The organism is Fibrobacter sp. UWEL (assembly GCF_900142535.1).
Lineage (GTDB): Bacteria > Fibrobacterota > Fibrobacteria > Fibrobacterales > Fibrobacteraceae > Fibrobacter.
On record NZ_FRBE01000018.1, the window covers coordinates 1 to 57,671 of the forward strand.

Annotated in this window: 51 protein-coding genes and 1 tRNA gene (1 of these 52 running past the window's edge); 40 read left to right on the forward strand and 12 right to left on the reverse strand. The window is 49.6% G+C overall.

The features are described 5' to 3' along the window. On the reverse strand, positions 1-738 hold a 738-nt coding region (locus tag BUB59_RS11170), incomplete at its 3' end, for a hypothetical protein (RefSeq protein WP_143160359.1). 156 nt (positions 739-894) lie between these two features. On the opposite strand from BUB59_RS11170, the gene BUB59_RS11175 reads away from it, so the two are divergent. Further along, entirely contained in the window at positions 895-1,323 is a 429-nt protein-coding gene (locus BUB59_RS11175; protein ID WP_143160360.1) for a hypothetical protein, read from the forward strand. A 14-nt stretch (positions 1,324-1,337) separates the two neighbouring features. Here the strand turns inward: BUB59_RS11175 and BUB59_RS11180 are convergent, their stop codons facing one another. After that, a complete protein-coding gene (locus tag BUB59_RS11180; protein WP_143160361.1) occupies positions 1,338-1,667 on the reverse strand; it encodes a hypothetical protein in 330 nt (109 codons plus the stop codon). Positions 1,668-1,941: 274 nt separating this feature from the next. Here BUB59_RS11180 and BUB59_RS11185 point away from each other — a divergent pair, with 274 nt between their 5' ends. The 10 genes from BUB59_RS11185 to BUB59_RS11235 all read left to right on the forward strand — a co-directional run bounded on the left by BUB59_RS11185 (position 1,942) and on the right by BUB59_RS11235 (position 9,425). After that, positions 1,942-2,289: a hypothetical protein gene (locus BUB59_RS11185; protein ID WP_073229982.1), complete on the forward strand. Its 348-nt coding sequence runs from the start codon at positions 1,942-1,944 to the stop codon at positions 2,287-2,289. Continuing rightward, entirely contained in the window at positions 2,286-2,519 is a 234-nt protein-coding gene (locus BUB59_RS11190) for a DUF1016 N-terminal domain-containing protein (RefSeq protein ID WP_073229984.1), read from the forward strand. Before BUB59_RS11185 ends, BUB59_RS11190 begins: the two co-directional genes overlap by 4 nt. A gap of 259 nt (positions 2,520-2,778) precedes the next feature. Next, positions 2,779-3,084, forward strand: coding sequence for a type II toxin-antitoxin system RelE/ParE family toxin (locus tag BUB59_RS11195; protein WP_073229986.1), 306 nt, complete (start codon positions 2,779-2,781; stop codon positions 3,082-3,084). Next, complete coding sequence (locus BUB59_RS11200) at positions 3,071-3,424, forward strand: addiction module antidote protein (RefSeq protein WP_073229988.1); 354 nt, start codon at positions 3,071-3,073, stop codon at positions 3,422-3,424. The genes BUB59_RS11195 and BUB59_RS11200 overlap by 14 nt, the downstream gene beginning before the upstream one ends. 237 nt (positions 3,425-3,661) lie before the next feature. Continuing rightward, positions 3,662-4,222 (forward strand): DUF1016 N-terminal domain-containing protein, encoded by a 561-nt coding sequence (locus tag BUB59_RS11205; protein ID WP_073229991.1) that lies wholly within the window; start codon positions 3,662-3,664, stop codon positions 4,220-4,222. Positions 4,223-4,335: 113 nt separating this feature from the next. Then, a complete protein-coding gene (locus tag BUB59_RS11210) occupies positions 4,336-4,857 on the forward strand; it encodes a hypothetical protein (RefSeq protein WP_143160362.1) in 522 nt (173 codons plus the stop codon). Between the two features lie 60 nt (positions 4,858-4,917). Continuing rightward, positions 4,918-5,886: a Fic family protein gene (locus BUB59_RS11215; protein ID WP_073229995.1), complete on the forward strand. Its 969-nt coding sequence runs from the start codon at positions 4,918-4,920 to the stop codon at positions 5,884-5,886. Continuing rightward, entirely contained in the window at positions 5,883-7,010 is a 1,128-nt protein-coding gene (locus BUB59_RS11220; RefSeq protein WP_073229997.1) for a PDDEXK-like family protein, read from the forward strand. Before BUB59_RS11215 ends, BUB59_RS11220 begins: the two co-directional genes overlap by 4 nt. Before the next feature lie 381 nt (positions 7,011-7,391). Next, the gene (locus BUB59_RS11230; RefSeq protein ID WP_234980032.1) at positions 7,392-7,994 is read left to right on the forward strand and encodes a hypothetical protein; all 603 of its coding nucleotides are present in this window, start codon (positions 7,392-7,394) and stop codon (positions 7,992-7,994) included. 375 nt (positions 7,995-8,369) lie between these two features. After that, positions 8,370-9,425 carry a hypothetical protein gene (locus BUB59_RS11235; RefSeq protein ID WP_073230001.1) on the forward strand — a complete coding sequence of 352 codons (1,056 nt, stop codon included), beginning with the start codon at positions 8,370-8,372 and terminating at the stop codon, positions 9,423-9,425. Positions 9,426-9,487: 62 nt separating this feature from the next. Here the strand turns inward: BUB59_RS11235 and BUB59_RS11240 are convergent, their stop codons facing one another. Continuing rightward, positions 9,488-10,633 carry a polysaccharide deacetylase family protein gene (locus BUB59_RS11240; RefSeq protein ID WP_159433365.1) on the reverse strand — a complete coding sequence of 382 codons (1,146 nt, stop codon included), beginning with the start codon at positions 10,631-10,633 and terminating at the stop codon, positions 9,488-9,490. A gap of 118 nt (positions 10,634-10,751) precedes the next feature. On the opposite strand from BUB59_RS11240, the gene BUB59_RS11245 reads away from it, so the two are divergent. Continuing rightward, a complete protein-coding gene (locus BUB59_RS11245) occupies positions 10,752-10,934 on the forward strand; it encodes a hypothetical protein (protein WP_073230005.1) in 183 nt (60 codons plus the stop codon). A 24-nt stretch (positions 10,935-10,958) separates the two neighbouring features. Here the strand turns inward: BUB59_RS11245 and BUB59_RS11250 are convergent, their stop codons facing one another. After that, positions 10,959-11,966, reverse strand: a complete 1,008-nt coding sequence (locus BUB59_RS11250; RefSeq protein ID WP_073230007.1) for a helix-turn-helix transcriptional regulator — start codon at positions 11,964-11,966, stop codon at positions 10,959-10,961. A 107-nt stretch (positions 11,967-12,073) separates the two neighbouring features. Between BUB59_RS11250 and BUB59_RS11255 the strand changes: the two genes are divergently transcribed. The 6 genes from BUB59_RS11255 (at position 12,074) to BUB59_RS11285 (ending at position 26,776) form a co-directional block, all read left to right on the forward strand. After that, the gene (locus BUB59_RS11255; protein WP_073230009.1) at positions 12,074-12,439 is read left to right on the forward strand and encodes a hypothetical protein; all 366 of its coding nucleotides are present in this window, start codon (positions 12,074-12,076) and stop codon (positions 12,437-12,439) included. 2 nt (positions 12,440-12,441) lie between these two features. Further along, complete coding sequence (locus BUB59_RS11260) at positions 12,442-13,179, forward strand: hypothetical protein (protein ID WP_073230011.1); 738 nt, start codon at positions 12,442-12,444, stop codon at positions 13,177-13,179. 1,232 nt (positions 13,180-14,411) lie between these two features. Then, the gene (locus BUB59_RS11270; RefSeq protein WP_073230015.1) at positions 14,412-17,036 is read left to right on the forward strand and encodes a carbohydrate-binding protein; all 2,625 of its coding nucleotides are present in this window, start codon (positions 14,412-14,414) and stop codon (positions 17,034-17,036) included. A gap of 233 nt (positions 17,037-17,269) precedes the next feature. Further along, a complete protein-coding gene (locus BUB59_RS11275) occupies positions 17,270-19,438 on the forward strand; it encodes a family 43 glycosylhydrolase (RefSeq protein ID WP_234980033.1) in 2,169 nt (722 codons plus the stop codon). A 206-nt stretch (positions 19,439-19,644) separates the two neighbouring features. Next, positions 19,645-23,544 (forward strand): beta-galactosidase, LacZ type, encoded by a 3,900-nt coding sequence (locus tag BUB59_RS11280; RefSeq protein WP_159433366.1) that lies wholly within the window; start codon positions 19,645-19,647, stop codon positions 23,542-23,544. 229 nt (positions 23,545-23,773) lie between these two features. After that, entirely contained in the window at positions 23,774-26,776 is a 3,003-nt protein-coding gene (locus BUB59_RS11285; protein WP_073230019.1) for a glycosyl hydrolase family 95 catalytic domain-containing protein, read from the forward strand. Positions 26,777-26,928: 152 nt separating this feature from the next. Here the strand turns inward: BUB59_RS11285 and BUB59_RS11290 are convergent, their stop codons facing one another. Then, complete coding sequence (locus BUB59_RS11290; protein ID WP_073230021.1) at positions 26,929-28,431, reverse strand: CE1 family esterase; 1,503 nt, start codon at positions 28,429-28,431, stop codon at positions 26,929-26,931. 349 nt (positions 28,432-28,780) lie between these two features. Between BUB59_RS11290 and BUB59_RS11295 the strand changes: the two genes are divergently transcribed. The 10 genes from BUB59_RS11295 to BUB59_RS11340 all read left to right on the forward strand — a co-directional run bounded on the left by BUB59_RS11295 (position 28,781) and on the right by BUB59_RS11340 (position 38,727). After that, complete coding sequence (locus BUB59_RS11295; protein WP_073230102.1) at positions 28,781-30,700, forward strand: endo-1,4-beta-xylanase; 1,920 nt, start codon at positions 28,781-28,783, stop codon at positions 30,698-30,700. Positions 30,701-30,868: 168 nt separating this feature from the next. Next, a complete protein-coding gene (locus BUB59_RS11300; RefSeq protein ID WP_073230023.1) occupies positions 30,869-32,659 on the forward strand; it encodes an endo-1,4-beta-xylanase in 1,791 nt (596 codons plus the stop codon). 277 nt (positions 32,660-32,936) lie between these two features. Beyond that, positions 32,937-33,365, forward strand: a complete 429-nt coding sequence (gene rplM / locus BUB59_RS11305; protein WP_073230024.1) for a 50S ribosomal protein L13 — start codon at positions 32,937-32,939, stop codon at positions 33,363-33,365. A 45-nt stretch (positions 33,366-33,410) separates the two neighbouring features. Then, complete coding sequence (rpsI, locus tag BUB59_RS11310) at positions 33,411-33,791, forward strand: 30S ribosomal protein S9 (RefSeq protein WP_199220764.1); 381 nt, start codon at positions 33,411-33,413, stop codon at positions 33,789-33,791. Between the two features lie 252 nt (positions 33,792-34,043). Next, positions 34,044-34,778: a 30S ribosomal protein S2 gene (gene rpsB, locus BUB59_RS11315; RefSeq protein ID WP_073230026.1), complete on the forward strand. Its 735-nt coding sequence runs from the start codon at positions 34,044-34,046 to the stop codon at positions 34,776-34,778. A gap of 2 nt (positions 34,779-34,780) precedes the next feature. Beyond that, the gene (tsf, locus tag BUB59_RS11320) at positions 34,781-35,677 is read left to right on the forward strand and encodes a translation elongation factor Ts (protein WP_073230027.1); all 897 of its coding nucleotides are present in this window, start codon (positions 34,781-34,783) and stop codon (positions 35,675-35,677) included. A 147-nt stretch (positions 35,678-35,824) separates the two neighbouring features. Next, positions 35,825-36,532 (forward strand): UMP kinase, encoded by a 708-nt coding sequence (gene pyrH, locus BUB59_RS11325; RefSeq protein WP_073230028.1) that lies wholly within the window; start codon positions 35,825-35,827, stop codon positions 36,530-36,532. A gap of 33 nt (positions 36,533-36,565) precedes the next feature. Further along, the gene (frr, locus tag BUB59_RS11330; protein WP_073230031.1) at positions 36,566-37,099 is read left to right on the forward strand and encodes a ribosome recycling factor; all 534 of its coding nucleotides are present in this window, start codon (positions 36,566-36,568) and stop codon (positions 37,097-37,099) included. 40 nt (positions 37,100-37,139) lie between these two features. After that, the gene (locus BUB59_RS11335; protein WP_073230033.1) at positions 37,140-37,850 is read left to right on the forward strand and encodes an isoprenyl transferase; all 711 of its coding nucleotides are present in this window, start codon (positions 37,140-37,142) and stop codon (positions 37,848-37,850) included. Next, on the forward strand, positions 37,843-38,727 hold the full coding sequence (locus BUB59_RS11340; RefSeq protein ID WP_073230036.1) for a phosphatidate cytidylyltransferase: 885 nt from the start codon (positions 37,843-37,845) through the stop codon (positions 38,725-38,727). The genes BUB59_RS11335 and BUB59_RS11340 overlap by 8 nt, the downstream gene beginning before the upstream one ends. A gap of 39 nt (positions 38,728-38,766) precedes the next feature. On the opposite strand, the gene tatC is transcribed toward BUB59_RS11340, so the two are convergent. Both tatC and tatA read right to left on the reverse strand, forming a co-directional pair. Then, positions 38,767-39,555, reverse strand: a complete 789-nt coding sequence (gene tatC / locus BUB59_RS11345; protein ID WP_234980034.1) for a twin-arginine translocase subunit TatC — start codon at positions 39,553-39,555, stop codon at positions 38,767-38,769. Next, entirely contained in the window at positions 39,509-39,730 is a 222-nt protein-coding gene (gene tatA / locus BUB59_RS11350) for a twin-arginine translocase TatA/TatE family subunit (protein WP_073230040.1), read from the reverse strand. The genes tatC and tatA overlap by 47 nt, the downstream gene beginning before the upstream one ends. Positions 39,731-39,812: 82 nt before the next feature. On the opposite strand from tatA, the gene galE reads away from it, so the two are divergent. The 9 genes from galE (at position 39,813) to BUB59_RS11395 (ending at position 50,499) form a co-directional block, all read left to right on the forward strand. Next, complete coding sequence (gene galE, locus BUB59_RS11355; protein WP_073230042.1) at positions 39,813-40,823, forward strand: UDP-glucose 4-epimerase GalE; 1,011 nt, start codon at positions 39,813-39,815, stop codon at positions 40,821-40,823. Between the two features lie 142 nt (positions 40,824-40,965). Beyond that, positions 40,966-42,111 (forward strand): 1-deoxy-D-xylulose-5-phosphate reductoisomerase, encoded by a 1,146-nt coding sequence (locus tag BUB59_RS11360; RefSeq protein WP_073230044.1) that lies wholly within the window; start codon positions 40,966-40,968, stop codon positions 42,109-42,111. Between the two features lie 237 nt (positions 42,112-42,348). Further along, positions 42,349-44,175, forward strand: coding sequence for a glycoside hydrolase family 9 protein (locus tag BUB59_RS11365; protein ID WP_073230046.1), 1,827 nt, complete (start codon positions 42,349-42,351; stop codon positions 44,173-44,175). A 146-nt stretch (positions 44,176-44,321) separates the two neighbouring features. Next, entirely contained in the window at positions 44,322-45,701 is a 1,380-nt protein-coding gene (gene rseP / locus BUB59_RS11370; RefSeq protein WP_073230048.1) for an RIP metalloprotease RseP, read from the forward strand. A gap of 53 nt (positions 45,702-45,754) precedes the next feature. Beyond that, entirely contained in the window at positions 45,755-46,678 is a 924-nt protein-coding gene (locus tag BUB59_RS11375; RefSeq protein ID WP_073230050.1) for a bile acid:sodium symporter family protein, read from the forward strand. A gap of 140 nt (positions 46,679-46,818) precedes the next feature. Then, positions 46,819-48,102 carry a phosphoribosylamine--glycine ligase gene (gene purD / locus BUB59_RS11380; RefSeq protein ID WP_073230052.1) on the forward strand — a complete coding sequence of 428 codons (1,284 nt, stop codon included), beginning with the start codon at positions 46,819-46,821 and terminating at the stop codon, positions 48,100-48,102. A 10-nt stretch (positions 48,103-48,112) separates the two neighbouring features. Further along, complete coding sequence (gene purE / locus BUB59_RS11385; RefSeq protein ID WP_073230054.1) at positions 48,113-48,589, forward strand: 5-(carboxyamino)imidazole ribonucleotide mutase; 477 nt, start codon at positions 48,113-48,115, stop codon at positions 48,587-48,589. Between the two features lie 24 nt (positions 48,590-48,613). Next, positions 48,614-49,429 carry a DUF3108 domain-containing protein gene (locus BUB59_RS11390; RefSeq protein ID WP_073230056.1) on the forward strand — a complete coding sequence of 272 codons (816 nt, stop codon included), beginning with the start codon at positions 48,614-48,616 and terminating at the stop codon, positions 49,427-49,429. A 104-nt stretch (positions 49,430-49,533) separates the two neighbouring features. Beyond that, positions 49,534-50,499 carry a hypothetical protein gene (locus BUB59_RS11395; protein ID WP_073230058.1) on the forward strand — a complete coding sequence of 322 codons (966 nt, stop codon included), beginning with the start codon at positions 49,534-49,536 and terminating at the stop codon, positions 50,497-50,499. A 76-nt stretch (positions 50,500-50,575) separates the two neighbouring features. Here the strand turns inward: BUB59_RS11395 and BUB59_RS11400 are convergent. The 3 genes from BUB59_RS11400 to BUB59_RS15035 all read right to left on the reverse strand — a co-directional run bounded on the left by BUB59_RS11400 (position 50,576) and on the right by BUB59_RS15035 (position 53,048). After that, positions 50,576-50,647, reverse strand: a tRNA-Arg gene (locus tag BUB59_RS11400). 99 nt (positions 50,648-50,746) lie between these two features. Continuing rightward, positions 50,747-52,060 (reverse strand): 30S ribosomal protein S12 methylthiotransferase RimO, encoded by a 1,314-nt coding sequence (gene rimO, locus BUB59_RS11405; protein ID WP_073230061.1) that lies wholly within the window; start codon positions 52,058-52,060, stop codon positions 50,747-50,749. 142 nt (positions 52,061-52,202) lie between these two features. After that, positions 52,203-53,048: an SPOR domain-containing protein gene (locus tag BUB59_RS15035; protein ID WP_143160364.1), complete on the reverse strand. Its 846-nt coding sequence runs from the start codon at positions 53,046-53,048 to the stop codon at positions 52,203-52,205. Between the two features lie 189 nt (positions 53,049-53,237). Between BUB59_RS15035 and rpsU the strand changes: the two genes are divergently transcribed. From rpsU to BUB59_RS11430, 3 genes are all read left to right on the forward strand, one after another. Continuing rightward, the gene (gene rpsU / locus BUB59_RS11420; protein ID WP_014546541.1) at positions 53,238-53,447 is read left to right on the forward strand and encodes a 30S ribosomal protein S21; all 210 of its coding nucleotides are present in this window, start codon (positions 53,238-53,240) and stop codon (positions 53,445-53,447) included. A gap of 200 nt (positions 53,448-53,647) precedes the next feature. After that, positions 53,648-54,118, forward strand: a complete 471-nt coding sequence (locus tag BUB59_RS11425; protein WP_073230063.1) for a GatB/YqeY domain-containing protein — start codon at positions 53,648-53,650, stop codon at positions 54,116-54,118. Between the two features lie 65 nt (positions 54,119-54,183). Beyond that, entirely contained in the window at positions 54,184-55,716 is a 1,533-nt protein-coding gene (locus BUB59_RS11430; RefSeq protein ID WP_073230066.1) for a sigma-54 interaction domain-containing protein, read from the forward strand. A gap of 29 nt (positions 55,717-55,745) precedes the next feature. Here the strand turns inward: BUB59_RS11430 and BUB59_RS11435 are convergent, their stop codons facing one another. Both BUB59_RS11435 and BUB59_RS11440 read right to left on the reverse strand, forming a co-directional pair. Next, positions 55,746-57,035, reverse strand: coding sequence for an ATP-binding protein (locus BUB59_RS11435; RefSeq protein WP_073230068.1), 1,290 nt, complete (start codon positions 57,033-57,035; stop codon positions 55,746-55,748). A gap of 214 nt (positions 57,036-57,249) precedes the next feature. Further along, positions 57,250-57,671: the 3' portion of an autotransporter domain-containing protein gene (locus BUB59_RS11440; RefSeq protein ID WP_073230070.1), read on the reverse strand. The gene runs 208 nt beyond the window's last position; 422 of the gene's 630 nt are visible here — the last part of the coding sequence; its start codon lies off the right edge, out of view — the gene reads right to left on this strand; the stop codon is at positions 57,250-57,252.

Here is a 57,671-nt window from a genome sequence, read left to right on the forward strand (position 1 = left end):
TGAGGGTTGTATCGGTAGTTTTTCTGGACATGAAAGTCCCCTTTCCGCCCCGTTTTTAGAAATTGAAAGCGGACATTTTGACCTGAGGAAGGGGGGAATATCAAGCGCATTTGGGTCACCTAACGCATAATCTTTCAGAAACATATCATTTTTGTGGTGTGTTTCTGCTAATATTATTTTTGGCCTGATTAATTTAAGTATTTCGTACAATAGGTTTTCCTGCATGGATACAACAGTATTTGCTAGATTTTTATCTTGGGAGGGCTTCTTGCCATCGTATTCTACGGTTTCAACGCAAAATAAATCTAGCCAGCAAAAAGGAAGAGGCTTATTAGCCTCTATGGGGTCTTCTAAAACCTCTCTACATATTTTTCTGTTGAATTCCCAAAAGCCTTTTCTATTTTGAGCTCCACCATAAAGTGTGAAGTCGTCATAGCGGCATATCTGACAAATATTCCTGACTTCGTCCTCTTGGGCATTGATAAATTCGTATAGATTGAAGTGTTTGTATAATGGGTTGTTGTTTCCGCAACTATCATACCAAGCTCTTCCATACCATGTAGATGTTTCTTGGCCAAGAATCACTAGCCTGTGGTTGAAATATTCCTGTGTAATTCTTGGAATCAGTGGAATTGAAAATTTTTCCAATAAATCTTTACCAAGAAGACTACACGTCCTTGTAAAGGTTGAATATGCAAGGTGATTTATTTCTTGTTGAAGTTCATCAAGTTCATTCATAATCTGAATATAATATTAAATGAACTGCGAAGTACTTACTTGTGTCATAAAACCCTAGACCCTGGCCTCGTGCGGGGTCTTGTTTTTGACACTAAAGTGTCAAAAATAAAGAGTATTTTTCCTGGATGGATTAAAAAAGTTCTAAGGAGAAGTATTATGAAGAAGATTGCCCTTTTAATCGCAATGGCCGCAATATGCGCCTTCGCTGGCTGCAAGAAGGAGATAATTCACAAGCCAGAAGTCCCTCCTAAGCCAAGTTCTGATGGGCTGGCGAGTCTTTGGGGCGGTGGTGGCGAAGAAGCCCAGGATTCTATCTATTTTCGAAGGGGGAACGATTATCAATTATTCGTTGTCAATAAATACGGATCGATTCATCATTACAAGAGAGTCCGCAAAGGGTATGATACTTATGAATGCGGAATTCCCAATTATGGAAGAAATCCTGGTTCCTGCAAGGTCATTGATGAGGATGGTGTGATTGTTGATCGGGAATCGTATGAATATGATCGCCGTTCGAATTCAAATCCGTTGGATGTGAAACTCCGTGAGCTATATAAAAAGGCTAAAGCCGAGTGTCGAGAGTAATCATTTTGTTGACGTCAACAAAATGATATGCTTGTCGCGTCTTTTTTATTTCGAACAATAAGACTCTCAACACTGGTGAGAGTTTCTAACGATCCTTGGTGTATTTCCTGGCGAGTCTGACGCCTCGCCAGTGGACGAACTTGTCGTGGGCTATCCATATGGGCGCAATGATTGCGTTCGCCAAAAGTTCCAAAATAAATAATGGAACCAGAAGAATGTAACGCAATATGTCCTTGAGGATGTTCATGCCTTGAATGTAAAAAAATAGAAGATTGTTGTGTTGGTGTCTGGTTTTTTGACAGTAAAGTGTCAAAATCTTTAGTTATATTTACTCCGTAGTTCATTAATCCCTGCGACAGTCGACATAGGCTTGCGTAAGTCCGTACATGCATTCGCGGCAGGGTACATTAACCATCTAGTTGATGTTGTTGGATAGCTGGCAGGAACATGACCTGCTCGAGAATGCGGCCTGGCCGCATCAAGTAACGCCGAGGAAGGCCCTCGCCAACAATAAAAGCTGGAACATCTCCAAAACAAAATAAATAGACATAGCCAGAATTGGTTATGGTTAATTCATAATTCCGTTGAGAAGGTATTGAACCCTTTTAAGGAGAAAAAATGAAATTCGCTCCAGCTACAGACCAGTATGACTTGCAGGAATATCTTGCGCTGCCGTTTGTGTATTTTCACGGAACGTTGCAGAAAAAATTTGAAACAGACTTGTGTCTTGTTCAGGCGGGGATTGTTCCGCCTATGGGAATTAGCGTTGTTGAGGTTGAAGGTGTTGACGAACCGTGTGTCGCATTTCTTTGGCACTATGAAACGATTAAAGTTGAATGCATTAAAGACGAACGAGGCCGTTATGCATTGTGGAATGGTTATCGTGGATTGATAGTTGCACAAAGCGACCGAAAGTACATGCATGATGCATTAGACAAGTTCATTGACAAGGTGCTTATTCTATGACGAAAGTGGTTTCTTTTGCTGATGTCATAACAAAAAAAGGTTACAAGGACCTTCCAAAATGTGAGACGCTGTCTCACAAATTGACTTGGAGTCATTATTTTGAAATTTTAAAGTCTGATTCTGAACCAGAAGATATCGTAAGCCGTTATCAACTCTACTTGCCAAATAGGGATGAACTGCAACGAGAACTAGAGAAACTCTTGGGGGCGGAAATGGATACTGAATCCTAAAACCCAAGACCCTGGCCTTGTGCGTGGTCTTGTTTGACAGTAAAGTGTCAAAATTATTGATTATATTTTGATCATGACAAAATGTTTTCGCGACTGCGGTATGGCGTAATTGCCTAAAGAGTTCCGCGACGAGGACGCCTTCCCTTATAAAAATGCTAGGGGCGATTGACCCTAGAATAGATTGGTCATTTTACATGTATGTGTAAAGTGATGTTCTCTTGACAATTTGTATCCTAATAGATACATTTAGGAGGTCGCGGTGTACACGGTTGAAAAGACAGAGAAGTTCCTTATGTGGTATCAGTCATTAAAAGACGTTCAAGCGAAGCAAAGAATTTTCTCTCGTCTAGTAAGAATTGAACTTGGAAATTTAGGTGATGTAAAATCTGTTGGAGAGGGTGTTTTTGAAATTCGAATAGATTGTGGGCCAGGGTATAGAATATACTATGCCATGCGGGGACAAACGGTTATTCTTCTTTTGTGTGGTGGAGATAAGTCTTCGCAGCAAAGAGATGTTGAAAGTGCTAAACTGATGTGGAAAGGACTTGAAAATGAAAGTAAGTAAGCTTGATCTGTCTGAACTGTTGGATAGTGAAGAGGTGATTGCTGGTGTTTTAAATGATGCCTTGCAGTCGAACGATTCCGCTGTCCTCATGAGAACAATCGGGTATGTTGCGAAGGCTCGGGGTGTCGCGCAAATTTCTGAAGCGACAGGATTGGGCCGAGAAAGCCTCTACAAGACCCTTAGCGAGAATTCCCATCCTCGTTTTGAGACGATTCTAAAAATATTGAATGCTCTGAATGTTCAGATGACGATTGTTCCTAAGAAGATTGCTCATAAAAAGCCCCTGGTTGTCGCTGAAACTAAGGCCGCTTATGTTGCACATCGGCGCTTAAAACCCTAGACCCTGGCTTCGTGCGGGGTCTTGTTTGACAGTAAAGTGTCAAAATCTTTAGTTATATTTATTGTATCAAGATAATCCTTCCGGCGGCGTTGCAGGCCTTGGTGCGGGAACCATCGGCTAGCCAGGTGACGAATCTGGTGTCGCAGAACGGGGAGGCGATTAATTCTTGCAGAGGGCGAAAGACCGAGGGGATACAACCACCTAGTAGCGCTGCGAGACGATTCCCAAGTCATAGAAATGAAAAAGCAATCAAAGGAGATTGTCTCTTTTGCCAAAGTAGTTGCTAATAAGAACTATAAGGATCTTGTATCTAGCATTGGCGAGCTGCTTGCAGAAAATCGTAGAAGGGCCTTGCAGACTGTAAACGAAGCCCTGGTACGAACGTATTGGAATATTGGCCGGCATATTGTAGAGTTCGAACAGAAAGGAAATGTCCGGGCTTCTTACGGCGACCAGCTTCTTGTTCGATTGTCCAAGGATTTGACGGTGGCCTATGGCAAGGGGTTTAGCAGAAGCAACCTATTTATGATAAGGCAATTTTATGTACGTTTCCCAAAATTCCAGACAGTGTCTGGAAAATTGAGCTGGAGCCACTACGCCGAGATTTTAAAGTCTGATTCTGAACTTGAAATCGGCTTTTATGCCAAGCAATGTGAACTGGAAAAGAGCAAGAATGGAATCCAACTTCAAAAGCCTGAAGATATTGTAAGCCGTTACCAACTCTACTTGCCAAATAGGGATGAACTGCAACGAGAGCTAGAGAAACTCTTGGGGGCGGAAATGGATACTGAATCCTAAAACCTTGATTAAATTTCCTACAATATATGACGCAAAAAGACCTCGCTTCTTTAATAACAGAATTTCAAGGCTGCGACCTCTGCAAATCCTTTGGTCCGTCTATTCTTGAGAATATGTCGTCAAAGAAAGACAATGGTGCAGTCTTTCCGCCTTATGTCCCTTTTCTTGGGGATAGGTTTAGGGAATGCGGGATTCATTCAACTGATTTCGAGACGCACTATCCGCTGAATTCAGGAAAGAAGGATGTGAATCCTGACTACGGAATGGGTAAGTTTCCAAAAGAGGAACGGGAGGCTTATTGGGCATTGAACGACGCCCTGGTGGAGCAGGAGCTGATGGTTGTACAGCCTAGAGTTGTATTGAGCTTCCGTGGCCGTAAGCTGAAAAAGTTGAATGAACTCTCAAAGACGCTAGGCTACAAGCTTTTTGCCATTAACGATCCTGCATGGATTCTTCGTGGCGGCTCGGGAAAACTGAAACCCGGCGCCTCATGGCATAACGAATACGATCGCCTGGACGATTCAGTACGAAACCTAATCGATAGCTATATCGGTTATCTGCAAGACCAGTATGTGTGCAAGGCCGAAGGCGTCAAGGCTTATCTGGCGCATTACTATAATGTGTTTGAAAATTGAAGTTTTTTGCCGTTTGGCGGTGTAAATGTGTATATTTATAACGAAAAAATGGCGGTGTAAATGCTTTCCGAAAATTTGAAAAAGGCTGCGGCGAATAATCAAGAACTTTTGGCGATGCGTCCTCTTCCAAAGGAGACTCTCAAGTCTTTGCGAGAGTTTTATCGTGTTGGATTAACGTACTCAAGTAATGCTCTCGAGGGCAATAGCCTTACGGAAACGGAAACGAAGGTCGTGATTGAGGATGGTCTGACTGTCAATGGCAAGCCCTTGCGCGATGTTTACGAAGCTGTTGGGCATGCCAAGGCTTATGACCATATTCATGAACTGGCGAAACGCAAGACTCTTGAAGAATCTGATATTTTGAAGCTTCATCAGCTTTTTTACCAGCAGATTGATCCTGAAAATGCGGGAAAATATCGTTCTGTCCCAGTTTTTATAAGTGGTAGCCACTATACGGTAACGCAGCATCAAAAGATTGCTGCCGAAATGAAGAAGTTCGTCTCTTGGTTCAATAAAAACGAACAGAAACTTCATCCCGTTGAATTCGCAGCCGAGGTCCATAAAAGATTTGTCTTTATTCATCCGTTTGTTGATGGCAATGGCCGCATGGCCCGCTTGTTAATGAATTTGGCCTTGCTTCGCGGTGAATACACCATTGCGCTGATTCCTGCGATTCGTCGTATAGAATATGTGGGCGCTCTTGAGGCTGCCCATGCTAATGAGAATGTCTTTGTTGATTTTGTTGCCGATTGTGTTGTTGCGACTCAGATGGACTTGTTGCGACTGCTGAAAAATAGTGGCGGTGTAAATGCTACTGGCGGTAAAAAGCAAAAGAAAAATGGCGGTGTAAATTTACACGAGAAGATTCTTGCAGAAATTCAAAAGAATCCGGGTGTTAACGCTCCTGCTTTGTCGTCAAAACTTGAATTGGCCCTGCGTACTACACAGCGTTATTTGAAGTCTTTGATTGATGATGAAAAAATAGAGTTTAGAGGCGCTCCGAAGAACGGTGGCTATTTCGCAAAATGAATAAATCCGTAGTAGATAGTTTCTTTGCCCGGTTGCGGGCAATCAGGGAAAAGTACCGACCCCTGGAGGAAAATGTTGAAAACACTTTCAACATCTTCAATGTTCTTGGATTGTACAATCGCGAGCTGAAACATTCTGCGTTCATTGCGGAATTGCTCAATCCCTGCGGAACCCACAAGATGGGTAATAGGTTCTTGCGCCTGTTCTATAAGCGGATTGGGGTTGAGTACGATGGGCTGGTTTCCGTGTTGACGGAATTCCCTTTTCAGGATGGCCGAATCGATATCTATGTCAAGGCGATTGATGATCCGAGTAAGTCGCTGATTATTGAAAACAAGATTGAGGCCGAAGATCAGGATAGGCAGCTTTGGCGTTACCATCAGTTTGATCCCGAGGCTAAATTGCTTTACCTGACTTTGAATGGCAAGTGCGCGTCTGCGGCAAGTTTGTTCGAGTTGACGCCCGCGGATTATCTGCCCGTGGGCTATGATTCTCTGATTGTGTCATGGCTTGAGGATTGCCTGGAAATTGTCGGGGACATTCCGGTGCTCCGGGAAATTATCAAACAGTATTTGAATTTGGTGAAACAGCTGACGGGGAAAACCTTGATGCAGGAAGAAAAGATGGATATTGCGAAGCTTGTTTGTGAAAATGATGAATACCTTGGGCTGTTCTTTCACCTGATGAACAATCAGAATACTATTTATCAGAAGCTTATGGATCGCCTGTGGGATGAAATCCTTGCCGCTGCAGAGGCTGTGGGCTTTAAGGCCTCCAAAGATCGGCCCTTGCAACAGATTTATGCCCTGATTACTTTGGAGATGGATTCTGAATACACGGTAGTTTTGGCCCCGCAGAAGGAAAACTTCCAGGATTTGATTTTCGGCATTCATTGTAAGGGGAAGAAGGATGACATTCCCGTGGAAAAGCGGAATGAAATTCGTGAGAAGTTCGCGAAGTCCATTATGGTCCCCATGCAGGAAGCGACTCCAATCGTGCATAACTATTGGACTCCTTACAAGCATTGGTCTACGGCCCAATACGAAAAAGTCCTGAATGGAACCTTCAGGAATGATCTGGTGGAATTGCTGAAAAAGCTCAAGGCTTTGATTGAATCGGTTTGATTTGACATCTCTCCCGGAATTGCGTATATTTATTCTGTAATTCATTAATCCCTGTGACCGTCGACATAGACTTGTAAAAGTCCGTACGTGCATTCGCGACAGGTTCCCACCAGCAACAACAGCTGGAACATTCCAAATAGAACAAAATGGATGTAGTCGAGAAATTGGCTACGTGTTTAACGTTAATGACTGAAAGGGGACAAAAATGCGAATCCTAGACAAAGACTATTACAAAAGACTCTATGCAGAGCCCGTCCTTGGAACAATTCTTCGTACTCCGCCACCGGATTTTACTGAACTAGACAAAATCTGCGAGGAGTTTGAGAAAAGTGTAGAAGAAATGCATGTTAGAGAAGGTTTCCTTCCTAAAAAGGAGAGGAAATGATTGCATCTATCGAAGTTTTCGATACCCTGAAATACTCTGTAGAGCACCTCTTTGACAACGAAATAAATAGTTTGCTTGTTGAAAAATTTGAAACATCTCCGAATGCTAGGGGGCTGGAAATTTATCTAAGGCATTGCGCAGTTTCTGATGAAGTAGAACATCTCAGCAGAACGTACTTGATAAAGGATCGTGTAACAGAAGAACTCGCTGGTTATTTTTCCTTGAGGACTGGTTTAATCACGAGACCTGTTTCTGGATCTTCTTTTGATTCTGTTCCTGCAATTGAACTCTCAAATTTTGCTATGGATTGTAACTACAAAGCTCGGCATACGGGAGAAATGCAACATCTTGGCGCTTATGTATTCAAATATTTTGTTGTTCCAACGGTTAAAGCCGTTGCTGAATTGATAGGTGTTAATTCATTATACATATATGCATTGCCTAGTGGGCGATTGATGGAACATTATGAAAAGATGGGCTTCCTGCGTCTGCCTCCTGACGAGGAAATGTTTGTTCACAATCATGTAAAGCCTAAATATGACAATGGTTGCGTTTTTATGTATCAAGTTTTATCTCTTAAGAACCGTTGCTATTCGTAATAGCCTTAATAGAAGACTGCGAAGCTTAAACAGCTTTGTTATAATTTTTTTTACGATGCTATTGTATAACATCTGTATGATGGATGTTGTATTTCTTTTTGACGCCGTCTTTTGTACGAAAAAAATGTCATTGACATTTGTCTGAAATATTATTCTTTTTGGCCCGACTTTGTACAACGTAGTACGAGTTGACCACATACTTTACGATCCGTTAGGAGGATCCCGTGAAAAATTTTACTGCCATGGCGCAGAGCGTAGCTGCTCTGCGTAATGTCTCGACTTATGCCAAAAGGCGTTGAAAAAAGAATTGGTTGTTTTGCTCGATTAGTTTATACACAAACTCACTTAAGGATTCATCAATTAAAAAAGGAGATTATGATGAAAAAATCCTTTATGTTCATTCTCGGCGCTGCAGCACTCTTTACTGCATGTAGCGAAAGTTCCACTGCAGAATCCATTGCTAACGCATCCAACGATGCTGCTGACAAGGCTTCTCATGAAGTTGCTCAGGTTGAAGAACTGAAACTCCCGATTTTCTTCTTCGGCGAAAATGGTGAACGTCTCACCATTGATGCTGCAAGTGGTAAAAAGGTTGCCAAGGTTATGAACCGCGAAAAGCTGGTTGTTGCTGATGCGGAAGCTTTTGATGATCTTTTGGATTCTTATGCTCAGCGACTGAAGAGCGACAAGGCTTACTATGAATCCATTGAAAAGCCCGGTGACTATGCTTGTACTGCAGAATACTTGGCTGCGACTGCTGATTACGAATCCGTAAGCACTGAAGCTGGCGAAGTTCTCCTGGATGACAAGGTCTTGTTTAACGACTGCGTCTATGCCGGTGATTCCAAGGCTCTCAAGAAAACCTATACTGATGCATCCGAAATTGATTCCGTTTCCTACTATACCATGGGAAAATACCGTGTAGTTGGCCGTTCTCGTATTATGGATTTGACCAACCCGGGTTATTCAAGGTGGCGTAATGGCTTCTTTCAAACTTGGGCATTGAGTTATGTGAGCTACATGGGCCACATGATTTATTACCCTGTGCCTGCAACGTCTGTTAAGACCGTGGGTCGTCTTGTAAGGAGGTGTGGATATAACACCTTTAACTACAATACTCGAAAGTATGATATTGTAAGCTGCGATGCTGGCTTTAATAGCTCCTGGATCGGTTACGGTGTAGACCATGTAGATAATCGTGTTGATGGTGAAGAAGGTACTGAAGATGTTGGAATGAAATATAAGTTGAATGGCTCTTCTAACAATACCGGTATGGCAGCCGCTGCCAAGCATGTCGTGACTTATGGATCTAATGTCCTTGTTACGTTCTCTGCATTTAATATTCCTACCCAGACCATGGCAAAGGATGTGATTAAGAAGTATGTTGAACCTGTAGAGAACGAACCGTATCTTGAAGAAATCGAATACTAGTTTTCCTCCAACTCGATAACAAAAGAGTCTCCTTCGAAAGAAGGAGACTTTTTGTTTTGAAATTACTTCCCGAAAACTTTAATAACGTGAACGTCTCTGTTTTGCTTTAGATGCTTTCCGTTCAGGTCGTATATTTTATTACTGGCTTGTGTATTCTCGCGGGGTTGTTTATTTTGCCTCGGGGTGCCAAGGCCTAGAGTGGATGCCTTGCGGATGGTGGCGCTGAGGGCGGTGAATTCAAGGGTGTAATTGCCTTGGGCGTCGGGGGCGATTTCCTTGCCGCCTTGCACCAGGACGATGTTGTCGTTTGTGGTGAAGCCTGCTTCTTTCAGGAAGTCGTCGGTGAGCTTGACTTTCAGGGGGATGCTTTTGGGCATGTGCTGGTGGGGGAGTTCCCAGCTGACTTTGTAGCCTTCGCCGTCCTTGATTGCTTCGGCTTTGTCCAGGGTGAAGTGGGCTCTGTGATAGGCGCCTACGGTGCTGAAGGGGGCGGTCCACAGGTTGTTTTCGAGGGCGCGCTTGAAGGCGCTCTTGATGTCCGCGGGGGTGATGCTCATGCCGCCTTCGTCGGAGACACCGTGATTCAGGAGGACTAGCCAGGAGCCGCCTTTGACTTGCACTTCCCAGGGGTTGGCTGCGCCGAAGTCGCCGATGTATGCGGCGGTGTCCAGGGCGCTCAAAAGTTCTGCGGTGGCGGTTTCGGAGGAGTTCCAAACGCGGGAGGCCATGCCCAGCCACTTGGGTTCCGTATCCCAGTCGTTACGGCCATGCCAGCCACAGTCGCGGTTGATGAATTGACGCTTGTCGATTTCGGCGGAGACTTTTTCGTTGTTGTTGCAGTAGGGGGTGGCTACTGCGGTGACGTTTACTTCGGCGCCATTGTCTGCCATGACTTTTTCAATCTGGTCGGCAAAGTCAGTGATTTCTGTTTTCAGCTTGTCGTCGCTCTGGTCGGGGAGCTGCAAGTGTCCATCGGTGTGGTTGCCGATTTCGTTACCCATCTTGGCGAGTTTTGCAAAGCCTGCGCCTGTTGCCGTGAGGCGGTTGCCGCCCATGTTGGAAAGGAAGAAGGTGACCCTGACGTCGGTCAGTTCTTCCAGAATGGGGGTGAGGTTCTTGATCTGGTCGTCCATGGCGTCGTCGAAGGTAAAGCTTGCGGCGCCTACGTGACCGTTCCAGGGAACGGTGGTGAAAGGAGTTGTTGCCATAGCGTTCCCCGCCAAACCAAAGGTGAATGCGCAAATAGTTGCACCAAACAATGTTTTTGAAATATTCCTAAAATCCATATGTGAATAATAGCATTTGATTTTATCTATCTTTACGCACATGAATAACTCTGTTGATAATAAGTCTGAATTAGAAGCAGAGAAGGCTAAGAATACCTCCTCTGATCGTGTTAAGAGAATGCGTGGCTGGCTGGGTATTAAGAGCGCCGTGGAAACCCATAACCTTGGTGGCGGCGGGGAGCCCCTTATCGAAGTGGATGCCCCCAACGGCTGGAACCGCTAAGACTTAATCGGCTTTGTTTCTCGTTTAATTTTTGGTGCGGTGCCTGTTGGCCAGGTCCAGGGCCTGGTCACGAATTTCGTCTCGCAGCCAGTCGGGTTCCAGAATTTCGATGTCGTTGACGCTGTGGCGCATGATCCACATGAGTAACTGGGTGCCGTTGCACACTCGCATGGACATGTAGAGTTTGCCCTTCTTCACCTCGAAGGATGAGGAATGGTGGAAATCGTCATCCTCCACGAATTTTCGTTTGCTCAGGGGGAAGGAGACTCGGATGTCGATGGGCTCGTCGTCATCGTCGAACAAGTCCAGGTCGGATACTTTCTTCTGAAGCTTGTCCCAGGTTTCCTGGGAAATGGTAAAAGTTTTCCTGCTCTTTGCTACGTCCAGGATGCGGTTCAGCTTGATGGCGTATATGGCCAGGGGATCGCCGTGTCTGCGGCATGCCACGTAAACGGAGCTCTGGTATACCACAATGGCCAGGGGGAGCCTTTCGGATTCTTTGCCCTTCTGGTCGTAGGTGGTGGTGATCATGTGGCCTGTGCGGATGGCGTCCAGGATAACCTTCAGCTTTTCGCTGGCGGTGTCGTCCATTTCCACAGTCTTGCCCATATACAGGACCTTGGAGCTGATGTCCTTGAAAATGGACTTTTCTTTTTCCTGCTGGGCAACGGGCAAGTTGTCGAAGGTGCGCTGGGTCAGTTCCTCGATCAGGTCGCCGGTACCGGGATAAATGTGGGAGACGCATCGCAGGAATACGAACTTCAGGATTAGCTCGTTAAAGTCGGGAATGTCGAACTTGTTGAATACCACAAGCCCCAGGCGGTAAGTTTTTCGGGGCGCCTTTCCCTCGCAAATGACCACGGACCCGGGCATGTCCGTAAGGGCCTTCAGGTCTCTTTCCACATTGCGCCGCTGGTCCTTTGGCAAGTTTAGGGCGGCCATGAGCTGGCTCACGGAATAGCTGGTTTTAGGGTGCTGCACCATCTGGATCAGCAGGCTGATAATGCGGTCGCTTTTGCTTAAGTCTTCCATTTTAGCCCCTTTTTCGCCTGAAAAACAACGCGACAAACTGTGTCGCATAGCTAATCTACATTATGCTCCGCAAAAGGGAAATCCCCCTTGGCAAAAAAGGAGTAGTCATGAAGCTAAAAGCCGTGGTAAATATGATGCCCATCGAGTTCATGCGTCTTCAGGACGAAAACCCTCGAGAGAAGTACCTGTATAACGAAGATGGGGATTGCCGCACCTACGTGAAGATTGGCGGAATCAGCACCGACCGTGTTGCGCCCCAACTTTTGACGAGCCCCCGCCCGGCCACCTACGTGATCGAGCTGAAGGAAGGCCTGGGTTTCGTGCGATATCGAATGGATTTGGACGTGCGCTTCGGATGGAGCTTCTTCCATATCCTGGCCATCTCCGAAGACCCCTGCGACTACGACAAAGCCTTCGGCAAGCTACACAATATTATGCTCCGCTACATGTATCAACAAGGATTCATATCATGAGAATGTTTCAGCTTTTGAAGGATAGTGATCCCTCCCGCAGCAACGGGACGGAGATCGTTGTGTCTATGAATAAGCCCGAAGGTGATTCGCCCTTCCGCGGGATTGAAACGTTGGGCTGCCGCGGGGAAGGTACGTCGGGGAACCGCGGGATTGAAACGTCGGGCCGATTTCAGGTGACTGTCTTTAGCAGGTTGTTTAAGACGGAGTCCGCTGAAAAATGCCTGGAAGTTCTGGAGCGTGCGTGCTCTGACGGGAATACAGTATCCCTGGATTATAATGATGTTGCGTCCCTGGCAGGAATGTACGGCCATATGGTCTATGAACGCCTGGTGTTCCGCGACACGTCCAGTGGCCCTCAAGTTGATTGCTCCGATGCTCAGGTTTGCCGCGGGTCGTCCAGTCACCTTTCGGGGAGTTACGCTCCGGCGGGCCGCGCCGCGGGTGATGAACATCGGGTTAGCCGCACCTCGGGTGATGGCGCTCTGGTTAGCCGCGCCCGTCAGGATGTGGATGGCTGGTTGCAGCAGTTGCCTCGGGTGGAGTCCTGCATTATCGTGGTGGAACACGGTGGGGATTTACTGCTCCGCCAGTTCAGTGAAATCATGGACCGCATCAATGAGGTCATCTGTCCAGATGACTTTGACACCGCGGAAAATATCATCTGTATGGACTTGAAGGGAGATGTCCCTCCGGGCACCCAGCAAGTCCACCTCTGGTATGTAGAGAAGGAGGATGTCTAGCGGGTCGTTGAACGTCGGGCAGGCTGGGCAATGTCGGGTCGGCGGAATTAGGTCGTTGTAAAATGTCCGTTTTCGCAAAATGCTAGTGCAAATCGGGATTAATCCTCGGATCTGCACTAGCATTTTTAGTTTGTCTGAGGTGTTTTGGCGGGTGGTGCGCCTGAACGCTAGTACGAAAAAGCTGAAAATGCCAGATTCGCACTAGCGTGCGCTGCTGTGAGGTGGCCGCTGGGCGAAAATACTAGTGCAAAAATACGGGAATGTCGATTTTCGTACTAGTCCGTAAAGCCTCGCTCATGATGCACTAGTGCAAAAATGCGGAAAATGTCGGATTCGTACTAGTATTTGCCACCACAGGGCTTCCGTCAGACGAAAATACTAGTACGAATTCCTGAAAAACGCCGGATTTGCACTAGCTTTCCGCCGATTTACGCTTTTTTACCCGCGATTGCGCTGCCCGCTGCACCCCACTTGCGATCCGCCCGCTTCACCCCGCTTGCGATCCGCCCGCTGCACCTTCTCAAAAACAAGGCGCTGCCCGCGCCCGCGTAAAGCAATAGCCTGCGAGAATAATCCCGCAGGCTGTTGTTTTAAGGAGATGATGTTATATAGAGAGAGGCTATCGCACCGCTTTCGCGATACGCAAGGTAATGTCGTCGAGCTGTTAGTGGAATCCTCCTACAGACCCCGTGTATTAGCCAGGTAATAACCTCGACAAAGAATATAGCCATTTTGAAATTGCCAAAGTAGTGTTTCCCCGAAAAAACTTTGTTTTTCAAAAATTCGTTGATTATTGTCACGGTTTTTCCTCTCTTCCATTTTAGAATAGGCTCCTGAGGGAGCCTTTGTGCTATCTGCAACTTCCTGGTGTATATTCTTGATAAGACTTTTTTGGTAACGCCAAGAAGGATGCCGCCCACGAGTCGATGGGGCTGTGGGGCATAAAGGCTGAAGCAGGCGATGCTAGAGTTGACCATGTTTTTTTGGTGTCATGGTCAACCGCAGTTAGGTTTGGACTGTGTTTGGGCTAGCGTCAGCGGGTACTTCTGTTGAGCCGGGCATCCTTCTTGGTGTTTCTTTTTCCCGCGAATTCTCGCCAGATTTGGAGGCGTCCCGTTGACAAGTTGTCCACGGGATGTTTTTTTGCGCTATTTCATTTGCTCCTGCCGAAACATATCTTTACTCATGTTGGTTTGTTCGGCCAGTGGTGTGGCCGGAAATTGTGAGGAAATATGGTTTTTAAGAGTATGGTCAATAAGGCTGCATTGTGCGCTGCCTTTGGCTTGGCAAGCCTCTCTCAGGCTGCTGTTCAGGCAACCTTCTATGTAGCTCCCGATGGTAGCGATGCTGCCAAGGGAACCAAGGACGCTCCCTTCAAGACAATTACAGCAGCCCAGAAGGCTGTTCGTGCCATTAACGGCACCATGACCGGCGACATCGAGGTGATCCTTCGCGAAGGTACCTACCAGCTGGCAAATACCATCAATTTTGACGAAAAGGACGGCGGTCAGAACGGCCATTACGTGCGCTATAAGGCTGCCGATGGCGAAAAGCCCCTGATTACTGGCGGTATGCCCATTACGGGCTGGACCATTCACGACGAAGCTAATAACATCTGGAAGGCAGAAGGCGTAGAAGGCCGTTTCCGCCAGCTGTATGTGAACAACAAGAAGGCCGTTCGCGCTTGCTACCCCAATATGGCAAGTGAAATTGACCATGATTTCAAGCGCCTCACTAAGGTGGACTCCGCGGGCCGTGCCTTTGATGTTTCTACCGACGATGTGAAGATGATTAAGGATGCGGACAATGTGGAAATCCACTTGATGATCGCCTGGTCCGAAAACATCCTCCGTCTGGAAAAGATCCAGAATAATGGCGGCACTTCCAAGCTGATCCCCAAGGATCCTGAACGTACCAAGCTGTTCCATCGTGCTTATCCCATGCTGGGTACCGCTTTCATGAGTAACCCGCCCAAGCAGCAGGCTTACTATCTGGAAAACTCCTACGACTTTATTGACGCTCCGGGTGAATGGTTCCTGGACGAAAAGGAACATGTCCTTTATTATAAGGCCCGCGAAGGCGAAAACATGGGAACCGCCAACGTCGTGGCACCCCGTATCAACACTCTGTTCAACGTTCTGGGCAAGGACACCAAGAATAAGGTGGGCTACATGGCTTTCGAAGGCTTGTACTTCGGCCACACCAACTACCTGCGCCCCAGCGACGAAGGCTTCCTGGATTTGCAGGCCGCCAACTTCAACGTGGATGTGCTTTCTGACCCCGAACGTGGTGGCCTTGGCACCTTGAACAGTAACAAGTATTTGCTGTGGCGTCCGGATGCTGCGTTCCGTGTTGAAAATGCCCATCACTTCAAGGTGCAGGGGAACGTTTTCTCCCAGCTGGCTGCAACTGGTCTTGACTTTGTCTCCGGTACTAACGACGATATGATTCAGGGCAATGCCTTCTTTAATATCGGTGCTGCCGGTATCATGATCGGTAAGTTCGCTCAGGACTCCACTACCGAAATTCACGAAGCTTACAACCCCAGCGACAAGGAAGAAATCAGCACTCGCGATACCATCAAGAATAACCTGGTCAACAACGTGACTACAGAACACCAGGGCGCTGTAGGTATTGGTGCCGGTCTTCCGCGCTATATCGAGATTGTCCATAACGAAGTTTCCTATACCAACTATTCTGGTATTTCCATTGGTTTTGGCTGGACAAAGAAGGAGACGGCCATGACCAATAACCATGTGAACTGGAATGAAATCCACCATATCGCCCGCTTGCTCTGCGATGCAGGCCCGATTTACACCCTGTCCAACCAGGGTACCGGTAGTGAAATCCAGTATAACTACATCCACGATAACACCACCTCCAAGTGGGCTGACTACTGGAATGTGCCTATTTATCTGGATGAAGGTTCCAGCGGCTTTACCGTCAAGGAAAACGTGTTCAAGAATGCCGCAGGTGGCGTAGGCCAGAACCAGGCTGGTACCAACACGATTAACCAGTCCAGCGATTACTGGAATCAGAATACTGCAGACAATGCAGGTATCGAAAAGGACTTCAAGAAAATCAAGGAAATTACCGAAATCCCGCTGCCGGACTTCTCCAACACGGTTCCTCAGGCTCCCTTTAACGGCGTGGTACACTCCATTCCGGGTACCCTCCAGCTGGAAGACTACGATGAAGGTGGCCAGAGCGTTTCCTTTAGCGATAAGGACTTCGTCAACGAAGGCAACGTCTATCGTGAAGATGGCGTGGATGTGGTTGGCCTGGGCTGCGCCGATACCTTGAATACCGTAGATTGCCAGGGTTATGCAATTGGCTATACCAATCCGGGCGAATGGCTGGAATACACCGTAAACGTCATTCTGGAAAGTGAATATGTGTTCCGCGCCAATGTGGCCAGCGGTCTTGATGTGGCAAGCTTCCGCCTCTATATGGATGGTGAAGCCATTACCGACACCATCGCTATCCCTCAGGGCGAAGACTGGGTGACCTACGGCTATGTGGAAGGCAAGACTGCCAAGCTGCCTAAGGGCGAACACGTTCTCCGTGTGGCAATCACCGGTACTTACGGCAATCTGGACTGGATTCAGTTCGCCCTTACCGAAGACGAACTGAATACCGATGGAATCGTCCCGGGTGCTACCCGCTTCCAGCTGGATATGGATGTAGCTAACGTCGGTGCCTACAAGATCTATAACTCTCAGGGCCGCCTCATGGGTTATGTCAACGCAACATCTTCCCGCGAAGCCCGCGATCTTCTCCGCACGAAGGTCTTGGATTCCGGAATCTACATGGTGAAAACACCCTCCGGTTCCTCCTTCCGCGTGAACGTGAAGTAAGATCCCTGCGATTCTGCTTTAGTGTTATCCCGAGGTTCTCCCTCGGGATTTTTTAATCACTAGACCTTGGTTACGTGATGATTATCACGAAGACGCTTTTTTCGGCGTTTTTGGCGCTTTTTAGCGCATATGCCCTTTGACAAATTGTCCAGAGCAATTCTTTTACGGCTATTCACATGGGCGGAAATTGGAGATATTTTTAGAGAGAACTTTTAAAAGGGTTTGGTTTTGTTATGATGAAGAGTTATAAAAAGTGGATTGCACCCACTATTTTTGGTGCATTCGGTTTGGGAATTGTCCCTTCCGTTATGGCGGATAATCCCATTATCCAGACATATTATTCTCCGGACCCGGCTCCGGTTGTATTCGGCGATACGCTTTGCTCCTATTCCGGTAACGACGAAGGTGGTTCCTTCTTTACCATGCATGGTTGGCGCGTTTCCTGCACCACCGATATGGTGAACTGGACCGATATGGGCGAGCTGATCCTGGAAGCAGGCGACTTTAACGGTAGCGCCAAGAAGAATGGCGACTGGGCTGCTCAGGTAATCCGTCGTAAGGATGCCAGCGGCAAGTACAAGTATTACTACTATGTGACTGTTGAATCTACCAAGGGTGGCCGCGCCATTAACGTGGCTGTTGCCGATACCAAGGAAGGTCCTTTTAAGGATGCTCTGAACGGCAAGCACTTGGCTGGTCCTAACTGGGACTACATCGACCCTACCGTATGGATTGATGATGATGGCAAGGCTTACCTGTACTGGGGTAACCCCAAACTCTATTTCTGCCCTCTCAAGGACAACATGATCGAATGCGACGGTGGTGTCCAGCTTACGGACATGGCTAGCTTTAACGGCAAGTATACGGAAGGCCCGTGGATCCACAAGCGCGGCAAGAAGTACTACATGATCTATGCTGCTGGCGGCGTTCCCGAATCCATTGACTATTCCTGGAGTGATAAGCCTACAAGCGGCTGGCAGTATAAGGGAACCATTATGCCTAGCAGCGAACCGGGCTCTGCATTTACGGTACATTCCGGTATTGTGGATTTCCAGGGCCGTAGCTTCTTCTTCTACCATAACCAGCGCCGCGTTCCCAGTGCTGGTGGCTATTCCCGTACTTCTGCAGTGGAAGAATTTACCTGGGGTGCCGATGGTACCATTCCTACCATCCGCATGACGGATGATGGTGTAACTAAGCCTATCAAGAATTTGGATCCTTACGAAAAGGTTCAGGCCGAAACCAAGGCTTGGGTGGAAGGCATTACTGTGGATAAGGCTGGTGGTTACACCATTATCAAGAATGTTGAAAGCGAAGGCAAGACTGTTTATCTCACCAACATGAATGCGGGTTCCTGGACCAAGGTCCGTTCCGTGGACATGAGTGATGGTGCCGATAATATCGTGGTTTGCACTAAGGGTGGCTCCGGCGTGATTGAACTTCATTCCGGTTCTGCTACTGGTCCGCTGATGTCTACCATTAAGGTTCCCGCAAGCGATACCTGGCAGGAAAATTCCTTCGAAGTGACTGGTGCCGATGGCGTTGCAGACTTGTATTTCGTATTTAAGTCTGGCAACTTCAAGTTTGACTACTGGTACTTCGAAACTTCCGCAACTGCAGTTCCTCAGGAACCGTTCGGTGGCAAGGCTTGGGCAATTCCGGGTAAGATCGAAGCCGAAGACTTCGACAAGCCGGGTAAGGGCCGCGGTAACAGCTCCTTCCAGGATAGCGATACTGAAAATCATTCCTGCACCGACGAAGGCAAGGAAGCTGAATGCTCCGAGTACCGTAGCGAAGACGCTCCCGCAGTGGATATCTACAAGAAGAGCGCAACACGCACTGTCGTAGGATACATTACCAATGGCGAATGGCTGGAATACACTGTGGACGTTGCCAAGGATGGTGACTACACTATGTATGCCGCTGTGGCTTCTGATGGTGGCTCTAGCTTCAAGCTGTCTGTGGATGGTGAAGACGTTACCGAGGATATTGCGGTTCCCGCTGCAAGAAAGAGTGAAGACGATGCTCAGAACTTTGATTCCTACAGCAAGGTTTCTGCAGATGTCAAGCTCACCAAGGGTCAGCACATTCTGCGCTTTACCGCAACAGCAGACTGGTTCGATATTGATTACTTCAACTTCGTTGCGAAGGGCGAAGAAGATCCGTGCCCCATCGGTGCAGAAAGTTGCGGCGATAACAAGGATGCTTTGGTCAAGAACTTCCAGGTGGTGAATGCTGGCGCCTCTTACAATGTATTCGATATGCAGGGTAAGAAGCTTGGCATGATTCATTCCAACGGTGCAAACTTCTCCGAAGCAATGATCAGCGCTGGCTTCTCCAAGGGTGTTTACATGCTCCGCAATGTAACCTCCAAGAAGTCCCAGATGGTGAAGGTGAAGTAGTAAATACTTTGTTCTAAATACGGAACGTTGAGAAAGGCTCTCGCTAAGGCGAGAGCCTTTCTTGTTCTGATGGGAAATCGTCGCCATTCATTGTTTGTCCACGATGGACATATTTGGATAAACTGTCCATAGGAGTGTTGAAAAAAGTGTTTTAAAAATTGATCAAAAGGAATATCTTTGTAGTGTTGGTAATTGTGAGGAATACTATGAAAACTAGTAGTTTGTTTTTGAGTGTTGCAATGGCTTCTGCTGTTGCTGCTGTGGCTCAGCCTAATAACGAATGGAATGGCAAGCCTACGATCTTTGGCGTGAATACGCTTACTCCCCATGTGACTTCCATGCCGTATTCTTCTCTGGAAGAAGCATTGAAGATGGACCGTCGCGGATCTGAATGGTATCAGACTTTGTCTGGCACCTGGAAGTTCTATCATGTAGACGCTCCTGCACAGCGTAACAACGATTTCTATGCGGATAACTATGACGTTTCCAAGTGGGACGAAATTCCGGTTCCTGGTAACTGGCAGATTTATGGTTACGACCATCCCATTTACAGTAATGTGATCTATCCGTGGAATAAGAACGACTGGATTAGCCCTCCGGAAGCTCCCACCAAGTTTAACCCCGTGGGTCATTATCGTCGCGAATTTACCGTTCCCGAAAAGTGGGACGGCAAGCGCATTCGCCTCCATTTCGAAGGTGTTGAATCCGCCTACTACGTATGGGTGAACGGCAAGTACGTTGGCTATAGCGAAAACTCCTTCACCGACCACGAATTTGATATTACCGATAAGCTTCGCAGCGGTAAGAATAACATCTCCGTACAGGTGTTCCGCTGGTGTGATGGCTCCTGGATGGAAGACCAGGACTTTATCCGTCTGGCTGGTATTCATCGTGATGTGTACATCTACGCTACTCCCAAGACTCACATTCAGGACTTCCAGGTAAACGCTTCCTTGGCAAGCAATTATTCTGATGGTACTCTGGATGCTAGCGTCTGGGTGAAGAATACTTCTAGCTCCGCCTCCGGTTCCTACACTCTGGAAATGGGTGTGTATGATGCTTCTGGCGCAGCAGTATCTACCGACAAGTCTACCGTTTCTGTTGCCGCCGGCAAGGAAGAAAAAATCAGCTTTAGCAAGACTATCGCTTCTGTAAAGAAGTGGGGTTCCGAAACTCCTAACCTCTATACTTTCGTCCTGACTTTGAAGGATGCCGCCGGCAAGACCATCCAGGTGGAAAGTAACCGTATCGGTTTCCGTAAGGTTGAACTCAAGAAGGATGGCAACGGCATTACCCGTTTCTACGTGAACAATTCTCCCGTGATCTTGCGCGGTGTGGACCGCCATGAAATTGACCCGGATTATGGCCATACTATGAGTTATGAACTGATGGAAAAGGACGTGTTCCTGATGAAACAGTTCAATATTAACGCTCTCCGTATGTCTCATTATCCCAATGACCCCCGTATGTACGATCTTTGCGACAAGTACGGTATCTACGTCATTGACGAAACCAACCTGGAAACTCATGGCGCAAACGATAAGGTGCCTAAGAGCGACGACAACTGGCGTAGCGCTTCTGTGGAACGTATCAGCTCCATGATTCAGCGCGACAAGAACCATCCTTCTGTGATTATCTGGTCCCTGGGTAACGAAGCTGGCTGGGGCAATGTGTTCGGCACTATGCAGGAATACGCCCATCAGGCTGATAAAACCCGTCCGGTTCATTACGAAGGTGATAACGACCACGCCGACGTGAATAGCTGTATGTATTGCAGCGACTGGACTGCCGCTACTTACAACAACAATAACAAGCCCTGGATGCTCTGCGAATATGAACATGCCATGGGTAACTCTGTGGGTGAATTGAAGGAATACGTAAAGGCTTTCTATGATAATCCCCGCGTGTTTGGCGGCTTCATTTGGGACTTTATCGACCAGGGTCTCCGTCGCAACGGCACCAAGTACTTTAATTTTGGCGGTCTCTGGGGCGATGAACCTAACGATGACAACTTCTGCGCCAACGGCTTGGTCCTTCCGGATCGCGAATTGCAGCCTGAAATGTGGGAAGTGAAGCATCAGTATCGTAACATTGTTGTTCACGAAAAGTCCATGGAAAAGGGTCTGGTGGAAATTGAAAACCGCTTTGACTTCCTGAACCTGAAGGATTATGTGAATGCTGTTTGGACCTTGAAGGAAGACGGTAAGGCTATTGCTACCGGCAAGCTGGCTGGCACTGACCTGGATATTGCTCCCTTGGCAAAGAAGGAAGTGACCATCGGATTCAAGAAGCCGGAACTGAAGGCTGGTTCTGAATATATGCTGGATATTGATTTCCAGCTGAAGAATAAGGAAGATTGGGGTGACGCTGGCTTTAGCATTGCTCATGAACAGTTTGCCGTCAAGCTTGGTCAGGGTAACATCCCGGCTGTAGACTTCTCCAGCCTTCCCAAGCAGAAGGTTTCCGAAGGTAATGGCTCCATGACTGTGGAAGGTGACGATTTCATTGTCTCCATCAACATGGAAAACGCAACCATCGAAAATTATAAGTTGAATGGCCTGCAGTTGATCCAGCAGGGTGGCGTACCTAACTTCTGGCGCGCTCCTACGGATAACGACAAGGGCTACAATATGGAAAAGGTCAGCGGCGTATGGCGCAAGGCTGGTAGCGGCCGCAAGGTGAATAGCTCCAAGGTCACTAAGGTCAGCGACAACGAAACCCGCGTAGACTTTACTCTGGGCATTTCCGCCGGCTATTCTACCATGACATTGAGCTACACCATTTACGGTAGCGGCGACATTCTGGTGGATTACACTCTGTCTCCGGATGCCGCTCAGCCGGATATTCCCAACGTAGGTACTCTCTTTACCATTCCGGGTGGCTTTGAAAAGGTCCAGTGGTATGGTCGCGGTCCTGCAGAAAACTACGTTGGCCGTCGTGAAGGTAGCTATGCCGGCATTTACAGCGCTAACGTGGATGACTTCTTCGTCCCCTATATGGAAGTGGGCGAAACCGGTCAGCGTAGCGATGCAAGATGGATGATGCTCACTAACGCACAGGGCAAGGGCCTGATGGTTGTGGGTTCTCCTCTCATGGAATTCAATACCTTGCGCTACACTCCGGAACAGCTCACCGACGTGAAGCTGCCCTGGGATCTGAAGCGTGACAAGGAAATCACCCTCCGTGTGGACCTGCAGCAGATGGGCCTGGGTGGCACCAACAGCTGGGGCGCAAAGCCTCTCAGCACCTACATGCTGGGCGCAAAGAATACCTATAAGCATAAGTTCCGTATTACTCCGGTTCGCGGCCTGATGGAAGATCCTACCGTACTTGCCAACATCGGTTTCCCCAACTTGGAAACTAGCCTGGTGGATGCCAAGTATCCCGCTATTGAATATGGCGAAGTCAAGCAGGAAGCCTTTGCGGAAAATACCTTCCCGGGCGAAATCCAGATGGAAAATTACGACAAGGGCGGTGAAGGCCTGAGCTTCCACGACGCTGATATGGAAAACGAAGGCGGTGTCTATCGTCCGGATGACGGCGTGGATATTGTCTGCCTCGGCGGAACTGATGGAAAGGATTGCAAGGGCTATGCTCTTGGCTATACCCAGCCGGGCGAATGGCTTGAATTTACCGTTGACGTGAAGGAAGCTGGTGATTACCTGTTCCGCGCCAACGTGGCAAGTGGTCTTGAAGGAAGCGGCTTTAAGCTGTACATGGATGGCAAGGCTGTTACCGATACCATTCTCGTCCCCAAGGGCGAAGACTGGGATACCTACGGCACTATCGATGGAAAGATTGGCTCCGTTACTGCAGGCAAGCATGTGCTGAAGGTGGAAATCACCGGCGCCTATGCAAACATCGACTGGATCCGTTTCGGTACCAATGAAGAAGCTCTGCCTGTTGTTAACTCTGTAGAGTTGAATGTTGCCGAAGAACAGGACTTCTATGTATATAGCGCCAAGGGCAGAATGCTCACCAAGGTGAATGCGGTTGACATGAACCAGGTTCGTGACCAGTTGCAGGCTCGCGGCATGCAGCCCGGCGTGTACATTATCCGTAGCGCCAACGGCGGCTCTCGCCAGATTATGAAGCTTACGCGATAACGCAAGCATCAAGCGCTAGTAAAGATTCCACACCCAAATACAAGACATCCCGGAAGCAATTCCGAGATGTTTTTTTATCGCTCCCGTCATCCTGAGCGGAGTCGAAGGATCCAGTGACGTTTTGGTCTTTTGACAAAATGTCAATGGGACTTTTTTTAGGGATGTTGTAAATCAACTCCTACGGGGGTATTTTTGACGATATAAAAGTTGGGTAAAAAAAGAGGTTATTATGATTCTGAGAGATATGATGTTTGGATTGGGCATGAGTTTTGCAACTCTGTCCGTTCCTGCATTTGTAGCACCTGCAATGGCTGCTCCCGAAACATCCCACGTTCTGTGGTACAATAGCGATGCTGGCACCACTTTTACGGATGCACTTCCCATCGGTAACGGTTACATGGGTGGCATGATTTATGGCGGTGCCAGTAAGGACGTGATTGGTCTGAACGAAGGTACCGTCTGGAACAGTGGTCCGGGTAGCAACAACAAGAGCGGTTCTGCCGCTAAATTGGCTCAGATTCGTAATGCACTTTTCTCTGGTGACTACAAGACTGCAGAAGATATGACCGGTAGTTTCGCCACCTACGACGTTGCCGCATTCCAGCCCGTAGGTGACCTGGTCATCAATACAGGTCACACTGCTTCTGACTATCGTCGCGAATTGGATCTTGAAACAGCTACTGCAAAGACTACTTATACTGCAGGCGGCGTCAAGTATACCCGCGAATATTTTGCAAACTATCCTGACAATGTGATGGTGATTCGCCTGACTGCAAGCGAAAACGGTAAGGTCAACTTTAGCGCTGGCCTCACTTCTCCTCATACCAACAAGAGCGTGACTAATTCCGGTAGCAACACTCTCGTCATGAATGGTCAGGTGAATTCCATCAAGTTCCAGACTCGTTTTGTGGTGCAGGCTGACGGCGGTACCGTCAAGGCTGGTAATGGAACGGTGGATGTTTCCGGAGCAAATTCCGCAACCATCATCTTGAATATCGGCACCAACTTCAACTCCTTCGATAACGTCTCTGGCGACCCGGCCGCCCGTGCAGAGGCTGCCATCGCGGCTGCCAGCAAGAAGACTTATGAACAGCTGAAGGAAGCCCACCTGAAGGACTATCAGGAACTGTACAATCGTGTGCGCCTGAACCTGGGTACCGCCGCTTCCAACGCTGGCGATATTACCACCAGCCGCGTCAAGGCATTTAACACCACCGACGACCCCTCCTTCGTGGAACTGTACTATCAGTTTGGTCGTTACCTCATGATTTCCTGCTCCCGTAAGGGTGGCCAGCCCGCAAACCTTCAGGGTATCTGGAATAAGGACACTTCTCCTATGTGGGGTTCCAAGTACACCACCAACATCAACCTGGAAATGAACTACTGGATGGTGGAATCTGCCAACCTCCAGGAATGCGGTGTGCCTCTGTTCGACAAGATCAAGGCTCTGGTCTCTCAGGGTTCCAAGAGTGCCAAGGAAATCTGGGGAACGGACCGCGGCTGGGTTGTACATCATAATACTGACTTGTGGAACCGTACGGGACCTGTGGACGGCTCCTGGGGTGTGTGGCCTTCTGGTGCAGGTTGGCTCAGCACTCATCTGTGGGAACATTACCTCTACACCGGTGATAAGCAGTTCCTGAAGGACGCTTACGAAACCATGAAGGGTGCCGCTGAATTCTACCTCACCACTATGGTGGAAGAACCGAAGAGTGGCCACAAGTATTTGGTGACCGCTCCCAGCGATTCTCCGGAAAATACCCACGGCGGCTACAACGTCTGCTTTGGCCCCACCATGGATATCCAGATTGCCCGCGATGCTTTCAACAACGCTATCGAAGCCTCCAAGATTCTAGGCGTTGATGAAGACCTGCGTGCAGAATTCGAAACTGCTGTCAAGCGCTTGCCGCCCAATCAGATTGGTAAGTATGGCCAGCTTATGGAATGGTTCGAAGACTGGGACGATCCCAAGAGCGAACACCGCCACGTTTCTCACCTTTACGGCCTTTTCCCCAGTGCCCAGATTTCTGTAGACGGCACCAAGGACGAAGCTGAAGCAGCAAAGACTACCTTGACCCAGCGTGGCGACAATGCTACCGGCTGGTCTCTGGCCTGGAAGATCAACCTGTGGGCTCGTCTTCAGGATGGCGATCACGCTTACAAGCTGGTGCGCAACCTCCTTACTCCGGACCGTACCTACAACAACCTCTTCGACGCCCATCCGCCTTTCCAGATTGACGGTAACTTTGGCGCAGTCTCTGGCATTAACGAAATGTTCATCCAGAGCCAGGGCGGAAAGATCCGCGTGCTTCCTGCGCTTCCCTCCAAGTGGTCTAGCGGTAGCGTTTCTGGCTTGAAGGCTCGCGGCGGCTTGACTGTGGATTCCCTGGCTTGGAACAACGGCAAGCTGACCTATCTGGGCTTGAGTGCCACTAATAAGGATAACCTGACCATTGAATATAACGGCAACATCGCCAGCACCACTACCATGGCGGGCGGCAAGTACGAATTCGATGGCAACCTGAAGGTGACCAACGAACCCTTCGAAGCGGTGGCTTTGCCTGCCAAAATTGAAGCCGAAGATTACGTGGCCATGGATGGCGTGGTCATCGAGCCTGATGAATCTGGTGAGCCTAACATCGGCTGGATTGAAGACGGCGATTGGTCCGAATACTTCGTGAAGGCTCCTAAGGCTGGCCATTACACCCTGAAGGTTCGTGTTGCTTCCGGTTCCGAGGAAAAGAGCACCATTACCATTTCCAACGAAGCGGGGAAGACCTTGGGAACCATTACCGTGGATCCCGAAAAGACCTCCGGATGGAATGACTGGTATGAAGAAGAAACCTCCATCGAACTTCCCGCTGGTGAACAGACCTTGCGCTTTACCTATAACGGTGAAGGCTTCCTCATGAATGTGGATAACTTCAGTATCGAATCTGGTACGGACGCAATGCCTGATATTGCCGCACAGCGCATCAACTCTCTGGAAGTGGCCCGCGTGCCCATGTCCCGAGCAAGCGTTGCCCTGATGGTGAAGGCTCCCGCAGGTGAAAGTTACACCGTGCGTCTGCTGGATGTAAATGGCCGGCAGGTGGCTGCTTCCCGCGGTATCGGTTCCGCAGGCGCAAACCTGGTGGAATTTGGCGCTACTAGCCGACTTCCGCAAGGCAATTACATCGCTGTGGTTCGTAGCGGTTCCCGCCAGAAAACGCTCCGTCTTTCCGCCTTCTAATAATCATGCCGATGTAAATCGGCATCCGCTTGATAAGCTTGGGTTGTTTGTCAGGAAAAACAACATCCCATACAACAAAAAGGTCCCCGCAGCTCGCTGCGGGGATCTTCTTGTTGGTTTTTCTGAGAGAATCTATGATCTAGAGATCGCCATTACTGCATTTCGAAGGAGTAGAGGAACGGCCAGCCGATAGAAGCGTCACCGTAGTCATGGCCGCCACCCTGCTTGGTGCAGAGAACAACCTTGGAGCCTTCCTTACAGTTGGAGTATTCCTGGCAACCATCCTTGTTGGTGGTGGGAGAACCGGTACAACCGTTCTTGTCTGCCCAGAACTTGAAGTTCTTTTCGGCGCCAAGGAAGTTCAGACCGTCGTTGAAGCCACTGTCGCCACCCTGGTAACGGCAAACGTTATCGTTGGTGCCGCGGAACATGATGATAGGAACTGCACGTACCGGAGCGCAGCTTGCGCTGTTCACGGTGTTCAAGTCCATAGCTGCGGGAGCCACTGCAGTGAAGACGTCAGACATGTTACATGCAACGTGGTTGCTCATGCCGCCGCCCATGGAGAAGCCTGCTGCGTAGACGCGCTTGGTGTCGATGCAGGTCAATTCTTCAACCTTCTTGATCATTTCACGAGAGAACTTGATGTCATCATCGTAAGAGCAGCAAGGACCAACGTTCCAGCCCGGGCCCATGGTCTTGGTGGTGCCCTGCGGGTACAGAGAAATGCCGCCCAGTGCATCGGAGTAGGTCTTGTAGCCGGAAGAGTTCATGTGGCTAGCAGACTGACCGCCAATGGGGTGGTAGTCCACAACCAGAGGAACCGGCTTGTCGCCCTTGTATGCTGCGGGGACGCGCATAATGAAGGTGCGTTCCTTGCCATCGACGGTCACGCTCATGTTGTGTTCGCCGGATTTATAAGTCTTGCCTACGCAGCTGACGGTTTCAGGAACCTTGCTGGAGCTAGAGGCAACCTGTGCTGCGCTGGAGCTAGATTCAACCTTCTTGCTAGAGCTAGAAGCGGGAGTGGGGATAGTGCTGCTGGATGCCGGGTTGAACGGGACATTTGCAACTTCCATAACGACCTTAACGCCGGTTTCGTGTTCTGCAGTTGCCTGGTAAGTCTTATTGGTGTAGCCAGTCTTAGCAAACTGCAGCATGGGGAGAGCTTCACCTTCCTTCATCAGGGCGCTCATGACCACGCCCTTGTCGGAAAGCACGTAATTTTCAATTCTGCTGTTGGAAGTCACGCGGAGAACCATCATCTTCTGAGAGTACTTGCTGAGATCCAACTGAATGTTAGTGGAAATCTGGTCCTGGAAAACGACCTTGCCAAGTGCGTCCATCAGGGAAACCTTCAAATCCTTGCCATTTGCGTTGGCAATGTTCAGGAAATTACCTTGCTTCTGGACAGAAACTGCGCCGGAAGCTGCGACACCGAAGTTTCCGATGGCGTCGGTTTCGTTAGAAAGGCTGAATGCGCCGTCTGCGCCGCTAGTTGTTTCGAATCCGCCGTAGTTGAAGGTATTGATATTGACATCAGCGATGCCCTTGTTGTCAGTACCTACGACGTTGCCGCTAACACTCCAGCCGAAGGCTGCAGAGGAAAGCATGGCGACTGCGCTAACTGTTCCCAAAACATGAGGGAATTTCATAGAATACACTCCTTTTTTTGTTGCAATATTTCCAAACATTGAAACATCCTACTCAAAAAATTAATTCCAAGCTGGAATAATTAGACTAGTGTGAAAAACACTTTCCGTTTGCAAAATACTAACGAGTTTTTGTTTACATACGCGGGATGTTGTAGAAAGTATCCATGGGCGATCTTGATAAAAGTGGCGAAATTTTGCTAAAAACGCCATTTTATTGCGAGTGTTGTTATGCTTATGGACATTTTATCCATGGAAACTGCTTTTCGGTGCGAAATATTCCAACCCGTACGAAATAGATTACGTGATGGTTGGAAAAATCAATCCAATAAACAAAAATAAGGATGTGGATATGAAAAAGATTAAAAAGTCTGTAGCTGCAGCTCTCGCTCTTGCCGCTGCATGCGCAGTACCGTCTTTCGCTGGCCCGGGTCTCGCCGATGGCGCAGCAAAGTTCGTCGGTAACATTACTCAGTCTAATACTGCTCCCGGTCCCAACGACACTTACACCAAGTTGTGGAACCAGGCCACTGCAGAAAACGGCTGTAAGTGGGGCTCCATCGAAGGCAGCCGCGGTAACTATAACTGGGCTGGTTGTGACGCTGCCTATAACTGGGCTAAGAACAATGGTGGCCACTTCAAGTTCCATGCTCTCCTTTGGGGTTCCCAGTATCCCAGCTGGCTCGAAAGCTTGAGTGTTGATGATACTAAGAAAGCTGTTGTAGCATGGTTTGATGCTGTTAAGAAGCATTATCCTGATCTGGAAATGATCGACGTGGCAAACGAAGCTATCCGTACCGGTAACGGCCAGTATCATTCTAACTATACCAAGACCAAGCTTATTCAGGCTTTGGGTGGCGATAATAATGACTACGCCTTCCTTACTACCGCTTTCAAGATGGCCCGTGAACGTTGGCCCAAGGCAATCCTGATTTATAACGACTATAATACCATTCAGTGGAATGTGGATCAGGGTATCGACCTGATCAATACCATCAGAAAGAATGGTGCTCCTATTGATGGTTACGGCCTTCAGGCTCACGACTTGATGAGCCAGGGCGGTGGCGCTAATGGTACTGGTGGCGGTGGTGCTTGCCTTGCTTACAGCACCTTTAAGTCTACCATGGAAAAGATCCATAGCAAGACCAACAATTTCCCGATTTTCATCTCTGAATACGACATTCCCACTACGGATGATGGCATTCAGGAACAGTGCATTAAGGAACAGTTCACCTACTGGTTTGAAGACCCGTATGTAGCCGGCATCACTTTCTGGGGCTATATCTATGGTCAGACCTGGCTCAACTGTAATAACACTGCAAATGGTTGCTCCGGCCTTATCAAGAACGGTCAGGACCGTAAGGCTATGACCTGGCTGAGAAACTATCTCGCATCCAACAAGGGTGTAAACACCACCGGCCTCATTGGTGGCGAACCTGTTGAACCGGAACCGCAGACTCCGTATGGTGGCAAGGTTGCCTCTATTCCGGGTAAGATTGAAGCTGAAAACTTCGACGTTCCGGGCGTAGGCGTTAACGAAGATGGTTCCTCCAATGCTTCTTACAGCGTTGCAAACGGCGGTAACGGCGACTCTAACTACCGCGATGGCGAATCTCCCAACCTCTACAAGGGTGGCACTGGTGTCGTTATTGGTTACAACAATACCGACAACTGGTACGAATACACTGTAGAAGTTGCAAAGGCTGGTGATTACACCATTATCGCTTCTGTAGCATCTCAGGATGGTGGCGAAATGAGCATCTCCATGGACGGCAAGTCTGTTGGTTCCATTACCGTTCCCAGCACCGGTGACTACAAGACTTTCCAGGATGCTTCTACCAAGGTTACCCTGGCTGCAGGTAAGCACATCATGCGTGTTACCGTGACTAAGGAATACTTTGATATCGACTACCTGAACATCGTTGAAGGTTCCGTCGAACCGACCCCGGCATCTTCTGCAAGCGTTGAACCTGTTCCGGCATCTTCTGCAAGTGTTGAACCGACCCCGGCATCCAGCGCTAGCACGACTCCTGTTGCCGAATCCTCTTCTGGCACTGATGCTATCGGTCAGAGCCTCCAGCTGGAATTCGATACCCGTCAGGACTTCGATATCTTCGATATGCAGGGCCAGTTCATGGGTCGCCTCAGCGGCTATAGCTTTGACGAAGCCATCTTCACTGTCCAGAATGGTAGCGTCAAGTTCGCTAAGGGTGTCTACTACATCCGTAACCGCGGCACCGGCACCATGCTGAACTTCCGCATCGTCAAGTAATCTTGCCGTAGCGCAGCTCTCTCTTAATGGAAATGCCCCCGGATCTATTCCGGGGGTTTTCTTATGGACATTTTATCCATGGAAAGTGAATTTACCCCTGTTATTATTATTCCAATAGGAAATAGTTTAATGAATGGTGAATATGGGAACAACAAAAGGATTAGGGTTATGAAAAAGTCTCTTACAGCACTCGCTTTCGCAACTGCATGCGCAGTTCCGTCTTTCGCTGGCCCCGGTTTGGCTGATGGTGCAGCCAAGTTCGTGGGTAACATTACCACAAATGGCCAGGTTCGTTCCGATTTCGGTACCTACTGGAACCAGATTACCGCTGAAAATGAATGTAAATGGGCATCTATCGAAGGTTCTCGCGGTAATTATAACTTTACCGGCTGTAAAAACGCCTATAACTGGGCCAAGAACAATGGTGGACACTTCAAGTTCCACGCTCTGGTCTGGGGTTCCCAGTATCCTAGCTGGCTCGGCAACCTGAGCGAAGCCGATACCAAGACCGCTATTACCAACTGGTTTGACGCCGTCCAGAAGCAGTTCCCCGATCTGGAAATGATCGACGTGGTGAACGAAGCTATCCGTACCGGCAACAACTCTTATCATTCCGGCTATACCAATACCAAGATTATCCAAGCTCTGGGTGGCGACAACAATGGTGACTACACCTTCGTGACTACCGCCTTTAAGATGGCTCGTGAACGTTGGCCGGAAGCAATCCTGATTTATAACGACTATAATACTGTCCAGTGGCAGAAGAACGAAGGTATCCAGCTGATCCAGACCATCAAGAAGAATGGTGCTCCGGTGGATGGCTACGGCCTTCAGGCTCACGACATGATGACCCAGGGTGGTGGTGCAGGTGGTACTGGTGGTAGCGGCGGCTGCTTGAACATTAACACCCTCAAGGGCGTTATTGAAGAAATTTGGACAAAGACCGAAACCCCCATGTTCATTTCTGAATATGACATCGGTACTGACGACGATAATACCCAGAAGCAGTGCTACTCCGAACAGATTTCCTACTTCATGGAAAATGAACATGTGGCTGGCATTACCCTGTGGGGCTACATCTACGGTTCTACCTGGACTACCAACGGTAACTCTGGTATCATCAAGAATGGCAATGACCGTCCCGCAATGACCTGGCTCAAGGAATATCTGTCCAAGAACAAGGGCGTCAATACTACTGGCCTTGCTGGTGGCGAAGTCCGCGATCCTGAACCTCAGACTCCGTATGGTGGCACTGCAGCTTCCATTCCGGGTAAGATCGAAGCAGAAAACTATGACGTTCCGGGTTACGGCTCCGGCAATAACTCCTACAGTGTTGCTAGCAGCGGCAATGGTAACTCTGACTACCGTAAGGATACCAGCCCGAACCTCTACAAGGGTGGTACTGGCGTCGTGATTGGCTACAACAACACTGACAACTGGTACGAATACACCGTCGATGTCAAGGAAACTGGCTCCTATACCATGTATGCAGCTGTTGCTTCTGCAGGTGGTGGCGCATTTACCCTCTCTATCGATGGTAAGGCTATTACCGAAAGTATCGCAGTTCCCGCAGCAAAGTCCGGTACCGACACTTATGACGAATACGAAAAGGTTTCCGCTGACGTGAACCTGACCGCTGGTCAGCACATCCTGCGCCTCACTGTGGATAAGCAGTACTTTGATATTGACTACATAACCTTCGTTGCCAAGGGCGAAAAGGACCCCGAACCTATCGATGGTGATGACGCTATCGGTCAGACGATCCAGCTCGGTGCAGAAGTGAAGGCCGACTACGACGTGTTCGATATGCAGGGCCAGTTCATGGGCCGCCTCAGCGCCTATAACTTCGGCGAAGCCATCAGCACCGTCCAGAATGGTAACATCAAGTTCGCTAAGGGCGTCTACTTCGTCCGCAACCGTACCAACGGAAAGATGCAGAACTTCCGCATCGTCAAGTAAAGATCCTAATCCAAAACACCAAACAAAGGGCTCCGTGGCACCCGCTGCGGAGTCTTTTTTTTATGAGTCCGCAGGCGGTATAGTCCAGAAATATGTCTAAAATGCTATGTGAATTATATGGATTATTATAATTAGTAGAATGATAAAGCCCTAAACTACGGACTTTTTTATAAAAAACAGACTTTTTTACCCTTGCGGGGCTTGTATTTTTCTTCTAAATTTAGCCCAGCAATTTCACGGAGCAAGTCGCTCCGGAATAACTTATCAAAGGATTTACATGAAGACCATTACGGTAAACCCGAAGAACGTCGAACGCAAGTGGAAGCTTGTGGACGCCGCTAACAAGCCGATGGGCCGCGTTGCAACTGAAGTTGCTCGTATCCTCATGGGCAAGAACAAGGCCATCTTCTCCCCGAACGTCGACACTGGCGACTTCGTGGTTGTGATCAATGCAGAAAAGGTTGCAGTTACTGGCAACAAGATGCTGAAGAAGGAATACTTCCACCACACCGGTATGATCTCTGGTGAACGTTGGATCAACTTCGCAGACCTCCTTGCTAAGCACCCGACCGCACCGCTCGAAGCAGCTATCTGGGGCATGCTCCCTCACAGCGCTCTCGGTCACAAGATGATCAAGAAACTCAAAATCTATGCCGGTGCAGAACATCCGCACGCAGCACAGAAACTCGAAGTCGTAGACTTGTAATTTAGAACGGAGGATACCTCTATCGCTACCGCAAAGAATAAGAAGATCTACCGCGGCACTGGCCGTCGTAAGAACGCTATTGCTGCTGTGATCCTGAAGCCGGGTTCCGGCAAGCGCACTATCAATGGTCGTGATTTTAAGGATTACTTCCACTCTGAAGTGCAGAACATGATCGCCAACCTTCCGTTTGCCATCCTCGGCAACGCAGAAGAATGGGACGTCGAAGTTACCGCTCGTGGCGGTGGCATCGCCGGCCAGATGGGCGCTGTCCGTCTTGGCATTGCACGCGCTCTCGTCGCTAACGACGCAGAAGTCAAGCCCGCCCTCAAGAAGGAAGGCCTCATGACTCGTGACGCTCGTGCCGTTGAACGTAAGAAGTTCGGCCGTAAGAAGGCTCGTAAGAACTTCCAGTTCTCCAAGCGCTAATCGATCATTCGATTTTCAAGGAAAAGCTCTCGCCTCGGCGAGGGCTTTTTCTTTTTTATGCTCCTTTGCGTTAGTTCTTTGACCTTTATCCTTTAAACTTTAATCTTTATTTGCTAAATTTCCCCCCGCTCGGGCAATTACGCCCTGGCATAATTCAATCACCAGTCTCGTAAGAGCCGCTTCGGTGGTACCAAGGTACTTTGCGGCTTAATTACAGGCTGGGTAGTAACAACCGAAAAAAGGAATAACATTATGGCAAATCTGCCTTCCGTTGAAGACCTGCTTGCTGCAGGTTCCCACTTTGGTCACCAGACTCAGCGTTGGAATCCGAAGATGAAGCCCTACATCTTGGCTGAAAAGAACGGCATCTACGTTCTTAACCTGTCCAAGACCCGCGACCTCCTCGAAGTTGCTGCCGCTGCTGCAAAGAAGATCTCCGAATCCGGTAAGACCGTTCTTTTCGTTGGTACCAAGCCGACCGCTCGTCAGTGCGTTCTGGATGCAGCAGCTGCTTGCAACCAGTTCTCCGTTACCAACCGTTGGTTGGGCGGTATGCTGACCAACTTCCAGACCGTTCGTAAGTCCATCAAGAAGATTGACAAGATCGACGCTATGGAACAGGACGGCACTTTCCAGGTCCTCGGTAAGAAGGAAGTCCTGGACAAGACTCGCGAACGCGCCAAGCTCCTCGAAGTGTTCGGTGGCATCCGCGAAATGGTGAACCTTCCGGGCCTCCTGGTCGTGACCGACCTCGCTCACGAAAAGATCGCCGTTGCTGAAGCACGTCGTCTTCACATTCCTATCATCGGCATTTGCGATACTAACGTAGACCCGACCCTCGTTGACTACCCGATTCCGGCTAACGACGACGCTGTCAAGTCTCTGAAGCTCATCGTTGACTACATCGCTGGCAACGTTGCTCCTCGCTCTGTCGAAAAGAAGTCCAAGGAAGAAATCAAGAAGTTTGATAACGGTGAGGACAAGTAATCATGGCCGCTATTACCGCTTCTCTCGTAAATGAACTCCGTCAGAAGACTGGCGTTGGCATGATGCAGTGCAAGAAGGCACTGACCGAAACCGACGGTGATCTGGACAAGGCAATCGAACTCCTCCGTAAGCAGGGTGCTGCTGTTGCTGCAAAGCGCGCAGACAAGGCTGCCAAGGAAGGTCGTATCTACTTGATCGAAACCGCTGATAAGGCTGCTGCATTCGAACTCTCCTGCGAAACTGAACCTGTTTCCAACAACGACGACTTCGTCGCTCTCGCAGCTATGGCTGTGAAGGCTGTTGAAACTCAGGCTATCTCTTCCGTTGAAGACCTGAAGGCTGCTTCTGTTGATGGCAAGAAGATTAACGACGTTCTCCAGGACGTTCTCGTTAAGATTCAGGAAAACATCGACTTCCGCAAGTATGCAGAAATCAAGAAGTCTGCAAACTCCGTGTTCGGTGTTTACAGCCACATGAAGGGCAAGATCGGTGTGATCACCGAACTCGCTTTCGAAGGCGCTGCCGACGAAGCTGCTCTCAAGGCTGCTGCTAAGGACATCGCTATGCAGGCCGCTGCTTTCGCTCCGGTTGCACTGAACGATGCTGCAGTTCCTGCTGAAACTATCGAAAAGGAACGCGAAATTGCTCGCGCCCAGATCGAAGCTCAGGCTCAGGCAACTGGTAAGCAGACCAAGCCGGAATTCGTTGAACGTCAGCTTGATGGCCGCGTTGCTAAGGTCCTCAAGGAAATCGTTCTCGAAGACCAGGAATTCTTCATGTCCGAAAAGAACCCGAAGAAGCTGGCTGTCAAGGACTACCTCCAGGAAGTCGTTGCTAAGCAGCTCGGTCTCTCTTCTCTGAAGGTCGTGAACTTCATCCGCTTCGAACGCGGTAACTAATTCGCTTTTGTGTCATCCCGAGCGAAGCCCGTTAGGGCGGAGTCGAGGGATCTAGCAATTAGAAAATGGTCGTCCCTTAGGGGGCGGCCGTTTTTTATGCCGTTCTTTTTTCTACATTAGCCTTGATTAAAACAACTGGAGCTTATTATGGCAAAGTTCAAGCGTGTATTGCTGAAGCTTAGTGGCGAAGCCCTCGCAGGCGAAAAGGGTCACGGCATCGACAATGAAATTCTGACCGAGATGGCAAGTGAAATTGCAGACGTCGTTAAGAAGGGCGTGCAGGTCACTCTCGTCATCGGTGGTGGTAACATGATTCGCGGTGTGTCCGCCTCCGCAGGTGGCATGAACCGCGCCCAGGGTGACGCCATGGGTATGCTGGGTACTGTGATGAATGGACTGGCTATGCAGGACGCCCTCGACAAGCAGGGCATCGACAGCGTGGTCATGAGCGCTATCCGCATGGAACCCATTTGCGAATTCTTTGACCGCCGCAAGGCTATCAAGCTTCTGAACGCAGGCTCTGTGATTATCTTCTCCGCAGGTACCGGCAATCCCTTCTTTACCACCGACAGCTGCGCCGCTCTTCGTGCCATCGAAACTGAATGCGATGTGATCATGAAGGTGACCAAGGTGGATGGCATCTATACTGCCGACCCCATGAAGGATCCGACTGCAACTCGCTTTGATGACATTACCTATAACGACGTGATCGCTCGCGGTCTTAAGGTGATGGACACCGCCGCTGTGGCTCTGTGCATGGAACACAATATGCCCATTTTCGTGTTCAAGATGGAAAAGGGCTGCTTGACTCAGGCCGCTGTTGAAGGTAATTTAGGTACACTGGTTCATTGTTAATGAACCCCAAGTTTTAATTGAAAAGGTTTTATTATGGCAGATTATTCTGAAAAGATGGCTAAGGCTGTTGAAGCTACTGAACGTGAATTCTCCAAGATCCGCGCTGGCCAGGCTTCTCCCGCTATCCTCAACGATATTCGTATTGATTACTACGGCACTCCGACTCCCATCTCTCAGGTTGCAAAGGTTTCCGTTCCGGAACCTCGTATGCTCCTGGTCGCTCCTTGGGAAAAGCAGCTGGTTGACCTGATTGAAAAGGCTATCTATGCCGCTAACATCGGTCTTACCCCCATGAAGGATGGTAACTCCATTCGCGTTAGCCTCCCGATCCTTACTACCGAACGCCGTCAGGAACTGGCTAAGATCGCTCGTAAGCATGCCGAAGACGGTCGCGTTGCTATCCGCAACATCCGTCGCGACGCTAACGACGCCATCAAGAAGGACAAGGAAATGCCCGAAGACGAAGCTAAGAAGCAGCAGGACGAAATCCAGAAGGCTACTGACAAGGCTATCGCTCAGATCGACGCACTTCTCGCTGCTAAGGAAGCCGACATTCTTAAGGTTTAATCCTTAGTTTGTTGAAAATTGGGATTCGTAAGGGTAACGCGTGGCAAATCAGCTTCGACATGTTGCAATCATCATGGACGGCAATGGCCGCTGGGCCAAGAGCCGTGGCATGGAACGTTTCTTCGGTCACCGTAAGGGAACCGAGTCTACTATCGATGCCGTAGAAGTGGGTGTGAACCTCAAGCTGGAACATATGACTTTGTATGTATTCAGCTCTGAAAACTGGGGCCGCCCCTCCAAGGAAGTGGATTACTTGATGAACCTTCTCATTGAGATGGTGGTCAAGGAAATTCCCGACTTGATGGAAAAGAATGTGAAGCTTACCGTCATTGGCAACATGAATCGCATTCCTGAAAAGCCTCGCGCAAGCCTTCAGTCTGCAATTGACATTACTGCAAACAATACTGGCATGCAGTTGAACCTGGCAATCTCCTATGGTGGTCGTCAGGAAATCGTCACTGCTGTCAAGTCTATTGCCGCCCAGGTTGCCGCTGGCACCATCAAGGTGGACGACATCGACGATGACTTGTTTGCTAAAAACCTCTATCTGAAGGGTGCTCCCGATCCGGATCTCATTATCCGCACCGGTGGCGAATTCAGACTTTCCAACTACCTTCTTTGGCAGGCTGCCTACAGCGAGTTCTATGTGACGGACACCCTGTGGCCTGACTTCACCAAGGAAGAATTTATGAAGGCGGTGGAGTTCTTCAATACTCGCGAACGCCGCTTTGGGAAGGTTCTCCATGAGTAATTTGGTTCAGCGTATTATTACCGCTCTTGTCGCAATTCCCCTGGTCTTTTTCCTCCTGTGGTTTAGCGACTATTCCCGTGTGGGTCTGATGTGCTTCCTTGCTGGTGTTGGCGCCTGGGAATGGGCCGGCATGACTCGCAAGATGTACCAGGGCCCGGACATGAGAGTGTTCTCTTTCGTTGCCTCCCTGGCATTGACCTTGGCATGGGCTCTTTCCAAGGGTGGTTTCTTCGGCATTGCAAATCCTGTTCCCTGCGTCGTGGGGATGACTAGCCTTGTGATTTTGGCAGGCTACATTGCAGTGGCCTACAGCAAGGTGGAAATCGAAAAGCTTTTCCCCTGGCTGGTCATGCATATCTCCGCTCCTCTGTACGTTGGTCTCTGGGGCGGCATGAACGTCCTCATGATGGGTAACGGCAAGGGTCTGGAACATTGCTACGGCTTTATTCTGGTCATGACTTCCATGTGGATCTGCGATACGGTGGCATACTTCTTCGGAAAGTTTGTTGCTGGTAAAGGTCCTTTCGGTCGTCACCTCTTTGCACCCAGCATTAGCCCCAAGAAGACTTGGGAAGGTTCCGTTGCAGGTACTGCAGCTACCATCGCCTGGGTTGCCTACTGGACCAACTGCAGCGCCGCCCTGTCTGCTTTCAATGTGAATATGGACTGGGTCAAGGGCATTGTCCTGGGCCTCCTGATTGCAATTGCTGGTCAGGCTGGCGACTTACTCATGAGCGCCCTCAAGCGCTGGAGCAATACCAAGGATTCCGGTAACCTGTTCGTAGGTCACGGCGGCGTTTTGGACCGTTGCGATTCCTTCTTGCTGGCAGCCCCCATGCTGTGGCTCCTGCTGGACTTCATGAAGAATTTCGCCTAATATTTTTGCATCGCTAGATGAATACGAAAAGGACCTGCTTTACGGCAGGTCTTTTTTCTTGAACTTTCTTGCGGCAAATAATCCCGCTTCGAAGAGCATGTATGTTGGCGTTCCTAAAACTAACTGGCTGATGACATCCGGCGGGGTCAAAAGAGCGGCTAGGATCAGAATCCCAATGACCACGTAGGGTCGGCCGTGGCTCACGGTTTCATAGCTGACTATATCCGAGCGAATCAGGGCGTAGGTGACCAGGGGAAACTGGAACATGCATCCGAAGGCTAGCGCCAGCCACAGGGCCAGATTCACCACGTTGGAAACGCCAAAGAGGGGGAGGAGGTTTTCGCTCTGGAAACTCATGCCGAATTGCACGATCAGGGGAAAACAGATACCCAGACAGAATACCACGCCAGCGATAAAAAGACCGCTGGTCATCCAGACCATGGATCGGATGAATTTCTTCTCGTGATCGTAAAGGGCGGGCAGCACGAACTGCCAGATGTTTCTTGCAATGCAGGGGGAACAGATGGCCAAGTCCAGGATGGCTGCAATCTTTACCTGCAGCAGGAATACTTCCATGGGGGAGAAGTAGTGCAGTGCGCCACCACTTTGGGAAATCATCTGCTGGGAGAACCAGTCCAGAACATAGGGGGCGGCGAAAAACAGGGGGATAATGCCTATGGCTAGGACCGCGAGGGACCGCAACAACGCCTTGCGCAGTGCCTCCAGGTGGGATACGAAAGAGGATTCGTCCATTGCCATAGCGGGTGGAGACGCAGAATGATTACTTGTCTTCGGCTTTAACTTCGGATTTTGCTTCAGCTTCGCCAACTTCTTCCACAGTCTTCTGCAGGTCGGCGGCCTCTTCCTTCAGGGCTTCCTTCGCCTTTTTGTATTCGTGCTGGGCCTTGCCTAGGGAACGCGCCAATTCAGGAATGCGCTTGCCGCCAAAGACCAGCAAGACAACTACGAGAATCAGGATGATTTCAGGAATTCCAAGAGACATAAGACCTCCGATTGTTCAACGCAGAAATTAGTTAATTCATTTTCTTTTTTCTATATTCAGTTGTGAAAAATAGAGGTTTACGATGAATATTCTTCTTACGGGTGGTGCAGGTTACATTGGCAGCCACACCATTATTGAATTGGATAAGGCCGGCCACTCTGTGGTCGTTGTGGACAATCTGGTGAACTCCAGCGAGGAATCCCTTCGCCGCGTGTCTCAGATTATCGGTAAGCCGGTGCCCTTCGTAAAGGCTGATGTTCGCTCCGCAGTTGCCATGAACGATGTGTTCAAGGAATTTGACATTGATGCGGTCATTCATTTCGCAGGCCTCAAGGCTGTGGGTGAATCTGTGGCTAAGCCTCTGGAATATTACGAGAACAACATGAACGCCACTTTCGTTCTGTTGGATGTGATGCGCAAGCACAACTGCAAGAACATCATTTTCTCCTCCTCTGCAACAGTTTATGGCGACCCGGCCATCATTCCCATTACGGAAGAATGCCCCAAGGGTAACTGCACCAATCCTTATGGTAAGACCAAGTCCATGCTGGAAGAAGTCATGATGGACCTGCAGAAGTCCGACCCGGAATGGAACGTGGTTCTGCTTCGCTACTTCAACCCCATTGGCGCTCACCAGAGTGGCCTCATTGGCGAAAATCCCAATGGCATTCCCAACAACCTGATGCCTTACATTACTCAGACGGCTGTGGGCCGCCGTGCAGAACTGGGCGTTTTCGGTAACGACTACGATACCCCCGATGGCACTGGTGTTCGCGACTACATTCACGTTTGTGATTTGGCCAATGGCCATGTGTGCGCCCTGCAGGCTATTGAACGCAAGTGTGGTCTTGCGATTTACAATCTGGGTACCGGTCACGGATACTCCGTGCTGGATGTGGTGAAGGCTTTCGAAAAGGCTAATGGCGTCAAGGTGCCTTACAGCATTAAGCCTCGTCGTGCTGGCGACATCGCTACCTGCTACTGCAATCCTGCAAAGGCCAAGGCTGAACTTGGTTGGGAAGCGAAGTTCGGTATCGAGGAAATGTGCCGCGACTCCTGGAACTTCCAGAAGAATAACCCCGAAGGATATTAACAATTATGAATTACAAGTTATGAATTACGAACTCGTAACTCATAACTCGAGCCTCACACGATTGTCATCCTGAGCGAAACGTAGTGAAGTCAAAAGCCTGCCCTGAGCTTGTCGAAGGGGATCTAAAAAAAGGATTTATAAAATGAAAAATGTCGTTCTTCTCGGTGCTACTGGTTCCATCGGAACTTCCACAGTAGATGTTTGCCTTCAGCATTCTGACCTGTTCAAGGTCTATGCGGTGGCCGCAAATTCCAGCGTTGAAAAGACTGCGGAAATTGTCCGCAAGTTCCACGTTGAACGCGTATGCATGTTCAAGCCCGAAGCCGCCAAGGAACTGAGCGCACTCCTGAACATGCCGGTGCTCTCCGGTATGGAAGGCCTCTGCGAATTGGCTGCCGATCCCAAGGCCGATATCATCATTAACGCCTTGATGGGTGCCGTGGGCTGCCTGCCCACCATTACCGCTATTGAACACGGTAAGCATGTGGCTCTCGCCAACAAGGAAACCATGGTCATGGCTGGCCCCGTCATTTGGGACAAGCTGGCTGAAAATCCCAAGGCTTTCATCACTCCCATTGACTCTGAACACAGCGCTATTTTCCAGTGCCTGGCAGACCGCCCCAACAAGGAAGTGGAATGTCTGGAAATCACCGCTTCCGGTGGCCCTTTCCGCACTTGGGACATTGAACGTTTTGAAAACATCACCGTGGCCGACGCCCTCAATCACCCGGTGTGGAGCATGGGTCGTAAGATCACCATTGACTCCGCTTCCATGATGAACAAGGGCCTGGAAGTTCTGGAAGCTCACTTCCTGTTCCATATTCCTTACGAACAGATCAAGGTTGTGGTTCACCCCCAGTCTATGGTCCATTCCCTGGTGCAGTTCCGTGATGGTTCCTTGATGGCTCAGCTGGGTGCTCCCGATATGCGCATTCCTATCCAGGTGGCTCTCACTTGGCCGGAACGTTTGCCGCTGGAAACCAAGCGTCTTGATTTGCCCACTCTCGGTCAGTTGACCTTCTTTGAACCGGACTTCAACAAGTTCCGCTGCCTGGCTCTCGCCTTTGAAGCTGGCCGTCGCGGTGGTGTCGTACCCGCCATGATGAACGCTGCCAACGAAGTCCTGGTGGATCGTTTCCTGGATGGCAAGCTGAAGTTTACCGACATTCCCCGTCATGTGGAAACCATCATCAACAACGCTCCCAACATTACTGGCCGCCTTTCTTTGGATCAGGTTCTGGAAGCTGACGCCGAAGCTCGCCGCCTGACGCTGGATCTTATCAAGTAGCTGTCCAACTAAGGACCCCGAGCTTGCCGAGGGGCCGAGCCCAAAAGCGAAGCCGCAAAAAAACGACGCTCTCGATTAAAATCGGGGCGTCTTTTTCTTTATTCCCCCTATCTGGATTTGACCTAGAGCACATTTCGGGAACACTTGTTACACTTGTAAACACTCCAGAGGGCGAATTTGTTTGGAAAATGGGAAAAAAGGGGTATATTTAGGGACGAAAAGTTTTAAGGAGATGTTATGTTCAGTAAATTCGGTCTCAAGCAGTTTGCCCCGCTGGCAATTTCTGCCCTGGCAATGGCCTCAAGTGCATTTGGCGCCACCGCCTACATTAACCAGATTGGTTATCGTGCCAATGACGCCAAGGAATTCACTCTTGCCGATGGTAACGGCACTGTAGAAATCGTAGATGCAACTGGCACTACCGTCTTGACTGCAACACCTTCTGCAGCCTCCTATTGGGATGGCAGCGAACAGAACGTGTCCCTGGTGGATTTCTCTGCAGTAACGACTCCGGGTACCTATTCCATCAAGATGGGTGGTCAGGAAGTTCGCAAGGACTTGAAGATTACGGATAATACTTTCGAAGAAGTGACGAAGGCTGCTCTTAAGTGGTTCTACTATCAGCGTGCCTCCATGGCTCTGGAAGAAACTTATGCGGGTCAGTGGAAGCGTGCCGCAGGCCATACCAACAGCACCATCCAGAAGCATTCTTCTGCAGGTAACGGTTCCATCCAGTCTTCCAAGGGCTGGTACGATGCCGGTGACTATGGTCGCTATATCGTGAACTCCGGTATTACTACCTATACTCTGCTTTCTCTGTTCGAACACTATCCGGACTATTTCAAGACTTTCAAGTGGAACATCCCCGCAGATGGTACTCTCCCGGATCTTTTGGCAGAAATCAAGTGGAATCTGGACTGGATGCTCACTATGCAGGATACTGACGGTGGCGTATTCCACAAGATGACTGCTCTGGGCTTCCCCGGCGATATTATGCCCGCTAAGGATACGGACCCCATTTATGTCATCGGTAAGGGAACCGCTGCATCTCTGGATTTCGCAGGTGTGATGGCTACCGCTTCCCGCGTGTACAAGGCATACGATGCCAACTTTGCCGCCCAGTGTCTGGCTGCTGCAAAGAGCGCATACGCATGGGGTACTCAGAACTCTAACGTTCGTTTCTCCAACCCCAGCGATGTGGCAACGGGTGAATACGGCGACAATTCCTTTGGCGATGAAAAGCTTTTCGCAGGTACTGAACTGTACTTGGCAACCAATGACGCCTCCTACAAGCAGAATGTTTCCGAAGCAGGCGTTCCCAACTGGGGCGATGTTTCCGGACTTGCTCTCTATGGTGCAGCAACTTACGGTGCTGATGCCAATAGCCAGCAGTTCCTCATCAAGAAGGCAGACGAATTCGTGGCCCGCGCTAATACGGGTTTCGGCGTCGTGATGGCTGCTGAAGATTATGTCTGGGGTTCCAACTCCGTAGCTGCAAACCAGGGCATTTGGCTCCTTCACGCTTACTACATCACCGGCGAAAAGAAGTATTATGATGCCGCCCGTAAGGCTTTGGACTATCTGCTGGGCAAGAACCCTCTGAACATGTCCTTCATGACCGGCTTTGGCACCAAGTCTCCTAAGAAGCCTCATCATCGTCCCAGTACCGCTGACGGCGTTTCCGCACCGGTTCCCGGCATGTTGGTAGGTGGCCCCCAGAACGATGACAACTCCGACGTTGGTGGAGAAACCTGGCAGTGTAAGGACTACACCAAGCCCCAGCCGGCTCTGTCCTACGTTGATGATCGTTGCAGCTATGCCTCCAACGAAGTGGCTATTAACTGGAATGCTCCGCTGTCTTACCTGGCTGGCGCAATTGAAGCCTTGAATAACGACCAGAAGCCTTCCTTCGCCGTGGCAGCCATTGGTTCTAACGCCATTAAGCCTGTCGTATCTGCCAATCGTCCCTCTTCCGAAAGCGTGCGCCTCCGCTTTGCAGACCAGAAGGTCTTCCTGGAAAAGAACGGCAAGCGTTACGACCTGAAGGGTATGCAGATAAAGTAATATTTCAAACGTCATCCTGAAGCCACGAAGCGGCTGAAGGATCCAGAGACGTTCTTTACTGCAGTTCAAAAAAATACAAGCTTTTAGGCGGTCCTTCGGGGGCCGCCTTTTTGCCTTTTGCGGGGTCTTTTTCTATTTTAGCGCCGATGGAACATATCCTTGATAACGTTTTGATGTTTGTGCTGGGCCTTATCGGTCTCAGCTTTTTGGTGACGATCCACGAACTGGGCCATTTCCTGGTGGCTAAGTGGAACAACGTGAAAGTGAACACCTTTAGTGTGGGCTTCGGGAAGAAACTCCTCAAGTATAAGAAGGGCGAGACGGAATACTGCATCTCTGCCATTCCCTTTGGTGGCTATGTGGCCATGGCAGGTGAGAATCCCGATTCCTTCAAGGATGGCCATGCTCCTGGTGAACGAGACTTTACCGGAAAGTCTGTTGGCGCTCGTGCTGCCATCGCCTTTGCAGGTCCCTTCATCAATATTGTGTTTGCTTTTGTCCTCCTGATGATCCTCTATATGGTGGGCGTTCAGGAGCCGGTGAATAAGGAACTGATCATTGGCTTTGTGGGGAAGAATTCTCCTGCGGCAACTGCTGGTATTCAGCCTGGCGATACGATTACCGCTATCAACGGAAAGCCTACTCAAGGTTGGGATGATTTCCGCGAACAGATTGGCGTGAGCCTAGGTGCCAACGTGGAACTTGAAGTCCATCGTGGTGGTGACGCCTTGATAATGACGGTTATTCCCGAAGAACTGGTGATTCCTGCAAAGGATTCTACGGAATCAGAAACCAAGATGGGAATTGGCGATGTGGGTGTTTATCCCCAGAATCGCGTTGTGGTTCGTGACGCTCCCTTTGCTGGCTCCGCTGCAGAAAAGGCTGGCATCAAGGCCTTGGATACCCTCTTTGAAATTAATGGACAGCACATTGGTCGCTATGAAGATGTGGTTCGCATTATCGACGGTTCCAAGGGCGAAGAAGTGAAGGTCACCGTCATTCGTGCGGGTGATACGCTCACTCTTCCCATGAAGGCAATCTACAACGAAGAAACCAAGCGCTATATGGTGGGCATCCCTCTGGGTTACGTTCTCTTCAGGGAAACAAAGCTGGTTCGCCGCGGTCCTATCGAAGCTCTTGAAAAAACTTGCGCTACAAGCCTCAAGATGACCACCAGTATCTTCCGTTATTTTGGCCGCCTCTTCAAGGGCCAGGTGAAGGTGGACGCTTTCTCCGGTCCAGTCTCTATTGTGGCTGTGATGGGTAACGTATGGATGAGTGGTTTCCAGGAATTCCTTATGTTGCTTGCCCTCATTAGCATTAACCTGGGCGTCATGAACTTGCTCCCGCTGGCCATTACCGATGGCGGCCTTCTCATGTTCCTGGGTATTGAAAAGCTCCGCGGTAAGCCTCTTTCTACAAAGACTCAAACCATCATTCAGAATGTGGCCGCAGCCTTCTTCATCAGCTTCTTCGTGTTCATCACCATTCTTGATCTCGGCAAGCTGAGCCTGTTCCTGAAGTGACGCGCCAAACGCGTGTCATCCTGAGCGGAACGTAGTGGAGTCGAAGGATCTATATGAAGGTTATCGCAAATTTCTTTAGTCGTTTTATGGCAATCATCGTCCTGGTGGTTGCCGCCCTTGCTTTGTTTGTTCCTGCAACAGGAATGTGGATCCAACTGAAGGCTGTAAACTACCTCTTGATGGTTGTCATGTTCGGCATGGGCCTCACCATGAAACTTTCCGACTTCAAGGTGGTCTTCGTTCACCCCAAGGAAGTCATCGTAGGATGCGTCGCACAGTTCACCATCATGCCCCTGCTGGCTTTTGCCCTAGGTAAAGTCTTTGGCTTGGAAACAGGCCTTCTGGCGGGCGTCATTCTGGTAGGTACATGCCCGGGCGGAACTTCCAGCAATGTCATCACTTACATGAGCCGCGGAAACGTTGCCCTCTCCGTGGGAATGACCAGCGTGAATACCTTGCTTTCGCCCCTGCTCACTCCCGCAATCACCTATCTTCTTTTGCGCACTTCCGTCAATGTGGATGTATGGGCCATGTGCCTCTCCATCATTCAGGTGGTCATCATTCCCATTGCGTTAGGCTTTGTGGTGAACCGTTTTGCTGGCCGCTATGTGGCCCGCGCCCTGGACTTGCTGCCGGTAGTTTCCGTAATCGCCATCTGCTTGATCGTCTCTACTGTTGTCGCTCACAATTCCGCAAAGATTATGACTACAGGCGCCATCGTTTTTGTGGTGGTGATTCTCCACAATCTGATGGGTTACGGCTGCGGTTTTGCCGTGGGCAAAATCTTCAAGATGGATCTTGCAAAGACCAAGGCCCTTACGGTGGAAATCGGCATGCAGAATTCCGGCTTGGCTACTTCCCTTGCCAACGCCAGTTTCCCGAACCTCGCCATGGCAACAGTTTCCGGCGCCATCTTCTCTGTATGGCACAATATCTCCGGCGCCATCCTTGCCAATATTCTGCGCTCTCGCGAATAGGCAACATAGCCTCTCAAGAATGCGCTTTGAAAAACGAAGGACGGGAAATTTCTGCCCTTTATTTTTCTATTTTGTTCCTCGTAAATTATATGTGGTTTTCCTAACCACTAGCCACTAACCACTAACCACTAAGGTCTAGTATGAACATTCTCGTAGTCGGTAGCGGCGGTCGTGAACACGCCATCGCCCTCGCTGTTAAGAAGTCCCCCATGTGCGACACTCTCATTTGCGCACCGGGCAACCCTGGCATGGCAAACCTGGGCAAGTGCATCCCCGTAGATGTAGCTGACCCCAAGGCTATCGCAGACCTGGCTGTGGCAAACAATATTGATCTCGCCATCATCGGACCGGAAATTCCTCTGGTTGCTGGTGTAGTAGACGAATTCCGCGCTCGCGGTCTCCGTGCTTTCGGCCCCACCGCCGGTGCAGCTGCTCTGGAAGGCTCCAAGGCTTTCAGTAAGGACATCATGAAGAAGTACAATGTCCCCACTGCAGCATTCGAAACTTTCACTGATCTCGCTTCTGCAAAGAAGTTCCTGGCTGAACATCCCGCTCCCATCGTGGTGAAGGCTTCCGGCCTTGCTGCAGGTAAGGGTGCCATCGTCTGCCTCACCGACAAGGAAGCTGACGACGCTGTTGAAGAAATGCTTGGCGAAAAGGCCGTGTTCGGCGAATCCGGCAAGACTGTGGTGATCGAAGAATTCATGGACGGCGAAGAAGCCTCCATCTTCGTTGTCTGCGACGGTAAGGATTACGTGATTCTCTCTTCCGCTCAGGACCACAAGCGCGTCTTCGACGACGACAAGGGCCCCAACACTGGTGGAATGGGCGCCTACTCTCCGGCACCGGTTGTTACCGATGCACTCTTGGACGAAGTGAAGAAGACTATTATCGAACCTACCCTCAAGGGTATGGCTGCCGAAGGCAAACCCTACACTGGCGTGCTCTACGTGGGCATCATGGTGACCTCTAAGGGTCCCAAGGTTGTGGAATACAACTGCCGCTTGGGTGACCCCGAATGCCAGATTGTTCTGCCTCTCTACGATGGCGACGTTCTTGCATTGTTCGATGCTGCTGAAAAGGGCGAACTGGCAAAGCTGGGCGCTCCCAAGGCTCCTAAGGGTTCCGCTGCAATCGTGGTCCTCGCAAGTGCTGGCTATCCGGGCTCCTACGAAAAGGGCAAGGTGGTTACCGGTATCGAAGAAGCCGAAAAGAACGGCGCACAGGTTCTCCACGCAGGTACCAAGATGGCTGACGGCAAGCTGGTCACCAACGGCGGCCGCGTGTTCGGCGTTGTCGGTCACGGCGCAACTCTGCAGGACGCTCTGAACGTTGCTTACGAAGCCTGCGAAAAGGTTCAGTTCGAAGGCAAGTTCTACCGCAAGGACATTGGTAAGAAGGGCCTTGCCCGTTTGGCTAAGTAATAGAGGTTTTATGTTTAACTATACTGAAAATGCAAAGGTCGGTATCGTTGCCGGTAGCAAGTCCGACCAGGATGTTGTAGACAAGATCACCGCTGTTCTCGACAGCTTCGGCATCAAGTGGGAATTGAACATTCTCTCTGCACATCGCACTCCCAACGCTACTGCAAAGTACGCCAAGGAAGCTGCCGACCGTGGCCTCCAGGTCATCATCGGTGTTGCTGGTCTCGCTGCCGCTCTTCCGGGCGTGCTGGCTGCACACACCATCCTTCCGGTGATCGGTCTGCCCTGCGCTGGCGGTCCCCTGAACGGTGTGGACGCTCTTCACTCCATCGTCCAGATGCCCGGTGGCATTCCTGTTGCAACTGTGGGTATCGGTAACGGCAAGAACGCCGGCTACCTGGCTGCCCACATCGTTGCCCTCTCTGATTCTGAAGTCAAGGCCAAGCTGGTGGAATACCGCAAGGGCCTGGGCGACATTGAAGGCTAGTGGCACTACGTGGGGGAAAGGCAAGTGACGTCTAGCTGGAATATTTCCTTTATTAGGAACATCGCATCTGTTGCGGTGTTCCTTTTTGCGGTCCTTGCTCTTTTCTCAAGTTCGTCTTATGCTGGTGAACCGAAGGACTTGCCCGAGGTGAACGCTCCCTGGATGAAAGGGGAAAAACTTACGTTCAGTTTGGGCTGGGGCCCTATTACGGCTGGCACTGCGACCCTGCAGGTGAAACCCACCAAGGATGGTAAGACCGAATTCTATACTTTGGCTCACGATGAGGGTACTCTTAAGAAATTGTATCCCGTTTCAGACACCATCTATACCCGCGTCCGAAACAAGGGCTTGATGACCGAAGTGTTCCGAAAAACACTGAACGAAGGCAGCTATCATAATAAGTCTGTGATTCGATTTGACCGCAAGGGCGAAAAGGCCTGGCTTTCCGATACCGTCTATACCGATGACAAAGTTCGTAAGGTCAAACGTTCCGCTGATACGGTGGTTACCATCCAGGGGATGGAGCATAGCATTATGTCCGCCTTCTATCTGGTCCGCACACTTCCTCTGGAAGATGGCAAAACTTCCAAGTTTTCCGCCGTCAGCGGTAAGAAACGCTATGAATTGAAGGTGATTGTCCATGGCCGCGAGACCCTCAAGACCAAACTTGGGGAGTTCAAGACCGTAAAAGTGGAACCCGTTCTGGATGGAGACGGCATTTTCGTGTCCAAAGGCCGCATTTTCATCTGGCTTACCGACGATGATCGCCGAATTCCAGTGCTGATGGAGTGCGAAATAGCCTTAGGCTCCATCAAGGCGAAACTTTTGAAGATGGAATAACCTTCAAATTCCTTTTTTTAACCAACTTTTACAAACAGAATTTTGCATATAGGCTGTTAAAAAATTATATTCCAAAGGCGATTTTGTATAATCAGAGGCTTTTAATGCTTAGAAAACTTTTATTGACCGCTTGCCTTACTCTAGGTCTGTCTGCTTTTGCGTCCACCTCCTGGGCTCAGGACGATGACGACGAATTCGTTTCTGCTCCGGCTGCATCCGCTGATGACGACGATGATGGCTTTGTTTCTGCTTCGACTGCAAAAAGGTCTCGTGCTTCTGTGGACGAAGATGATGAAGAAGAGGCTGATGGTGGCAACATGGACATCAGCGCCTCCCAGAGAAAGGAATTGGCTGCTCGTAAGAAGTTTGAAGAAGAACAGCGTCAGGACGAATATGCAAACTCCCTGCGTCGTCGTGACTGGCTCCGTAACCGTCTGATTTTCCAGATTGGTATGGGCTCTCGCTACGCCTTCATGGGTGAAACCGGTATGGGCATGAGCTTTGGTATCGGTGCAGAATATATCCTCCCGTTCCATCTGGCTCTTTATGGTTCCTTCGGCCTCCTGCCTAAGGGTACCGACAGTGAATTTGACGACTGGAAGCTGGAAGGTGGTACCGGTTGGAAGGCTGGTATTAACTACTACCTCTTCCCCAAGAACCCCCTCCATCTGGGTCTGTCCGTTTCCTACGGTACGGTTTATTTCGACCATGACATCATTCCGGTGGATGGCGTCCGTCCTATCATTTCCGTCGAAGGTGTTCAGGGCGATATCTTGATTACCTACCTTACCAACGAATGGTACTACCTGCAGTTCTCTATCGGTATGTACTATGCTCCGGAACTGACCAAGGATAGAAAGGAAAATGTTAGCTTCCGTATGGAATCCAACTCCGAATATAAGAACGAAAACGAAATTGAATACATTTCTCGTGTCGTGAACAAGAAGGGCATGAACAAGCAGGGCATCGTATTCGGTATCGCCATCGGTTATGCATTCCCGGAATTCTTCCCGGATGATACCGAAAAGCGTCGTCGTCAGCGTGAAAAGGAACGTGCTCGCGGCCGTTAATTCAAACGCTTAAAAATAGACCTTAAAAAAAGACCACCGATGGTGGTCTTTTTTTGTTTCGTACAAAACGGGAGTATACCCATGTCCGGAATCGAACCGGAATAACTCCCTTCGGAGGGGAGGACACTATCCATTGTGATACACGGGCTCAAACTGATCCGTGCAAGCACGGTTAGTCGATTTCGGTACGGGCAATATAGAAAAAAGCGGACCAGCAGGTCCGCCTTTCTAAATCTAAAGGTTGTTCTTAGAGCAAGCGAACCGTCAGTTCGTGGGGCTCTGCATCGATGACCAGTGCCTGGCGGAATGTTCCCACTTCGCCGTCGCCTTCCAGTACCTTCACGATGTCGTCGGTATCCAGGGAGTTGCCTTCGGTGCGTCCGTAGAAATGGTATTCGCTTTCTTCTGCAACTTCGTCCAGAATGACAGTGACAGTCTTACCGATCATTTCTTCGGCATGCTGGGCAGCCAGTTCTTCCTGGAATTCCGTGATGGCGTCCAGACGGGCGCGTGCGTCGCTTTCGTCCACGGGAGCAAGCTTCTTCATTGCCATGACCGGAGTGCCTTCTTCGGGGCTGAAAACGAAACCACCCAGGTGTTCGAACTTGATTTCCTGGAGCAGGTCCATCAGGTCTTCGAAGTCCTCGTGGGTCTCGCCGGGGAAGCCCACCAGCACGGTGGTACGCAGTGTAACTGTGGGGAGCTTTGCGCGGATCTTACGGAGAATGTCCCGAAGTTCCTGACGGGTGTACTTGCGGAGCATGTTCTTCAACACACTGTCGCTGCTATGCTGGATGGGCATGTCAATGTACTTCACCAGTCGAGGTTCCTTTGCCATCAAGTCCAACAGTTCATCATCGATGAATGCGGGGTACCAGTATAGCATGCGGATCCATGGAATGTTGGTTTCTGCAAGGATTGCCTTCAGCAGGTTGGTGAGCGTCTCGCTCTTATTCTTCTTTTCGCGGCCGAAGTAGGTTGTGTCCTGGGCGATGAGGGTCAGTTCCTTAATGCCCTGGGCTTCCAGTTCCTTGGCTTCCTTCACCAGGTCTTCGATAGCGACGGATTTCTGGAGACCGCGAATATTAGGGATGGCGCAGTAGGCGCAGCGGCGGTTGCAGCCTTCCGCAATTTTCAGGTAGGCGTGGTGGGGGAGTCCGCCCAAGTTCAATCGGGGCAGCTTGTCCGGATTGCAACCTGTGGGCTGGTCTATTCCCATCTTTGCGAGAAGTTCGCCGGGCTTGTAGGTTCCTACCCAGTAATCCACTTCGGGAATTTCCTTTTCCAGATCTTCGCCGTAGCGCTTGCTAAGGCAGCCAGAGACGATAAGCTTCTGCTTGGCCTTCTTGCCCTTTACGTGGGTAAGGATGGCGTTGATGGATTCTTCCTTGGCGGCTTCGATAAAACCGCAGGTGTTCACCAGGATGTAGTCGGCCTTGGAGGCGGTTTCGGTGGTGACGAAGCCGGCGTTCAGCATTTCTCCAACTTGACGTTCTGCATCAACCTGGTTCTTGGAGCAACCCAGGTGAACAACGAAAATTTTGGGCTTTCTTGTAGGCATACTTTCAAATATAGCAATTGATTATCTAGCTTTAAATACTGAAATTACTAGTCGAAAAAACGTGCGTGCTTAATCCGCCGGATAAAAAACAAGCTCCGTTCGAAAGAACGGAGCTGTTTCTATTTCTAGCAAGTAACTTCTGTTATTCCCAGTCGTCAAAGTCTTCCGGTTCGGAAGAGGCGGGTGCTGCTGCGGGAGCCGGAGCTGCGGGTGCTGCAGGTGCTGCTGCGGGAGCGGGCTCAGGTGCCGGAGCCGGTGCGGGTGCAGGTTCAGGTGCCGGAGCGGGTGCGGGAGCCGGTGCAGGCTCAGGTGCCGGGGCAGGAGCAGGTGCGGGTGCCGGCTTAGAAGGAGCCGGTGCCGGTTCTTCTTCCTCGTCATCTTCCCAAGTCTGAGAATTGGAGTAGGATTCGCCTGCGTCGGGGTTGGGGTTACCGACTGTGTCATTCTTGGTCTTGTCAACCCACCATGCAAAGTTCAGCGGAGACAGAGCCTGCTTGCCATAGTTCTGGGCGTCGGCGCTGTTGGCGAAGTAGCCCACGCGAATACGGTAGTAAGTACCTTCCAGTTCACCCGGATTTTCAACTTCGACGATGTAGGCCTTTACACCATTTTCTGCAAGCTTCTTTACAATGTCGTTTGCAACCTTCTTGGAGGCCTGGATGCTGACCTGAATGACGTATTCGCCAGAGGACAGGGGAGCGGCGCCGCCCACAGCGGGAGCTACCTTGGCCGGAGCTTCATCCTTAGTTGCGGAAAGGGACTGGAGGGGGACCAGCTGAGGTTCGTCGCCCTGTGCCTGTGCTGCGGGAGCCGCTGCGGGCTTTGCTGCTGCAGGTGCCGGAGCCTTTTCGACTGCCTTGGGGGCGGCGGGGGCTACCTTGGCAGGTTCCATCTGGGGTACCAGATCCTGTTCTTCATCGTTACAGCCGACCATCAGTGAACAGGCGAGAGTCACAGCGCCCAAAGAAATAGCAGATAACCTTTTCATCCAATCTCCATTTGTGTTAAATCTATAGAACTAACGCCCCTAATTATGTAAAGAAATATACATAAGTCTTTGATATTCCGCAAGTTATTGGAAATAAAATGCGTTTTTTTTGCACCCTTGACGGATTTTGCATTTATAGGTATATTTGGCTATCCAATTTTGAATTTTTAACTTAACCAAAGGATTATCGTGATCGGCGTTATTGTTAAGTCCAACGAACCTTTCGAACGCGCTCTCAAGCGTTTCACCAAGTCTTGCGAAAAGAACGGCATCATTTCCGATGTCAAGAAGCGTCAGCGCTTCGAAAAGCCTTCTGAAGAAAAGAAGCGCATCGAAACTGCTGCTCGTCGCAAGCGCCTGAAGGAAATCGCTGACCAGAACCGCAAGCGTCTCTACTAATTTCGCTGCCTGAGTTGTCAGGTGCCCGAAATAGTATTGCTCGCCAGAATGAATTAGCCTACGCGTAGCTACTCATTCTAAAACAAGCGAAACTTTCTACTTTGTGAGTCGCTGACCAATGGTCGGTGGCTCATTAGGTGTTTATACTGCTTTTGTCATCCCCGGCTTGACCGGGGATCTAGCGTAAAAAAGGAAATGATATGGCAAGTGCATTGCTCACCCGTATTCTCGATGACGTCAAGGCCTCTATGAAGGCTCATGACTCCGAAACTCTTAGCGTTCTCCGTACCCTTCATTCCGACATCAAGAACGAAGCAATGAAGAACGGTGCAACTCCGGCTCAGATTACCGACAGCATTACCGACGAAATGTGCGTCGACGTGCTGGCAAAGAGCGTGAAGCAGAAGCAGGAAGCCATCGAAATCCTCAAGAAGGGTGGCTTCGAAGATAAGATCCCGGCCGAAGAAGCTGTCATCGCCATCTACAAGAAGTACATGCCTGCCGAAATGACCGAAGAAGAAGTGAAGGCTCTCATCGCCGAAATCAAGGCCGCTACCGGCGCCTCTTCTCCCAAGGACATGGGCAAGATCATGAAGGAACTTCAGCCCAAGGTCAAGGGCCGCTTCGATGGTAAGAAGGTCAGCGCCCTCGTCCAGGAAGCATTGAAGTAATCCCTCCCTCGTGTCATCCTGAGCGAAGCCGAAGGCGGAGTCGAAGGATCTAGCATAAATACTAGATGGAACAAATTCAGCAAAGTAAGATTCAAGAATTGGAGCTGCTCTACAAGATCAGCTCCATTTTGAACCAGAGTCTGGACTTCGAAAATGTGGCTCATCCCATTCTCGAAGTGCTAGAGTCTACCATGGGTGTGCAGCATGCCACCCTTACTTTGTATAATCGCCACACCGGCGAAATCTCCATTGAAATTGCCGAAGGTCTTTCCAGCCGCCAGGCCCGCAAGGGCCGATACAAGGTGGGTGAAGGCATCACTGGCCGAGTCGTCGAGACGGGTAAGCCTGTGATTATTCCTTCCGTAGGTAAGGACCCCAACTTCCTGGACCGCACTGGCCGTGGTAAGGACGAGAATCGAGCCTTCCTTTGCGTTCCCGTGATTATGGAACATGAGGTTATTGGCGCCTTGAGTGCCGACGTTCAGGATCCTATTGAATCACAACTTCCCGAGAAACTGCGCCTGCTGGAAATTATCGCCCAGATGCTTGCGGCAGCTGTGAAATTGCGTCGTCAAGCCCGCGAAGAAAACGAAATCCTGAAGGCGGAAAATGAACGTCTGACTATGGAACTGAAGGACCGTTTCCAGCCGGACAATATTATTGGCCGCTCCAGCGAAATGCAACGTGTCTACGCCCAGATCGACCAGGTTTCCAAGAACCCTCTTCCGGTTTTGATCGTGGGGGAGGTGGGTACCGGTAAGGGCCTTGTGGCAGAAGCCATTCATTATCGTTCTGATCGCAATACTCATCCTTACATTCGCGTCCACTGTGCCTCCATGCCAGAATCTGTGCTGGACCGCGAACTCTTCGGTAGCGAGCGCGGTGCCTTGGTGGGTGTGCTTACGGAAACCCCGGGCCGTGTGGAACAGGCCGATGGTGGAACGCTCTTCCTGGATGAAGTTGCGGAACTTTCTCCCAACCTTCAGGTTAAACTCTTGCGCTTGCTGCAGGATGGCGAAATGGAACGTGTGGGTGCTCGCTTCTCTAAGAAAGTGAACGTCCGCGTCATTGCCGCAACCACCAAGAATCTTCAGCAGATGGTGGCCGACGGCACTTTCCGTTCAGACCTTTATTACCAGCTCCACATTTCGCCCATCTACGTTCCCGCATTGCATAACCGCAAGACGGATATCGTGCTGTTGGCAGACCACTTTGTGGAGCATTACTGCCGCATTGTGGGCAAGAACGTGCGCCGCTTGGCCCGCACGACTATCAACATGCTCATGAGTTACCCGTGGCCCGGTAACGTCCGTGAGCTGGAAAACGCCATTGAACGTGCAGTTCTCGTGACCGACGAAGACGTCATTTACCCGCATCATTTCCCTACCACGCTGCAGACCGCAGAAACTTCCGGTACCCAGGTGTCCGGCAACCTGAAACTGATGGTGGAAGCTTACGAACGGGACATCATCTGCGACGCCCTCAAGAGTTCCAAGGGCAAGATGGCCGCAGCCGCCCGCAGCCTCTCCACAACGCCCCGTATTCTTACATACAAAATAAAACAGCTAGGAATTGACCTAGCTGCATTTACCCGATAATCCTTTCGCGCGTTATTTCCGCACCCTCGTCATCTCATATACTCTTCATTTAGCAGGAATTCCTCAATTCCGATGTAGAAAATTCCTCGCTCGTCGTGCCAAGGAATGATGTTGTCCTTGACCACCACGATTTTTTTGAAGGATTCGTTAATCTTATTCAACGAGTTTATTTCTTGTAGCCTTTTTTCCTCGTCGGCGACGGATAATGCGGACTGGATGTAGAAGCGATTGTTGCCCTTGTTGGCCACAAAATCTACTTCTAGCTGGATTCGCTTTTTCTCTCCTTTTTCAGTCTTTACGAATTCCACGATTCCAACATCTACGTCAAAACCGCGGAACAGTAGTTCGTTGTAGATGACGTTTTCCATGATGTGGTTTTCTTCTGTTTGCCGGAAGTTCAGTCGTGCATTTCGAAGCCCCACGTCGGCGTAGTAGTACTTGTAAAGGCTCCCGATATACTTGCGGCCCTTGACATCGTAACGCTTGGCTTTTTTCAATAGGAAGGATTCTTCAAAAAAAACAAGATAGTTGTCAATGGTTGTTGAATTTATTTGCAATTTCCTGTTGCTGGCAAAAGTGTTTGAAATTTTCAGTGGATTTGTCAGGGAACCCACGGATGATGAAACTGTGTCAAGTAAATCGTCTAGTACACTTTTGTCTGCTCGAATCCGGTTTCTTTCCAGAACGTCCTTGATGTATGTCTGGTCGATAAGGTCCTTGAGGTATTTGCTTTTGGACTCGTGATTTTTTAAAGACATTGCGTAGGGCATGCCACCGTAGGTGTAGTAGTCTCTCCAGGCGTTTCGCTTGTCTTCGCCGTAGTTGTCATAGAATTCCTTGAATGATAACGGCTGTAAATGGATTTCATCACCGCGCCCACGAAATTCGGTCAATACTTCCGACGAAAGCATCCTGGAATTGCTGCCGGTAACATAGATGTCAACGTTCTTTAGTTTTTGTAAACCGAGAAGGACATCTACGAAAGTGATACGCTCGTCGGTATCGGGTAGGTGGGGATTCCGTATGGTGCGAACCTTCTGGATTTCGTCAAGAAAGACGAAGTATTCTTTATCGGGATCGGTGATTTTGCCTCGGATGTACTGGCTCAGTTCCAGTGGGTTACGGAATTTTGCGTTGATGTCGTCATCCAGGGCGAGGCTCACTATTTGTTCAGGATTAACGCCGGTTGAAAGCAGTTGGCTGCGATACAGTTCAAATAGAAGGTAGGATTTACCGACGCGTCTTAAACCGGTAATGACCTTGATTTGACCATTTCCCCTTCTTTCCAAGAGCATTTTAATGTATTTAGAACGAATCATTGTGTATAATATACATTTTTTCTTCGCTATTTGATGGAATATTAATACGGAAGGCGCTTAAAAAAATAAAACAGCTAGGAATTGACCTAGCTGCATTTACCCGATAAGCCTTCTGAGCAAGCCCGCTTAAGTTCCCTGAGCACGCTCATGTTAAGTTCCCTGAGCGAAGTCGAAGGGTGCTTCGGCAGGCTCAGCAACCTTAGCATCAGCAGTTCTAATTGTAGGTAGCTGTAAATCTTACGGAGACGCCGAAAGAAGATTCCGTTGCATCGCCAAGATTCGTTTCTCGCCCGTATAGAATGGCGGCTGTTGCACCGATGCCCCAGTTTTCACTGACCCACCATTCCTTACCGCCGGCTAACTGGAGAGCGAAGCCACTGCGAGAATAATCGTCCGGACTGCTTTGAACGTTGGCCTGGAAGGTTGCAATGTCATCGCATACGCGGAATTGACCGATACCGATGGAGGCGGATGCGAAATAGTTGCCAGGGAAATAGTATGTTGCGCCGATGCCGAGGATGGAAAGGTTTGCCTTAAAATCCTCGAATTCGTCGTCCTCGTTAAAGTCTTCAAGATCGTAGATTGTGGATGTGGGGGTGTTGCCTGCCAAAGTCATGTGTAGAGCAAGATTGTTTG

What these genes read in the sequence shown, in the direction of transcription:
- BUB59_RS11175 (WP_143160360.1), top strand. Translation starts at nt 895, where the DNA reads ATGAAGAAGATTGCCCTTTTAATCGCAATGGCCGCAATATGCGCCTTC.
- BUB59_RS11180 (WP_143160361.1), bottom strand. Translation starts at nt 1,667, where the DNA reads ATGAACTACGGAGTAAATATAACTAAAGATTTTGACACTTTACTGTCA.
- BUB59_RS11185 (WP_073229982.1), top strand. Translation starts at nt 1,942, where the DNA reads ATGAAATTCGCTCCAGCTACAGACCAGTATGACTTGCAGGAATATCTT.
- BUB59_RS11190 (WP_073229984.1), top strand. Translation starts at nt 2,286, where the DNA reads ATGACGAAAGTGGTTTCTTTTGCTGATGTCATAACAAAAAAAGGTTAC.
- BUB59_RS11200 (WP_073229988.1), top strand. Translation starts at nt 3,071, where the DNA reads ATGAAAGTAAGTAAGCTTGATCTGTCTGAACTGTTGGATAGTGAAGAG.
- BUB59_RS11205 (WP_073229991.1), top strand. Translation starts at nt 3,662, where the DNA reads ATGAAAAAGCAATCAAAGGAGATTGTCTCTTTTGCCAAAGTAGTTGCT.
- BUB59_RS11210 (WP_143160362.1), top strand. Translation starts at nt 4,336, where the DNA reads ATGTCGTCAAAGAAAGACAATGGTGCAGTCTTTCCGCCTTATGTCCCT.
- BUB59_RS11215 (WP_073229995.1), top strand. Translation starts at nt 4,918, where the DNA reads ATGCTTTCCGAAAATTTGAAAAAGGCTGCGGCGAATAATCAAGAACTT.
- BUB59_RS11220 (WP_073229997.1), top strand. Translation starts at nt 5,883, where the DNA reads ATGAATAAATCCGTAGTAGATAGTTTCTTTGCCCGGTTGCGGGCAATC.
- BUB59_RS11230 (WP_234980032.1), top strand. Translation starts at nt 7,392, where the DNA reads ATGATTGCATCTATCGAAGTTTTCGATACCCTGAAATACTCTGTAGAG.
- BUB59_RS11235 (WP_073230001.1), top strand. Translation starts at nt 8,370, where the DNA reads ATGATGAAAAAATCCTTTATGTTCATTCTCGGCGCTGCAGCACTCTTT.
- BUB59_RS11240 (WP_159433365.1), bottom strand. Translation starts at nt 10,633, where the DNA reads ATGGCAACAACTCCTTTCACCACCGTTCCCTGGAACGGTCACGTAGGC.
- BUB59_RS11245 (WP_073230005.1), top strand. Translation starts at nt 10,752, where the DNA reads ATGAATAACTCTGTTGATAATAAGTCTGAATTAGAAGCAGAGAAGGCT.
- BUB59_RS11250 (WP_073230007.1), bottom strand. Translation starts at nt 11,966, where the DNA reads ATGGAAGACTTAAGCAAAAGCGACCGCATTATCAGCCTGCTGATCCAG.
- BUB59_RS11255 (WP_073230009.1), top strand. Translation starts at nt 12,074, where the DNA reads ATGAAGCTAAAAGCCGTGGTAAATATGATGCCCATCGAGTTCATGCGT.
- BUB59_RS11260 (WP_073230011.1), top strand. Translation starts at nt 12,442, where the DNA reads ATGTTTCAGCTTTTGAAGGATAGTGATCCCTCCCGCAGCAACGGGACG.
- BUB59_RS11270 (WP_073230015.1), top strand. Translation starts at nt 14,412, where the DNA reads ATGGTTTTTAAGAGTATGGTCAATAAGGCTGCATTGTGCGCTGCCTTT.
- BUB59_RS11275 (WP_234980033.1), top strand. Translation starts at nt 17,270, where the DNA reads ATGATGAAGAGTTATAAAAAGTGGATTGCACCCACTATTTTTGGTGCA.
- BUB59_RS11280 (WP_159433366.1), top strand. Translation starts at nt 19,645, where the DNA reads ATGAAAACTAGTAGTTTGTTTTTGAGTGTTGCAATGGCTTCTGCTGTT.
- BUB59_RS11285 (WP_073230019.1), top strand. Translation starts at nt 23,774, where the DNA reads ATGATTCTGAGAGATATGATGTTTGGATTGGGCATGAGTTTTGCAACT.
- BUB59_RS11290 (WP_073230021.1), bottom strand. Translation starts at nt 28,431, where the DNA reads ATGAAATTCCCTCATGTTTTGGGAACAGTTAGCGCAGTCGCCATGCTT.
- BUB59_RS11295 (WP_073230102.1), top strand. Translation starts at nt 28,781, where the DNA reads ATGAAAAAGATTAAAAAGTCTGTAGCTGCAGCTCTCGCTCTTGCCGCT.
- BUB59_RS11300 (WP_073230023.1), top strand. Translation starts at nt 30,869, where the DNA reads ATGAAAAAGTCTCTTACAGCACTCGCTTTCGCAACTGCATGCGCAGTT.
- rplM (WP_073230024.1), top strand. Translation starts at nt 32,937, where the DNA reads ATGAAGACCATTACGGTAAACCCGAAGAACGTCGAACGCAAGTGGAAG.
- rpsB (WP_073230026.1), top strand. Translation starts at nt 34,044, where the DNA reads ATGGCAAATCTGCCTTCCGTTGAAGACCTGCTTGCTGCAGGTTCCCAC.
- tsf (WP_073230027.1), top strand. Translation starts at nt 34,781, where the DNA reads ATGGCCGCTATTACCGCTTCTCTCGTAAATGAACTCCGTCAGAAGACT.
- pyrH (WP_073230028.1), top strand. Translation starts at nt 35,825, where the DNA reads ATGGCAAAGTTCAAGCGTGTATTGCTGAAGCTTAGTGGCGAAGCCCTC.
- frr (WP_073230031.1), top strand. Translation starts at nt 36,566, where the DNA reads ATGGCAGATTATTCTGAAAAGATGGCTAAGGCTGTTGAAGCTACTGAA.
- BUB59_RS11340 (WP_073230036.1), top strand. Translation starts at nt 37,843, where the DNA reads ATGAGTAATTTGGTTCAGCGTATTATTACCGCTCTTGTCGCAATTCCC.
- tatA (WP_073230040.1), bottom strand. Translation starts at nt 39,730, where the DNA reads ATGTCTCTTGGAATTCCTGAAATCATCCTGATTCTCGTAGTTGTCTTG.
- galE (WP_073230042.1), top strand. Translation starts at nt 39,813, where the DNA reads ATGAATATTCTTCTTACGGGTGGTGCAGGTTACATTGGCAGCCACACC.
- BUB59_RS11360 (WP_073230044.1), top strand. Translation starts at nt 40,966, where the DNA reads ATGAAAAATGTCGTTCTTCTCGGTGCTACTGGTTCCATCGGAACTTCC.
- BUB59_RS11365 (WP_073230046.1), top strand. Translation starts at nt 42,349, where the DNA reads ATGTTCAGTAAATTCGGTCTCAAGCAGTTTGCCCCGCTGGCAATTTCT.
- rseP (WP_073230048.1), top strand. Translation starts at nt 44,322, where the DNA reads ATGGAACATATCCTTGATAACGTTTTGATGTTTGTGCTGGGCCTTATC.
- BUB59_RS11375 (WP_073230050.1), top strand. Translation starts at nt 45,755, where the DNA reads ATGAAGGTTATCGCAAATTTCTTTAGTCGTTTTATGGCAATCATCGTC.
- purD (WP_073230052.1), top strand. Translation starts at nt 46,819, where the DNA reads ATGAACATTCTCGTAGTCGGTAGCGGCGGTCGTGAACACGCCATCGCC.
- purE (WP_073230054.1), top strand. Translation starts at nt 48,113, where the DNA reads ATGTTTAACTATACTGAAAATGCAAAGGTCGGTATCGTTGCCGGTAGC.
- BUB59_RS11395 (WP_073230058.1), top strand. Translation starts at nt 49,534, where the DNA reads ATGCTTAGAAAACTTTTATTGACCGCTTGCCTTACTCTAGGTCTGTCT.
- rimO (WP_073230061.1), bottom strand. Translation starts at nt 52,060, where the DNA reads ATGCCTACAAGAAAGCCCAAAATTTTCGTTGTTCACCTGGGTTGCTCC.
- BUB59_RS15035 (WP_143160364.1), bottom strand. Translation starts at nt 53,048, where the DNA reads ATGAAAAGGTTATCTGCTATTTCTTTGGGCGCTGTGACTCTCGCCTGT.
- BUB59_RS11425 (WP_073230063.1), top strand. Translation starts at nt 53,648, where the DNA reads ATGGCAAGTGCATTGCTCACCCGTATTCTCGATGACGTCAAGGCCTCT.
- BUB59_RS11430 (WP_073230066.1), top strand. Translation starts at nt 54,184, where the DNA reads ATGGAACAAATTCAGCAAAGTAAGATTCAAGAATTGGAGCTGCTCTAC.
- BUB59_RS11435 (WP_073230068.1), bottom strand. Translation starts at nt 57,035, where the DNA reads ATGATTCGTTCTAAATACATTAAAATGCTCTTGGAAAGAAGGGGAAAT.